Annotated in this window: 51 protein-coding genes, 1 tRNA gene, 1 other RNA gene and 1 riboswitch; of the genes, 37 read left to right on the plus strand and 16 right to left on the minus strand. The window is 48.8% G+C overall.

Features of this window, described 5'->3' with window-relative positions:
* The first annotated feature begins 437 nt into the window (after positions 1–437).
* From guaB to J7E85_RS31525, 9 genes are all read left to right on the plus strand, one after another.
* Positions 438–1,895, plus strand: coding sequence for an IMP dehydrogenase (guaB, locus tag J7E85_RS31485; RefSeq protein WP_215163950.1), 1,458 nt, complete (start codon positions 438–440; stop codon positions 1,893–1,895).
* A gap of 152 nt (positions 1,896–2,047) precedes the next feature.
* A complete protein-coding gene (locus tag J7E85_RS31490; RefSeq protein WP_215163951.1) occupies positions 2,048–3,466 on the plus strand; it encodes a D-alanyl-D-alanine carboxypeptidase family protein in 1,419 nt (472 codons plus the stop codon).
* Between the two features lie 163 nt (positions 3,467–3,629).
* A complete protein-coding gene (pdxS, locus tag J7E85_RS31495) occupies positions 3,630–4,511 on the plus strand; it encodes a pyridoxal 5'-phosphate synthase lyase subunit PdxS (RefSeq protein ID WP_215163952.1) in 882 nt (293 codons plus the stop codon).
* A gap of 15 nt (positions 4,512–4,526) precedes the next feature.
* Positions 4,527–5,114: a pyridoxal 5'-phosphate synthase glutaminase subunit PdxT gene (pdxT, locus tag J7E85_RS31500; protein ID WP_215163953.1), complete on the plus strand. Its 588-nt coding sequence runs from the start codon at positions 4,527–4,529 to the stop codon at positions 5,112–5,114.
* A 188-nt stretch (positions 5,115–5,302) separates the two neighbouring features.
* Positions 5,303–6,586, plus strand: a complete 1,284-nt coding sequence (gene serS, locus J7E85_RS31505) for a serine--tRNA ligase (protein WP_215163954.1) — start codon at positions 5,303–5,305, stop codon at positions 6,584–6,586.
* 72 nt (positions 6,587–6,658) lie between these two features.
* Positions 6,659–6,747, plus strand: a tRNA-Ser gene (locus J7E85_RS31510).
* A 169-nt stretch (positions 6,748–6,916) separates the two neighbouring features.
* Positions 6,917–7,258 (plus strand): hypothetical protein, encoded by a 342-nt coding sequence (locus J7E85_RS31515; RefSeq protein ID WP_076326361.1) that lies wholly within the window; start codon positions 6,917–6,919, stop codon positions 7,256–7,258.
* 108 nt (positions 7,259–7,366) lie between these two features.
* Complete coding sequence (locus J7E85_RS31520) at positions 7,367–7,516, plus strand: small acid-soluble spore protein P (protein ID WP_215163955.1); 150 nt, start codon at positions 7,367–7,369, stop codon at positions 7,514–7,516.
* Between the two features lie 307 nt (positions 7,517–7,823).
* Positions 7,824–8,909: a hypothetical protein gene (locus J7E85_RS31525; protein WP_215163956.1), complete on the plus strand. Its 1,086-nt coding sequence runs from the start codon at positions 7,824–7,826 to the stop codon at positions 8,907–8,909.
* A gap of 77 nt (positions 8,910–8,986) precedes the next feature.
* On the opposite strand, the gene tadA is transcribed toward J7E85_RS31525, so the two are convergent.
* Entirely contained in the window at positions 8,987–9,481 is a 495-nt protein-coding gene (tadA, locus tag J7E85_RS31530) for a tRNA adenosine(34) deaminase TadA (RefSeq protein ID WP_076326364.1), read from the minus strand.
* Between the two features lie 362 nt (positions 9,482–9,843).
* Between tadA and J7E85_RS31535 the strand changes: the two genes are divergently transcribed.
* Together J7E85_RS31535 and rluF are read left to right on the plus strand one after the other, a co-directional pair.
* On the plus strand, positions 9,844–12,138 hold the full coding sequence (locus tag J7E85_RS31535) for an ATP-binding protein (RefSeq protein ID WP_215163957.1): 2,295 nt from the start codon (positions 9,844–9,846) through the stop codon (positions 12,136–12,138).
* A 33-nt stretch (positions 12,139–12,171) separates the two neighbouring features.
* Entirely contained in the window at positions 12,172–12,873 is a 702-nt protein-coding gene (rluF, locus tag J7E85_RS31540; protein ID WP_215163958.1) for a 23S rRNA pseudouridine(2604) synthase RluF, read from the plus strand.
* A gap of 113 nt (positions 12,874–12,986) precedes the next feature.
* Here rluF and motB read toward each other — a convergent pair whose 3' ends face one another.
* Together motB and motA are read right to left on the minus strand one after the other, a co-directional pair.
* On the minus strand, positions 12,987–13,793 hold the full coding sequence (motB, locus tag J7E85_RS31545) for a flagellar motor protein MotB (protein WP_215163959.1): 807 nt from the start codon (positions 13,791–13,793) through the stop codon (positions 12,987–12,989).
* On the minus strand, positions 13,777–14,577 hold the full coding sequence (gene motA, locus J7E85_RS31550) for a flagellar motor stator protein MotA (protein ID WP_215163960.1): 801 nt from the start codon (positions 14,575–14,577) through the stop codon (positions 13,777–13,779). The genes motB and motA overlap by 17 nt, the downstream gene beginning before the upstream one ends.
* 190 nt (positions 14,578–14,767) lie before the next feature.
* Here motA and J7E85_RS31555 point away from each other — a divergent pair, with 190 nt between their 5' ends.
* Together J7E85_RS31555 and J7E85_RS31560 are read left to right on the plus strand one after the other, a co-directional pair.
* Positions 14,768–15,061 (plus strand): hypothetical protein, encoded by a 294-nt coding sequence (locus tag J7E85_RS31555; protein ID WP_215163961.1) that lies wholly within the window; start codon positions 14,768–14,770, stop codon positions 15,059–15,061.
* A gap of 109 nt (positions 15,062–15,170) precedes the next feature.
* Entirely contained in the window at positions 15,171–15,485 is a 315-nt protein-coding gene (locus J7E85_RS31560; RefSeq protein WP_215163962.1) for a 4a-hydroxytetrahydrobiopterin dehydratase, read from the plus strand.
* A gap of 100 nt (positions 15,486–15,585) precedes the next feature.
* Here the strand turns inward: J7E85_RS31560 and J7E85_RS31565 are convergent, their stop codons facing one another.
* From J7E85_RS31565 to J7E85_RS31590, 6 genes are all read right to left on the minus strand, one after another.
* Positions 15,586–15,942, minus strand: a complete 357-nt coding sequence (locus tag J7E85_RS31565) for a c-type cytochrome (RefSeq protein ID WP_076326397.1) — start codon at positions 15,940–15,942, stop codon at positions 15,586–15,588.
* Between the two features lie 161 nt (positions 15,943–16,103).
* Positions 16,104–16,604 carry a GNAT family N-acetyltransferase gene (locus tag J7E85_RS31570; RefSeq protein ID WP_215163963.1) on the minus strand — a complete coding sequence of 167 codons (501 nt, stop codon included), beginning with the start codon at positions 16,602–16,604 and terminating at the stop codon, positions 16,104–16,106.
* Positions 16,605–16,745: 141 nt separating this feature from the next.
* Complete coding sequence (locus J7E85_RS31575) at positions 16,746–17,219, minus strand: C40 family peptidase (RefSeq protein WP_215163987.1); 474 nt, start codon at positions 17,217–17,219, stop codon at positions 16,746–16,748.
* Positions 17,220–17,656: 437 nt separating this feature from the next.
* Positions 17,657–18,130 carry a C40 family peptidase gene (locus tag J7E85_RS31580; protein ID WP_076326372.1) on the minus strand — a complete coding sequence of 158 codons (474 nt, stop codon included), beginning with the start codon at positions 18,128–18,130 and terminating at the stop codon, positions 17,657–17,659.
* A gap of 4 nt (positions 18,131–18,134) precedes the next feature.
* A riboswitch (cyclic di-AMP (ydaO/yuaA leader) is annotated at positions 18,135–18,275 on the minus strand.
* 349 nt (positions 18,276–18,624) lie between these two features.
* Complete coding sequence (locus J7E85_RS31585; protein WP_215163964.1) at positions 18,625–19,452, minus strand: hypothetical protein; 828 nt, start codon at positions 19,450–19,452, stop codon at positions 18,625–18,627.
* A gap of 11 nt (positions 19,453–19,463) precedes the next feature.
* Positions 19,464–21,455, minus strand: a complete 1,992-nt coding sequence (locus J7E85_RS31590) for a M1 family metallopeptidase (protein ID WP_215163965.1) — start codon at positions 21,453–21,455, stop codon at positions 19,464–19,466.
* A gap of 148 nt (positions 21,456–21,603) precedes the next feature.
* Between J7E85_RS31590 and J7E85_RS31595 the strand changes: the two genes are divergently transcribed.
* On the plus strand, positions 21,604–22,122 hold the full coding sequence (locus J7E85_RS31595) for a YwhD family protein (protein WP_215163966.1): 519 nt from the start codon (positions 21,604–21,606) through the stop codon (positions 22,120–22,122).
* Between the two features lie 95 nt (positions 22,123–22,217).
* Here the strand turns inward: J7E85_RS31595 and J7E85_RS31600 are convergent, their stop codons facing one another.
* The 3 genes from J7E85_RS31600 to J7E85_RS31610 form a co-directional block, all read right to left on the minus strand.
* The gene (locus J7E85_RS31600) at positions 22,218–23,393 is read right to left on the minus strand and encodes a stalk domain-containing protein (RefSeq protein ID WP_215163967.1); all 1,176 of its coding nucleotides are present in this window, start codon (positions 23,391–23,393) and stop codon (positions 22,218–22,220) included.
* 183 nt (positions 23,394–23,576) lie between these two features.
* The gene (locus J7E85_RS31605; protein WP_215163968.1) at positions 23,577–25,835 is read right to left on the minus strand and encodes a heavy metal translocating P-type ATPase; all 2,259 of its coding nucleotides are present in this window, start codon (positions 25,833–25,835) and stop codon (positions 23,577–23,579) included.
* Positions 25,836–26,219 (minus strand): ArsR/SmtB family transcription factor, encoded by a 384-nt coding sequence (locus J7E85_RS31610; RefSeq protein ID WP_215163969.1) that lies wholly within the window; start codon positions 26,217–26,219, stop codon positions 25,836–25,838. It abuts the gene before it with no gap.
* 421 nt (positions 26,220–26,640) lie between these two features.
* Here J7E85_RS31610 and J7E85_RS31615 point away from each other — a divergent pair, with 421 nt between their 5' ends.
* Positions 26,641–27,522 (plus strand): hypothetical protein, encoded by an 882-nt coding sequence (locus J7E85_RS31615; RefSeq protein WP_215163970.1) that lies wholly within the window; start codon positions 26,641–26,643, stop codon positions 27,520–27,522.
* Positions 27,523–27,635: 113 nt separating this feature from the next.
* Here J7E85_RS31615 and J7E85_RS31620 read toward each other — a convergent pair whose 3' ends face one another.
* A complete protein-coding gene (locus tag J7E85_RS31620; RefSeq protein ID WP_215163971.1) occupies positions 27,636–29,696 on the minus strand; it encodes a transglycosylase domain-containing protein in 2,061 nt (686 codons plus the stop codon).
* A gap of 336 nt (positions 29,697–30,032) precedes the next feature.
* Here J7E85_RS31620 and speE point away from each other — a divergent pair, with 336 nt between their 5' ends.
* The 3 genes from speE (at position 30,033) to J7E85_RS31635 (ending at position 33,099) form a co-directional block, all read left to right on the plus strand.
* Positions 30,033–30,860, plus strand: coding sequence for a polyamine aminopropyltransferase (gene speE, locus J7E85_RS31625; protein WP_012818360.1), 828 nt, complete (start codon positions 30,033–30,035; stop codon positions 30,858–30,860).
* A 17-nt stretch (positions 30,861–30,877) separates the two neighbouring features.
* The gene (gene speB, locus J7E85_RS31630; protein ID WP_076326381.1) at positions 30,878–31,747 is read left to right on the plus strand and encodes an agmatinase; all 870 of its coding nucleotides are present in this window, start codon (positions 30,878–30,880) and stop codon (positions 31,745–31,747) included.
* Between the two features lie 872 nt (positions 31,748–32,619).
* On the plus strand, positions 32,620–33,099 hold the full coding sequence (locus J7E85_RS31635; RefSeq protein WP_215163972.1) for an SRPBCC domain-containing protein: 480 nt from the start codon (positions 32,620–32,622) through the stop codon (positions 33,097–33,099).
* Positions 33,100–33,199: 100 nt separating this feature from the next.
* Here the strand turns inward: J7E85_RS31635 and J7E85_RS31640 are convergent, their stop codons facing one another.
* Both J7E85_RS31640 and J7E85_RS31645 read right to left on the minus strand, forming a co-directional pair.
* Positions 33,200–35,269, minus strand: coding sequence for a serine hydrolase domain-containing protein (locus tag J7E85_RS31640; protein WP_215163973.1), 2,070 nt, complete (start codon positions 35,267–35,269; stop codon positions 33,200–33,202).
* A gap of 155 nt (positions 35,270–35,424) precedes the next feature.
* Complete coding sequence (locus tag J7E85_RS31645) at positions 35,425–35,949, minus strand: phosphatase PAP2 family protein (RefSeq protein WP_098741272.1); 525 nt, start codon at positions 35,947–35,949, stop codon at positions 35,425–35,427.
* A gap of 341 nt (positions 35,950–36,290) precedes the next feature.
* Here J7E85_RS31645 and J7E85_RS31650 point away from each other — a divergent pair, with 341 nt between their 5' ends.
* The 5 genes from J7E85_RS31650 (at position 36,291) to argS (ending at position 41,088) form a co-directional block, all read left to right on the plus strand.
* Positions 36,291–37,148, plus strand: a complete 858-nt coding sequence (locus J7E85_RS31650; RefSeq protein ID WP_215163974.1) for a carbon-nitrogen hydrolase family protein — start codon at positions 36,291–36,293, stop codon at positions 37,146–37,148.
* A gap of 50 nt (positions 37,149–37,198) precedes the next feature.
* Complete coding sequence (locus J7E85_RS31655) at positions 37,199–37,867, plus strand: GNAT family N-acetyltransferase (RefSeq protein ID WP_215163975.1); 669 nt, start codon at positions 37,199–37,201, stop codon at positions 37,865–37,867.
* Between the two features lie 146 nt (positions 37,868–38,013).
* Complete coding sequence (locus J7E85_RS31660; RefSeq protein ID WP_215163976.1) at positions 38,014–38,637, plus strand: GNAT family N-acetyltransferase; 624 nt, start codon at positions 38,014–38,016, stop codon at positions 38,635–38,637.
* A 349-nt stretch (positions 38,638–38,986) separates the two neighbouring features.
* Positions 38,987–39,412 carry a YwiB family protein gene (locus tag J7E85_RS31665; RefSeq protein ID WP_215163977.1) on the plus strand — a complete coding sequence of 142 codons (426 nt, stop codon included), beginning with the start codon at positions 38,987–38,989 and terminating at the stop codon, positions 39,410–39,412.
* The gene (argS, locus tag J7E85_RS31670) at positions 39,409–41,088 is read left to right on the plus strand and encodes an arginine--tRNA ligase (protein WP_215163978.1); all 1,680 of its coding nucleotides are present in this window, start codon (positions 39,409–39,411) and stop codon (positions 41,086–41,088) included. The genes J7E85_RS31665 and argS overlap by 4 nt, the downstream gene beginning before the upstream one ends.
* Before the next feature lie 101 nt (positions 41,089–41,189).
* On the opposite strand, the gene J7E85_RS31675 is transcribed toward argS, so the two are convergent.
* Positions 41,190–42,338: a S8 family peptidase gene (locus tag J7E85_RS31675; protein ID WP_215163979.1), complete on the minus strand. Its 1,149-nt coding sequence runs from the start codon at positions 42,336–42,338 to the stop codon at positions 41,190–41,192.
* Positions 42,339–42,704: 366 nt separating this feature from the next.
* On the opposite strand from J7E85_RS31675, the gene rpoE reads away from it, so the two are divergent.
* From rpoE to J7E85_RS31745, 14 genes are all read left to right on the plus strand, one after another.
* Positions 42,705–43,268 carry a DNA-directed RNA polymerase subunit delta gene (gene rpoE, locus J7E85_RS31680; protein WP_215163980.1) on the plus strand — a complete coding sequence of 188 codons (564 nt, stop codon included), beginning with the start codon at positions 42,705–42,707 and terminating at the stop codon, positions 43,266–43,268.
* 642 nt (positions 43,269–43,910) lie between these two features.
* Entirely contained in the window at positions 43,911–45,512 is a 1,602-nt protein-coding gene (locus J7E85_RS31685; RefSeq protein WP_215163981.1) for a CTP synthase, read from the plus strand.
* A gap of 273 nt (positions 45,513–45,785) precedes the next feature.
* On the plus strand, positions 45,786–46,178 hold the full coding sequence (locus J7E85_RS31690; protein WP_215163982.1) for a response regulator: 393 nt from the start codon (positions 45,786–45,788) through the stop codon (positions 46,176–46,178).
* 173 nt (positions 46,179–46,351) lie between these two features.
* Positions 46,352–47,206 carry a class II fructose-1,6-bisphosphate aldolase gene (gene fba, locus J7E85_RS31695; RefSeq protein WP_215163983.1) on the plus strand — a complete coding sequence of 285 codons (855 nt, stop codon included), beginning with the start codon at positions 46,352–46,354 and terminating at the stop codon, positions 47,204–47,206.
* Positions 47,207–47,510: 304 nt separating this feature from the next.
* A complete protein-coding gene (locus tag J7E85_RS31700; protein ID WP_071222334.1) occupies positions 47,511–48,770 on the plus strand; it encodes a UDP-N-acetylglucosamine 1-carboxyvinyltransferase in 1,260 nt (419 codons plus the stop codon).
* A gap of 153 nt (positions 48,771–48,923) precedes the next feature.
* On the plus strand, positions 48,924–50,252 hold the full coding sequence (rho, locus tag J7E85_RS31705; RefSeq protein ID WP_215163984.1) for a transcription termination factor Rho: 1,329 nt from the start codon (positions 48,924–48,926) through the stop codon (positions 50,250–50,252).
* A 32-nt stretch (positions 50,253–50,284) separates the two neighbouring features.
* On the plus strand, positions 50,285–51,562 hold the full coding sequence (locus tag J7E85_RS31710; RefSeq protein ID WP_215163985.1) for a radical SAM family protein: 1,278 nt from the start codon (positions 50,285–50,287) through the stop codon (positions 51,560–51,562).
* A gap of 178 nt (positions 51,563–51,740) precedes the next feature.
* Positions 51,741–51,938 (plus strand): 50S ribosomal protein L31, encoded by a 198-nt coding sequence (rpmE, locus tag J7E85_RS31715; protein WP_006207505.1) that lies wholly within the window; start codon positions 51,741–51,743, stop codon positions 51,936–51,938.
* A 117-nt stretch (positions 51,939–52,055) separates the two neighbouring features.
* Positions 52,056–52,322: signal recognition particle sRNA large type (gene ffs / locus J7E85_RS31720), an RNA gene on the plus strand.
* Positions 52,323–52,615: 293 nt separating this feature from the next.
* Entirely contained in the window at positions 52,616–54,328 is a 1,713-nt protein-coding gene (gene dnaX / locus J7E85_RS31725) for a DNA polymerase III subunit gamma/tau (protein WP_215163986.1), read from the plus strand.
* Positions 54,329–54,368: 40 nt separating this feature from the next.
* Positions 54,369–54,680: a YbaB/EbfC family nucleoid-associated protein gene (locus J7E85_RS31730; protein ID WP_009595540.1), complete on the plus strand. Its 312-nt coding sequence runs from the start codon at positions 54,369–54,371 to the stop codon at positions 54,678–54,680.
* 25 nt (positions 54,681–54,705) lie between these two features.
* Positions 54,706–55,305, plus strand: coding sequence for a recombination mediator RecR (gene recR, locus J7E85_RS31735; protein ID WP_071222338.1), 600 nt, complete (start codon positions 54,706–54,708; stop codon positions 55,303–55,305).
* Between the two features lie 225 nt (positions 55,306–55,530).
* Positions 55,531–55,821, plus strand: coding sequence for a hypothetical protein (locus J7E85_RS31740; RefSeq protein ID WP_076326395.1), 291 nt, complete (start codon positions 55,531–55,533; stop codon positions 55,819–55,821).
* A gap of 43 nt (positions 55,822–55,864) precedes the next feature.
* Positions 55,865–56,134, plus strand: coding sequence for a pro-sigmaK processing inhibitor BofA family protein (locus J7E85_RS31745; RefSeq protein ID WP_098741283.1), 270 nt, complete (start codon positions 55,865–55,867; stop codon positions 56,132–56,134).
* The last annotated feature ends 256 nt before the right edge of the window (positions 56,135–56,390 follow it).

Here is a 56,390-nt window from a genome sequence, read left to right on the forward strand (position 1 = left end):
ACGTCGCCAAGCGAAAAACCATAAAGGCCGTTATCGAGTAATCGATAGCGGTCTTTTCCTATATTCAAAAACATGTATTTATGAAATCGAGACTATCTCGTACCAGGTTGGGTGATACTAAACGACAGCTATTTATTGAACCCCTAGGAAATGTATTAAGGGATTGGCATATTGGCAGACTAGGCTTAAACGTGGGTGATTCTCCATTTAATAGAAGAAGCCCGGTCCGTTTGTCCATTCCTAAGGGACAGGATAACGCGCTGGATGGATACTTGCGAACTTCGAGCAAAGGGCGAATTTCAATCCTTGACAGCCTATGGGCCCTTTGCTAAGATGGCAATAATATATTTCTGAAAATACTTGAAAATGCCGTCCGGTCCAGCTCTGACAGTTAGTTGTAGTCCGCAGGAAGACGACAAAAAGGAGGAATAACCCAGGTGTGGGAAGATAAGTTTAGCAAGGAAGGCTTCACTTTTGACGATGTTTTGTTGGTTCCTAGAAAATCCGAGGTACTTCCAAAAGAAGTGGATGTTAGCACCAAATTGAGCGAGCATGTGAAATTAAACATCCCGCTCATCAGTGCTGGGATGGACACCGTAACGGAAGCTCCTTTGGCAATTGCCATTGCTAGAGAAGGCGGAATCGGCATTATTCATAAAAATATGACCGTTGAGCAACAGGCAGAAGAGGTAGATCGGGTTAAACGTTCGGAAAGTGGTGTTATTACGAATCCTTTCTCACTCCATGCTAATCATCTTGTATCCGATGCAGAGGAACTCATGGGTAAGTACCGGATTTCCGGTGTACCGATCGTAGATGAAAACAATAAGCTGATCGGGATTTTGACGAATCGTGACCTTCGTTTTGTTCATGACTACAATACGGTAATCAGTGAAGTGATGACCAGCGAGAATCTGGTGACAGCTCCGGTCGGAACGACCCTTCAGGATGCCGAAATGATCTTGCAGAAGCATAAGATTGAGAAACTGCCTTTGGTAGACGATGATAATGTTCTTAAAGGGCTTATCACCATTAAAGACATTGAGAAAGCGATTCAGTTCCCTAGAGCAGCGAAGGACGCTCAGGGCCGTCTGCTTGTAGGTGCAGCGATTGGAATCTCCAAGGATACCTTCGAAAGAGCAGAGGCGCTTGTGAAAGCTGGCGTAGACGTCATTACCGTTGACTCTGCCCACGGTCATCACATCAATATCATTGATTCCGTTCGCAAACTGCGCGAAGTGTATCCAGATTTGACGATTATCGCTGGTAACGTGGCTACAGGCGAGGGTACAAGAGAGCTTATCGAAGCCGGTGCATCCGTCGTTAAAGTCGGAATTGGGCCGGGATCGATCTGTACGACCCGTGTCATTGCTGGGATTGGCGTACCGCAAATCACAGCAATTTATGACTGTGCAACGGTTGCTAAGGAGTACGGAGTCCCGATTATCGCAGATGGCGGTATCAAGTACTCAGGTGAAATTACGAAAGCAATCGCAGCTGGTGCAAATGCCGTTATGCTGGGCAGCATGTTTGCCGGTACGGAGGAGAGCCCAGGCGAAGCTGAGATATATCAAGGACGCCGTTTCAAGGCTTACCGCGGTATGGGTTCCCTTGCTGCTATGAAACAAGGCAGTAAAGATCGTTATTTCCAAGATGACGACAAGAAATTGGTTCCGGAAGGTATCGAGGGTCGTGTTGCTTACAAAGGGCCTTTGGCAGATACCATCCATCAGCTGATCGGTGGATTGCGCTCCGGCATGGGCTATTGTGGTACGCAAAACCTGGAGGAACTACGGACGGAGACCCAGTTTATCCGTATCTCTGGAGCAGGACTTCGCGAGAGCCATCCGCATGATATCCAAATTACCAAAGAAGCACCTAACTATTCCTTGTAATTCATTCGAAAGAACAAGGATAAATAGTATATGTTATTTATTTCCTGGACAGGCTGGATGAAATTCATCTAGCTTGTCTTTTTTTGATACCCCCCCTATGATAGAATAGAACAAGTTAATGACTTATTGAGAATTAGAGGGGAGTAGTTCCATTGATAGACATGTCTGTAAAGAAGAATAAGCGACAACGCATTCAAAGAACGTTGGCATCCTTGATGCTGTTTAATATACTTTGTTTCTCTGCTGCGCCTGCGGTTTCACTCGCGGCACCTAATATGCTGGCAACAGCGGATACAACGAACGCCACAGAGGACAAAGCGACAACCGAGAAGGCGACAACAAATAATGCGAAGCCGGATAAAGTGCCATCGATTGATCAGCTTGGACTGGATGTAAGCTCTGCCGTATTGATAGAGCCATCAACAGGACAGGTCCTACTATCCGTTAATGCTGATGAGGCATTACCACCGGCGAGCATGACGAAGATGATGACGGAATATATCGTGGCAGAGAAAGTGAAGCAAGGCGAATTGGCTTGGGATGATGTGGTCACTGTAGGGGAGAATGCAGCCAAGACAGTAGGATCACGCATATTTTTGGCTGAAGGCGATCAACATACAGTGGAAGAACTCTACATAGCTATGGCTGTTGGTTCAGCGAACGATGCTACGGTAGCATTGGCTGAACATGTGGCTGGTTCCGAAGAAGAGTTTGTTGCCATGATGAATGATACGGCGAAAAAGATGGGCTTGAAAACAGCTTTTTTTATCAATTCTACAGGCCTCAGCCGTGCGGATATGCCCAAGAAATATCGTCCTGAAGAGGATAAGGAAACGGTTATGTCTGCAATGGATACAGCTTTGCTTGCCAAATTCATCGTCGAGGATCACCCTGATTTTGCAAGATTCACAGCTATACAATCCCACAAATTCCGGGATCGGGATACGAATCCGATCATCAACTACAACTGGATGCTTGAAGCCAATAAAGATATTACCAACTTCAAGAAATATGCTTATGAAGGATTGGATGGTTTAAAAACAGGTCATACCAATGCGGCTAAGTATTGCTTCGCGGGTACCGCTGAGCGTGATGGCATGCGGCTGATTAGTGTGGTCATGGGTACGAAATCCGAAGGAGCCCGTTTTGTAGAGTCCAAAAAAGTCCTTGATTACGGCTTTGACAACTTCGAAGTTAAGGAAGCTCAAGCTGCCGGTGCAACCGTGCAAGGCTTTGAAAAAGTCGAAGTAAAGAAGGGTAAAGGCAAGGAAGCTGCACTCGTAACCGATAAAGCAGTCACTTTTGTTGTACCCAAAGGCTCAACAGGCAAGAACATTACCTTTGAAGCCAAGCAGGACTCCTCCAGCTTGACAGCTCCTGTTGCTAAGGATACGAAGGTTGGTACGGTGACCTACACATATAAAATAGAAGGTATGAAGGACACCCAGACCGAAACGGTAAATCTAATCACCGCGGAGGAAGTTGAGAAGGCAGGCTGGTTCAGTTTGTTCCTGCGGGCGATTGGAGACTTTTTCGCCGATTTATTTGATTCCATCAAAAATCTTTTCTAACCGCCGATAAATTCCGAGTAAATGGGTTGTGTATTTGATTTTGATGCGGTAAAATATCAAGTTAGATTCATTGCAAGCATGCACCTATATAGGTACAGACTAGATCGCCAGAGAATGCTGTAATGGCGATGAGATACAACATATAATCGGGAGGCTAGGGGACATGGAAACAGGAACATCAACTGTAAAAAGAGGTATGGCGGAAATGCAAAAAGGCGGCGTCATTATGGACGTCATGAATGCGGAACAAGCGAAGATCGCTGAAGCTGCCGGTGCAACGGCAGTTATGGCGCTGGAGCGCGTTCCTTCCGATATTCGCGCTGCTGGGGGAGTAGCACGGATGGCTGACCCAACCATCGTTGAGGAAGTCATGAAAGTTGTATCCATTCCAGTTATGGCCAAAGCTCGTATCGGTCATTATGTTGAGGCGAAAGTGCTTGAATCTCTTGGCGTGGATTATCTCGACGAGAGTGAAGTGCTGACACCGGCGGATGAAGTGTTCCATATCGATAAATGGGATTTCACGGTCCCGTTCGTATGCGGTGCGAAGGACCTCGGTGAAGCGCTTCGTCGTATTGGTGAAGGTGCATCCATGCTCCGTACGAAAGGCGAGCCGGGAACAGGTAATATCGTGGAAGCTGTTCGCCATATGCGCCTCATCAACAGTCAAATCCGTAAAGTTCGTAACATGTCGAAGGACGAGCTGTATGCGGAAGCGAAGAACCTCGGTGTTTCCTTTGACCTCCTGAAGGGCATTCATGAGACAGGCAAGCTGCCTGTCGTTAACTTTGCAGCTGGCGGCGTGGCAACACCTGCAGATGCCGCATTGATGATGCATTTAGGCGCTGACGGCGTCTTTGTTGGATCCGGTATTTTCAAATCGGACAGCCCTGAGAAGTTCGCTCGTGCGATTGTTGAAGCGACTACGCATTATGATGATTATAAATTGATTGCTGAAGTATCCAAGAACCTGGGTACTCCGATGAAAGGCATCGAGATATCCAAGCTTAGTCCGGCTGAGCGCATGCAGGATCGAGGCTGGTAAGAGAGAAGGGGTAACATGAAGATCGGAGTACTGGCACTTCAGGGTGCCGTTGTAGAGCATATACGGAGCATTACGCTTGCTGGTGCCGAGGGGGTGCCGATTAAGAAGGTCGAGCAGTTAGACGGCATTGACGGCTTGATCATCCCTGGCGGTGAGAGCACCACCATCGGTAAGCTGATGCGCAAGTATGATTTTATGGATGCGATTCGTCAGTTCTCAGCCCAGGGTAAACCGATATTTGGAACATGCGCCGGACTGATCGTGCTGGCTGAGCGAATTCAAGGCGACGAAGAGGCTCATCTGAAGCTGATGGACATCACGGTGGCGCGAAATGCATTTGGACGCCAGCGTGAAAGCTTCGAGACCGATTTGCCTGTAAAAGGAATCGAAGAAACGGTGCGGGCTGTCTTCATCCGTGCGCCGCTCATTCTGGAAGTGGGTGCGGGCGTTGAGGTCCTGTCCACTTATAAGGATGAGATTGTCACAGCCAGACAGGGGCATCTGCTCGCAGCTTCCTATCATCCGGAGCTGACGGATGATTACCGACTTCATCAATATTTTGTGGAGATGGTTCGATCCCGGTCTACGGCACCACAGACGTAATAGTTACAGTAGAAGACATCTTGACTCTTTGGCAGTATGTGGGAGTCAAGTTGTCTTTTTCGCTGAAATACAATAAGATGTATCGTATGTAATAACGTACAATGCAGCCTGTCCCAAGGCTTTTTATCAACATATAGGGCAGCTGCTTCGATATACTTGATGGATGTTTTACTTTAGGAGGGTTTCCCGTGTTAGACGTAAAAATATTGCGCAGCGAGTACAGTCGTGTAGAAGAAGCGCTGAAGAATCGAGGCAAATCGCTCGATCTGATTGCGGATTTTCCTAAGCTTGACGCCCGGCGCCGGGAATTGCTGCAGGAAAGCGAAAGTTTGAAGAATCGCCGCAACACCGTGTCGGCTGAAGTAGCCAAGCTGAAGAAGAATCGTGAGAATGCAGATGATTTGATTCTGGAAATGCGCCAAGTGTCAGACCAGATTAAAGCGATGGATGAGGAAGTTCGTGAGCTGGAAGCCAGCATATCCGAGCTTACTTTGGCGATTCCGAATATCCCTCATGAGAGTGTGCCGGTAGGTGCCTCAGAGGAGGAGAACGTGGAAATCCGCCGCTGGGCGGAGCCGAAAGCTTTCGGTTTCGAGCCTAAGGCCCACTGGGAGCTTGCTCAGAACCTGAGTATTTTGGATTTTGAAGCAGGTGCGAAGGTAACGGGTTCACGGTTTACGTTCTACAAAGGTTTGGGTGCTCGCCTTGAGCGTGCCTTGATCAGTTTCATGATGGATCTGCACAGCGACAAACACGGCTATGAGGAAATGCTGCCTCCATATATCGTCAACCGGGACAGTTTGTACGGAACAGGACAGCTGCCTAAATTCGAAGAGGATTTATTTAAAATTAGCGATACCGACTACTATCTGATCCCAACCGCTGAGGTTCCTGTAACGAACTACCATCGCGAGGAAATCTTAAATAGTGAGGATCTGCCTAAATATTACGTGGCGTACAGCTCCTGTTTCCGTTCGGAAGCCGGCGCGGCAGGGCGCGACACACGGGGACTTATTCGTCAGCATCAGTTCAACAAGGTTGAGATGGTGAAGATTGTACATCCGGAAACATCGTTTGATGAGCTTGAGAAGATGACGGCGGATGCGGAGCGTGTGCTCCAGCTGTTGAATCTTCCTTATCGTGTAATGGCTCTCTGTACCGGGGATATGGGCTTTGGATCCATGAAGACATACGATCTGGAAGTTTGGCTTCCAGAGAGCGGAGTATATCGTGAAATCTCCTCATGTTCGAATATCGGGGACTTCCAGGCTCGCCGTGCCAACATTCGCTTCCGCCCGGAACCGAAGAGCAAGCCGGAATTTATCCACACCTTGAATGGTTCCGGACTCGCAGTAGGCCGTACCGTCGCTGCGATTCTGGAGAACTATCAACAGGCTGACGGATCCGTAGTTATTCCTGAAGTACTTCGCCCGTACATGGGGAATGTTAGTATCATCGAACAGAAAAAATGAGTTGATAAAGTAGGTTGACTTGTGGTATAATGATTTTTGCACGTGATTCATTTGCATGGATCATTACCACGTGGAGAGGTACCGAAGCGGTCATAACGGGGCGGTCTTGAAAACCGTTAGGGTGCAAGCCCACATGGGTTCGAATCCCATCCTCTCCGCCATACATAATCAAACGCAAGCCGTTTCCTTTAAGGAATCGGTTTTTTTATTGTCTTTTTTACTAGAGGAAGGCATTGATTGTTCTGTTCTGCAGTAGGTTTCTGCTTTATGGAGTCTGCTGTATAAAACATCCCCTGTTATCGCAATTTATAGAGAAGGGGAGGTGTGAACATGAACTCAGAACTTAATGTAGATCAGTCGACGCTGGTCAATGCCTGGCAGGAAAGGCTGTCCACCATATTAAAGCCGGGAGATCGCGCAGAAGTGGCAGCAGACGAAGGGGATCCGAACGCCATCCGCATTCACATTGATGCAGCAGGTCGCCAGGATTATTCGTTTGATTTTCAATGCACGTATGTGGATTCGCGAGAAGTGAAGGTCGATCTGGTCGATGTAGAGCGTGAGGGTGCGACGACGGATGAGCGTAATGAGAACATTCAGGGCATGGTGGGCGATTATACGCGTCATATTCATGAGTGTGCCCAAACGCTGCAGCAAATCACGCATCACTAGCTCCATTGAATGAGTGAGACAGTTTCCATACTGTCCTTCATGATATGGACATCAAAGGCAGGACAGGCGTAGGACATCGTTGTGATCCATGAAATGGAGGGCTATCAGATGAGCAAACCAAAGGCGATTCCGGTACCGGAAGCACAGGAGCAGCCGAAGCAGCGCAAGGATCATGACCGTGGCGGCCAGGAGCCGCTGTCAGGCTCGCACAGAGCGAAGATCCGTAAACAGGATGGACATTACAATCCGGAGGGCTAGAAGCCTGTAGGAGCCAAATACGGAGAGGCTAGAAAGCAAGAATCGAGGGAACTTCCTGTATTCCGACAGGAAGTTCTTTTTTTCGATTTGAAACCTTTTGCGTCCAACTTCCGTATTAGTGTTCAAGTGTAATATTTTGGGGCCCCACCTTATTCGCATGTTAAGAAGTTTAAATTTAAGATGGATGGAAAAAGAAAGGAAATAAAATTTCAGTAAATATTCCAGAAAGTGTTTCTCATTTTGGTTAAATGGTTTATGATTAGAAGGTCTGTTATTTTTTTGACTGTTAGAGGGGAGAGAAATTTTAATGAACAAGAAGTTTGCAGCTATCATGCTGACACTGCTGCTCACAGTGACAGTTGTACTTTCCGGCTGCGCCAAAAAAGAAGAGCCTAAGGCAGCGATGACTAATGCTGCTACGAACGCGATGAAGATGACATCCTACGAAATGAAGAGTAAATTTGTCATTGAAGACCTTCAAGTTAACATACCTGCAGTTGAAGGCGATCCAAGCGTAACACAGGCGATGACGATGTTGAAGAATGCTGAGGTTACGCTGGACGGTATCTACCAAGCGGATCCAATGCAAACCGAGATGAACATGGGTATCAATCTGAAGGGTGACATGGCAATGTCCTTCAACATTGATATGGTGATGACGAAAGAGAAAATCTACGTTAAGATTCCAAGCATTCCAATGCTGCCATTCCCAGAGGACGTTGTAGGTAAGTTCCTTGCTATGGATATGAAAGAGCTTGCTGAGCAATCCGGTGAAACATTTAATCCGGAAAGCCTGGATACCGAGAAATCCCAAAAATTCGTAAACGAAATCCTTGAAGCTTTGCTGAGTGAATATGACCAAGCGAAATACTTCAAAGAGATCAATGTTAAAGATGCTGGCCTTCCAGAAGGTGTGGATGCCAAACAAGTGGTTCAATTCTTTGTAACCAATGATAACCTGAATGAAGCATTGGATATTATGGTAAACAAGGTTGCACCTAAGGTTGTTGACATTGCAGCTAAAGACGAGTACCGCGAATTGCTCGGTCTGACCCAAGAAGATATCGACTCTGCTAAAGCTGAAGTATCCAACGTTAACCAAGACGAATTCAAAGCGGGCTTGGAAGAGATGCAGAAGTATCTGAAGATCAACACATTCAACATCAACACGGCTATCGATAAAAAGGATTTCCCTGCATATCAGGATGTTGTGTTGAACGTTGATTTCAATGATCCAGAAACGAAAGAGAACGTGAAGTTGGCTGTGAAGGGTAGCACCCAATACAACAACATCAACGCTAAACAAGAGTTCAAAATCGGTATTCCAAAAGATGCTGATGTCATCACGATGGAGCAATTTGAGGAATCCATGAGCCAAATGGGCACTTATTAATATCATTCATCGTAGACAACAGAACCCGGCCATCATGGCCGGGTTTTTACGTTTCTATACATATTACTTTACAAGGATTATATTTTCCCGCGCAAACGTCGGAAGAACTGAGTGAGTAGTGATGCGCATTCTTCCTGCAGCACGCCCTCAATCACGTTAGTACGGTGATTAAAACGCGGTTCTTGAAGCAAATTCATCAGTGTGCCGGCACAGCCGGCTTTGGGATCGCGAGTGCCATAGATCAGCTGTGGGACCCGGGATTGGACGATAGCACCCGCACACATGGGACAGGGCTCCAGCGTCACGTACAATCGGCAGTCGAGCAGCCGCCATGCTCCAAGATGTTTGCTTGCCTCACGGATAGCCACCATCTCGGCATGGGCCGTCCCATCATAAGTCGTTTCACGCAAATTGTATCCACGGCCAATAACCTCATCACCCCGCACGATGACAGCGCCGATAGGAACTTCGCCGAGCTCTTCGGCTTTCCGTGCTTCCGCGATGGCTTCTCTCATCCAGCGTTCATGATTATCGTTATCCACAGCCAGTGGGTCTATTGAATTTGATATCAAACTAAAGTCTCCTTTCACAGCCCGTTAAAACCCTGTATTTATACCCAATGTTCAACGAACATTTATTCGTTTGTTAACATGTTGTGGACAGAATTGTGGACAATTAAAATGTTATACACAAAGTTATACACATTATCCACAGATAAGTTGTGTATTTGTGCGCAATCTGTGGATACGCTGTTTTTTTACCGGGAATGGCCTCTTATATTGTAAGGATTCCCTATTTCAATAGCAATGCGATTGTGGAAAAAAACCATATAGCCGTAAAGCCGCTTGTCTTTTCAAACGTTCGTGATCAAGGTATCATGAGGATATTAGATTCGCAAGTCGTCTATGTGACAGCAGAAAGGTGAAGATGCCACTTGTCGATTAAGACGAAATTATCGATGATCATGTCCATATCGGTATTATTTATTCTTCTGCTCAACATTACGCTGAACTATTACACGACCCAGGAAAATTTGCAGCAGGATAGTGAAACCAAAATGGTAATGGCCGCTACTCAGATTGCCATCACGGTCCAGCAAACCGGCTTTAGTTCTGCATATGTGGATAATATATTCGGTGATATGCTGAAGGTAGCTGCGGTCAATGTGGCAAAGGTTTTGGATCCGGATATTAATAATATAACCAATCAGCAATTGGTGGAATTGAGTAAAGAGATCGGCGTCACCCACATATCATTATTAGTCCGGACGAATGATGATGTCGTTGTTGCCCGTTCCTCTACTCAAGATGAAATCGGCCTTTCAACAAAGAACTGGGGGTACTGGCATACGGCTTTTCTGGAATTGTTGCAGTATGGTAAAGTCGTCTCCGTTACCGAGGGTCAGCGTGCCGAACATTTTTGGTCAGGACCGTTTGAGTTTTCCACATCCAATCCGGAATTTATTGATAAATGGGGATACTATTACGATAGCAAGCGCAATTATATCATTGATCCCTACATAAGGAATTCGAATATCAAGGACTTTGTGAAGATTACAAGTCCGGATACGGTTGTGAAGGAGACCTTGAAGTCGAATCCGCGAATATTGGAAGTAACAGGCATCAACCCTGAAACGTTTGGCAATGAATATATGAGAGAAGATGGAACGGATGATGTTCACCACAAACTTCGCAATCGACCGATTACATTCGGCACCTACGACTATGGGAGCCTGGACCAAGATGCGGAAGCTGTGAAGAGGGCCGTTTCTACTGGCGATAATGTGGTGTTTGTCAGTACTATCAATAACAAGAAGGTGCTAAAAAGCTTCATCCCCATCGTAACCGAAAATAAACCGACCAGTGTCATCAGTGTCGTCATGGATTATGAAGCCATCTCCTCCGTGATGAGGGAGCAGATGATAAGTCTTGTGGCGATCTCATTGGTTTTATTGGAAATCGTGATATTTGGCAGTTATATTGTTGCAGGGTATTTTACCAAGCCGATTCAGGCCATCCTGGGGACAGTAAACGATGTGTCGGATGGTCACTTTGATCGAAGGCTGGAGGTAAGCAGCCGGGACGAGCTGGGGCAGCTTGCGGGTCGAATCAATGCGATGACACGTAATCTGGGCAACTATACGAGCCAGTTGAAGCAAATGGTCGATGAGAATCAGTCTGTCAAGGAATATCTGGAGTCGGTCATTAATCAGACAGCCGATGCCATTCATACAACCGATACCTATGAAAGGGTTATTAGTGTGAATAAAGCGTTTGAGCAATTGTATGGTTGGAAAGCGCACGAAGTGGTTGGACGGAAGCCTGCACTTGTGCCTCCTGCCAAGGAGGAAGAAGAAAAGGAACGCATCCGTCGCCTGCGGGCCGGAGAACGGCTTCCTCCGGTGGAGACGATCCGTCTTCACAAAGATGGAAGCACGATCGAGGTCAGTATTAGCACCTCCTTGGTGCGCGACGAGAACGGTGAGGTTACCTCCATGATTAGCGTGTCTCGGGATGTGACGGAACGCAATCGGATCGAGGAGCTGCTGCGTCGTTCGGAGAAACTCAATACTGTTGGCCAACTGGCTGCTGGCGTTGCTCATGAGATCCGGAATCCGCTAACGACTCTCCGTGGATTTCTGCAGCTTCAGCAGCAGACCCACAAGGTTAATCCGGACCATATTGATCTGATGCTGTCGGAGCTGGATCGAATTAACCTCATTGTCAGTGAATTTCTGATATTAGCGAAGCCGCAGGCGATTCATTTCCAAGAGAGGGATGTACGACTCATCATGGGAGATGTCATTTCATTCCTCGACAGCCAAGCCCATTTGTACGGCATCGAGTTCAAATTGAAATTTACTGATGAACTTACCTACGTACACTGTGAGGAGAATCAGCTCAAGCAGGTGTTTATTAATCTGCTCAAGAATGCGATTGAAGCGATGCCCGATGGCGGCAGTATCTGGATTGAGCTTTCAAGGCCGAAGGGCGAATGGGTACAAATCGATATTCGGGATGAAGGGCAGGGCATTCCGGAAGATCTGATGCCGCATCTTGGCGAACCGTTTATTACGAATAAGGAGACGGGCACAGGACTAGGATTGATGGTAAGCCAGCGTATTATTCAGGGTCACCGGGGTATGATGGAAATCGAGAGTGAAGTGGGTGTGGGCACGAAGGTGAGTATAGTTCTGCCTGTGGTTCAGCCGAATGCAATTGAGAATTAAGCAAGAAGTAGTTACAGATAAGGGGATGGCATCTTGAGAATCAATAAATTTATCAGTGAAACGGGATATTGTTCCCGTCGTGAAGCGGATAAGCTGGTGGAGAGCGGAAAGGTCACCATTAATGGCGTGGTTGCTGTCCTGGGAAGCCAGGCTGAGGAAGGCGACGATGTCCGGATCCAGGGAAAGCCGATTCAGGATAAGAAGAAGCATGTATATATTGCTCTTAATAAGCCGGTCGGGATTACAAGCACCACCGAACCGCATATTAAGGGCAATATTGTAGACTTTGTAGGCCACAACGAGCGTATTTTTCCTATCGGACGATTGGATAAGGACTCTGAGGGTCTGATTTTGCTGACGAATGATGGAGATATCGTCAATAAGATCCTTCGCTCAGAGGGGAAACATGAGAAAGAATACATTGTAACGGTGGATCGCCCGGTAACGGAATCCTTCCTTAGAGGGATGTCCAGCGGCGTAAAGATTTTGGGTGAGATGACGCTACCCTGTGAGGTCACTCGAATGTCCGAGCGCGTATTCCGAATCATTCTGACCGAGGGGAAAAATCGCCAAATCCGCAGAATGTGCAGCGCTTTTGGTTATGAGGTCCGAAAGCTGCAGCGAATCCGGATTATGAATATCCGTCTTGGCAGTCAACGCATCGGTTCATGGCGTGATCTTAACGAGAAGGAGAAGGAAGAGCTTGGTCAGCTGCTGAACTACAGGCTCGAGTAGCTGGCTAAAATACTTCTATAATCTTAAACAAAAACAACCGATGGGATCTGTAGTCCAGATGCATCGGTTGTTTATTGTGTGTTATAGTCTGTAGGGACCCGTTCCCTTTTGGGTTATTCATTCACGCTTGTAAAGGTGGCGCTATCCTGGTATTTACGTATAATGGATACCTCGACTCTGCGGTTCTTCGCTCGCCCAGCAGCGGTGTTGTTATCAGCAATCGGATGGTATTCACCATAACCGATCGGCATGAATCGTTTAGGATCCAGCTCCGAGTTGGCAAGCAGAATCTTCATGAACTGCAAGGCTCGATCCGAGCTTAAATCCCAGTTCGACGGATAGCGGCTGTTAGAGATTGGCACATTATCCGTATGGCCGGATACAATGATTTCATAGTCCGGGAACTTGTGAAGCATTTGCGAGATGGCCTTGGCCAGTTTACGGGCTTCCGGCTTCACAACGGCTTCGCCGGAAGGGAACAAGGCGTTATCCCGTATCGTAATGACAAGCTGGGAGTGGTTCAACTTGGTGCTGAGCTCCGAGGTCAAACCGTTATTTTTAATATAATTATCGAGCTGCTTCTTCAGCTTCTCCAGATCCTGTTGTTCCTGACGCATCAGCTCTGCACGCCGTTGGTCAGGTGTTGTTGCGGGAACGGAAGGGGATGTCGCTTTATGATCCTTAATATTGGGCGGAACATCGCTGGATTCCGTTTTGCTGTAATCCAGCACACCGGTTCCGCCGCTGAGAGCAACACTGAAGGCTTCGCTCATTTCTTGAAATTTACGTGCATCCGTCGCACTCATGGCGTATAGCACCAGGAACAAGGCCAGAAGTAAGGTCAGTAGGTCTGCGTAAGGAAGAAGCCAGGATTCGTCGGCATGCTCCTCATGCGGCTCGTGTCTAGTCTTTTTGCTCACTAGCACCAGCCTCCCTCTCGCTGAGCTCAGCCCGTTCGGACGGTGTCAGGAACACGGAGAGCTTCTGATTGATTGCAATGGTGGATACACCAGATTGAATGGACAGCAGGCCTTCTACCATCATCAGGCGGATTTCAACCTCACGTTTGGATAGACGCTTGAGTTTATTCGCAATCGGGTGACAGAGGACATAACCGGTGAAAATACCGAGCAGGGTTGCAATAAACGCTGCCCCGATGGCATGAGCAAGTTCGCCCATATCTTCCATATGGGATAATGCAGCGATCAAACCGATAACGGCTCCAAGTACCCCGAGGGAAGGTGCATACATACCGGCTTGGGAGAAGATCAATGAGCCGGAACGATGGCGCTCTTCCGTGGCATTAATATCTTCCATTAATACATCACGTACAAATTCCTGATCGTTGCCATCGATGATCATGCGCATCCCATTACGCAGGAAGGTGTCATCGATCTCATCGACTTTGGTTTCAAGAGCCAGCAGACCTTCACGGCGTGTGATCGAAGCCCATTCCATAAACAGCTTGATCATTTCCGTTTTGTCCATCAGATTCTGTTTCACAAAGGTCATCTTGACCAGCTTCGGAATCTTTTTCAGCTCGACTAGCGGAAACCCGATGAATAAAGTTGCTGCCGTACCGCCAAGAATGATTATATAGGCTGCCGGATTATACAAAGCGAGAAGGGAGGCACCTTTCAGAACCATGCCCACCAGTACCGCGACGATACCGATTATTAAGCCTATAATTGTTGAAATTTCCATACCACACCTCATCCGTGAGAAATAAAATAACGAATCCATTCGTCAGAACGGTTCTCATGGAGAACCGGGCCCCTTTGTGGGGCGTTATCCTATTTATCGTCAGGTCGGGCTTTTTTTTTTAGTTGTAATTTCCGGTATAATGGAAGGAAGGGAAACGAAGCTAAGTACGGCAAGGAAAGGAGTGATGGAGATGGGCGTTAAACACGGAAGAGATTACGGCGAAATTCTGGCAGAACTGACCGAGGCGGTCGGACGAATTACCGACAGCTATGTCTTCTTTGAAATGGAAGCTGAGGATTGGGGCAATCTGGGTAAAGCCGAGAGAAATGAGGTTCATGAAGCGCTGGCTGAGGATTTGTTCTATGCGCTAGGCACAGAGCCGGTGATTAATGTTGGCAGCGGCGTGGTCATGCATGATCAAACGAACCATCGAATACATATTTTGATTGGTGAAGAAGAGTTGGCCTTTGTGGCTCTTGTGTAATCACTCCAGTTATCAACAGATACAGGGCAGAATAGAATAGATGACAGAAAGACCATATTACGTGTAAGTCGGCTTTAAGATAGGTTTTTTTCGGGGAGGAAGATAAAAGATGCTTTATACGCAGCAAGAAGTAGAGGCTCATCTGGAAAAGCTTGAGGGTTGGGAATTTGAACAAGGGAGATGGATTGTACGGAAGTATACCTTCTCCTCCTTCATGAAGGGAATCGCTTTTGTTGATGAAGTGGCAGCTATTTCAGAAGCTTTCGGACATCACCCCTACATCACCATAGATTATAAAGTCGTTACACTTCGTCTCACCTCTTGGGACGACGGTGGCATTACGGCTGTGGATATTAAGGAAGCGCAGCAGTTTAACGAAGCCTATGAGAAGAGTCGTTCGAAGGATAGCAAGGCGGCACAATAGAAGGGGGGACGGTTAGTCCCCTCAGAGATCCCGAATATGTAAAAACACGCTTGCACCGGGAAGAACTCCAGGTGCAAGCGTGTTTAGCGTATAAGCTGATTTATTTTTTCTCAGCAAGGTATAGCGCAATGTTTGCGATTTCTTCGGGCTTAAGTTGATCTTTAAAGGAAGGCATTCCCTTACGACCTTTGGTTACAACGTTGAAGATTGCGTCCGCATCCATGTGCCCGCCTACTTGATTCAAAGCCGGCCCAGCGCCGCCTTGAAGTTGGTCGCCGTGACAGCTAATACAGCTTGCTTTCATTGTGGCTTCCGCTGCGGCAGCATCGAGAGTCACTTCCGGCATGGTCGGCTTCTCTTCCTGAGCCACCTGTTCCTTACCTGGGAGCGTAAACATCAGCGCGATAGCCAACGCACATGCGACGAAGAACAATCCGCTCATGATCCATTTTTGCATCGTCATATCGTCCCTTCTATGTATACTGCACTTTTGCACTTGTCTCCATTATAAACCAACATCCATAGACAGCATAGCCAGTTGTGACAAAAAAAGCAACTATACGGCGTAGCTTCATAAAAAGTACACAAAATTGTGCTTTTTCATATAGACAAAGATTACTATTCCTCATTTGCCGGGGGCTCATACACCATACAGTGGAAAAGGGCATTTCCCGTTGGTGTAAGTCGCTCATACGTATCGGTGACATGAAAGCCTGCCTTTTGATACGTGCGGATCGCGCGCTCATTCCAGGTCAACACCTCAAGGTCGATTTCGTCGGCAGGCCGCCTCCGCCTGGCTTCCCGGACAATCGCCCCCATAAACCGTTTACCCATTCCGCACCCGCACCAATCAGGCCGCATGCCAAGTCCGATTCGTGTCACCTCGTGCATCGGAAACAGCTGGGCAAACCCCCACAGGGTCTCCCGTTCATCCAGAATCGAGATATACTGCCTCTGGCGAATGTCCGGATCGCCAAACTCGACCCCAAGCCCTTTCATCTGCTCCCAGGGAAGAAAGCCATAGATATTATAGGGAGGAGGATAGGTCCAGGCGCATATTTCTTTCGCATGCTCTTCACGCATGACTACGGTGTGAAATGTAATCGGTATTGCATCCATTGGTGAAGTCCTCCTATCGTATATATAAAATGATAACCCTTTTACGAACATCCAAGTCGAAATCAAAAAAGCCCGTCAAAGAGAGGTAAGGGCTCCTTTAACGGGCAAGCAGTATGTATAGGGATGATTAGCCTCTATAGCTTAGGATGATTCACCAGCCGACTCTTCATACGTATCATCGCTCATGATACGCTTTGCACCCACGTAGCGCTGATCGTAGTACTCCTCTGCAAGGCGGTTGATAACCACGCCGCGGTTGGTCGAGGCATGGGCAAATTTGTCATCGCCGACATAAATGCCGACGTGGGAGATGCCCTGGCCCGATGTGTTGAAGAACACCAAATCGCCAGCGCGCAGATCCTTACGGGACACGCTTGTCCCCATGTCGAATTGAGAGCCGGATTGATGCGGGAGCTTCAATCCGAGTTTAGCAAATACATACATGGTGAAGCCGGAACAGTCAAATCCGCTAGTGGTCGTACCGCCGTAGCTGTATCTTGTACCTAGCACCTTATCGACTTCCTGATCCAGCGCACTATCAGCAAACACGCTGCCAACGCCCAAAGTGAACAGCAGTGTGATACTAAGGGCTGCTGTTGATAATGTTTTCTTCAGCATGGAAAGCTCCTTTTCGCTGCCGCGAGGCATAGCAATCTATGTATTAAAGCACTTACATTAATGACAAAGTTGTTACTGCGTCCATTCTATCAGACAGCAAGCGGGATTGGCAATTATTTCTTGATGGATTTTGCTGTTTTTCAATCGCATTAGCTGTCGAAGCGTCAAATAAAATCAATATTTTTCCAAAACGGTGTTTAATGAAGGGAGAGAAGGGTATATAAAGAATAAGAAGAGATTGGGGATGGAATAACCAAACGAAGTCATTTCAATATCTTCATTCATTTTTTTTTGAAAAGTGGAAACTTTTTCGTTGTCTTAAACGTTATAAAGGTATACACACAATCAACAAAAGAAAAAAGCCGCTGGATGAGATCGGCACAATCTCATAAACCCAGGGCTTCTTATAAGAGTAAATCAATAAAGTTCCAACATTAATTGTAGTTCACAGCTACAGATTTGTACGTATTCTGACTCATAATTCTCTTAGCGCCTACATATCGGTTGGCGTAATAGCTCTGGCTTAGCGGACTGATCATGACACCACGGGAAGATGAGGAATGAGCAAATTTGCCGCTCCCAACATAAATACCCACATGAGAGATACCTCTACCGGATGTGTTGAAGAACACGAGATCGCCAGCTTTCAGGTTGCTCTTGGATACTGCCGTTCCTACTTTGTATTGAGCTGCAGACGTACGCGGCAAGCTAAGGCCAAGCTTCTTGTAAACATAGCTGGTGAATCCGGAGCAGTCAAAACCATTCGTTGTGGTTCCACCCGTTTTATAAGAGACACCAATGGCTGGTTTGATTGCTGTATTTAATTTGGAATCGGCGAAAGCGCTTCCGGTCCCTAATGTGAGTGCGAGTGCGAGGCCGAGAGAAACAGCCGTTAACTTCTTTTTCAAAACAAAAAGCTCCTTCCATTGCCTGCGAGGTTAGCTTAAGGGTTCGGTTGAAAGGTCCCCTATGATCCCTCTCTTGCGAGATCAATTCACCCAAAACGGATCCCCCGCTTCCCATATCGTTATGGGAATTCGGCTCCTTAAAATGTTGATGAACCCATTCATTGACGTCTGACGTTCCAACATAGTTAACGAATTTACATAGTTCCAACAAAAAAGTTACAGTAAAGATGACAAAGTTGTTACTAACATATTCGTTATTTTAGCAGAGTATTAACAATTTGGCAAACGAGGAAAGATCATTTTTAAACAAAAAAACCTGTCCCCATCTTGGGGAAACAGGTTTTTTTGTAATTTGGCGCTCAGAAATTTATAATATAGAGGATAAATGAACGCTTATTCTTTGTAAAATCAAGCTCGGGATAGAAACGTGTCACTTCGGATTACAGCTTATTGGCGAGCATGATTCACCATTTCAGGGTAACGAATTGTAACGATTAGGAATGCTGTGAGGAAGAATCTCTCCACAAATGATATTGGGCGGATATTACCCAAATTTGGAATAATCCATTCAGGAAATAAGAGGCCTGCTGAATAATTAAGCCGACCAATCCGGCCCAGAAGAGCGAAACCGAGCTCAGGAGCAACAGAATGACACAGGCTGATCCGCCGATAGTGATGGACAACAGCACTGCCGTGCCCAAGCGGCGGAAGAGTGCTAGGATAGAGCTGATCATACCGAAACCCCCAGTGCGCCCGAATTGCATGTAGAGCAATAACAGGCGGATCAGATAGGCGTACAAGAACCACCCAGCTCCATAGGGCAGTGCATGAAGCAGCAGAACAGGCTCTTGAATCCCATTCAGCAGAATCGGAAGGATTTTGGGCAGAATCCAGTAACCGGGCGCAAAGGTGAGAATGAGCTCAATCAGATAGAATAGCGTTACGGGTTTCCACAGTTTCCGCATGCCAATGAAGAAGAATAAACCGCGCTCGCCCTTAGCTTCCTGGTGAAGGTTGTAGAAGATGCCGGCCCGAATGAGCGGGGTGAGGATCATCCGGATCAAGAGCAAACCGGCCAGAAGCCATCCGTAGGTGTGGACCGTGCTGCTAAGGGATAGGCTCATCTCGCCCTCGTAGAAGAATAAAAGACGGCTGAGCTCGTTAGGGGCAGAATCCGGATATCGCATCAGAAGGGGAACGACTGCCGATTTTACGAGTCGGTACAAGCAGTATCCCCACAGCAAACGGTATAAGAAGAGCAGAATAGAGACGTATAGCTGGTCTTTAACACTGATCCACCCTTGGCCTGCGTAACTTTTCATGTGCTCCCCCCTCACCATGACAGGCTGCCGAACAGCGTCTCCACAAGCTTGGTAATACTGAGATTCCAGCGTGTAACCACCTTCGGATCCATTCCTGCCTTCATATAGTTATTGATGTGTTTATTCTCCAGGACGATGGAGTATTTCGGATCAACCATGGCCCAGGCGAGCGGAGTGCTGTACTCCAGGGTGTAAGTAACTTTGCCGTCCTTGCCGCTCCAGGTTCGCTCCACCGTTTTGCCGTCCTCAAAGGCGAACACGATTGGCACATCGGTTATATCCCCGTCCTTGCTCGTTATCTTGACCGTGGATTCATACCGAGGATGTTCCGCCGTGCCTTTATTTTTGGTTTTGATCACGTCGATGGCAACGTCCGCCATCTGGCTTCCATATACATATTGGTCAAAATACGGCTGCCAGGACGTTTTGCTTACTTGCTCTACAACCTTTTGGAAGTCGGACGTTGTCGGGTGCTTGAAGCGGTATTTCTGGGCGTACGTATGAAGAATCTTCTCCATCATCTGCGGACCGACCTGCCGTTCGATGCCTTGCAGCACCAGCTTGCCCCTCGTGTAAACATTCAGTGCGTAGTTTTCGTGCGAGCTGTATTTCCAGGATTCCATCTTCAGCGGTGCAGGGGAAGTAATGGATGCTCCCTGAGCTGCCGTATTGGAGGTAATACCGTATTCTTTTTCCATCACTCGTTCTTCTGCATAGGTTGCAAAGGCCTCGTCCAGCCACGCTTCCTCAAATTCGTTGCTTGCGATCATTCCGTAAAAATATTGATGGGCAATTTCATGAATGACGGTCCGCTCCAGCTCATATCCCGGCGAATCGTTTTTGGCCCCGAAGGCCGTGACCAGCGTCGGGTATTCCATGCCGCCTGCACCATTGCCCGATTCCGGCGGAACCACGATGGACAACGTGGAATACGGATAGGTTCCGTACCATTTTCCAAACGAAGCGAGGGCCGACTTGGCGGCATCAAAGTAACGCTCCTTTAAGTCTTTATGGGCTGGATCGAGATACAGCTTGATGCGGACGCCCGGTACGCCTGGTGCGGAGAATGCTTCTTCTGCTGCGACAAAGTTCGGCGATGCCGACCAGGCAAAATCATGCACATCATCCGCATAGAACTGATAAATTTTTTCACCGTTAATTTTTTGGGCAGGCTTGGTAGGGAATCCGGTCGCGGCAACAATGTAATTTTCGGGCACGCGGATGCGGACACTGTAAATGCCGAAGTTAGAATAGAATTCGGAATTGCCATGGTATTGATGAAGATTCCAGCCTTCCTCTGTTCTTCCGCGAAGACCAGCCGGTTCATAGACTGAAATTTTAGGAAACCATTGCCCCGCCATAATAAAATTCTCGGTGGTTCCCATGCGAGCAAATATTTTGGGAAGCTCGACCTCGAACTCCAAGTGAATGGTCACACTCTCCCCGCTCTTGATGGGTTTAGGCAATCGGAGCTTGACAAGGCTGTGATCCTTGATGTTACCGTCATCGGGTTGAACAAATTGAAGGCGATGGGTCAGGGCCAGACCTTCGGTTGTTTTCACGCTGGTAATCGTCATGGAGCCGTATCCGTCGTCTGGCATGGGATCGGAACGAAGCCGACCACCCGATTCCTTCATAAAAGTCGTATCATTGGAAGCAAATGCATTGGGATACAGATGAAAGTACAGCTCGTTTACGCTTCTTTTGCCTGGATGAGTCCAAGTGAGTGTCTGTTTGCCCTTAAGCTTGTTCTCCTCAGGCTCGTAGCGAACATCCATATGATATTCCACTAGTCGGTCGCTTAAGGCCGGAGCGGGAATATTAGGCTGCACCTTAGGCGGTGAGAGAGGGGCCTTCTCCACAGCAGAGACGGAGGGCTTGCCCTCATTTGGGGCAAGAGCAGACGCTGAGGACCCTGGATTCAGAAATATCAGCATCGATCCTGCAAGCAAACCTATGGCAAGCAGGGATGATAGAAAGACTTTGGCACGTGGTGGGACCATATCGAACAACCTCCCGTTGACAAGCATCTAGTGCATGTATATGTTTGCTTTTGGGGGATTATTAGTTAAAATAAAATTATTGGGACAAAGGTTATCAATTTAGCAGCTGATACTTAAGAATCGGCTCTGATATAGGAGGTCGGCAGCAATGGAGAATGAAGAGCAGAAGCAGGGTGCGAAGAAACCGATTGCTTTGAATATTATTAATAGTAAGAGTAAGCATAAAGGGTTTGGATCAGGCTCCATCGATCTGAACAGTCTGTCGCCCGTCATTATCGACAATGGCGAGGCCCGAGTGGATATTGGGGCCATGCATGCCAAGAGTAAGGTGGAGAAGGGTATCCGTTTCAGCATGAACCGGGATGAAGTGCCGAATGGACGCCAGGTATGGATCGTGTGGGTGGCTGTAGACCGTACCGCCGAGGGACAGCATTATGCAGGCATGACCGCCTGTGAAATGTGGATTGACCAGGAGGCCCGCCGTGGTTGGAAGATCCTCGCCGATCATGTGAATAAAATGGATGCGGCGATGAAGCGCAAGATCATTCTGGATGGCCTTGGCGACGTCGAGAAGAAAGCACTGCGTGAGCTGCTGATTTCACGTAACGAGGAATGGTGGGATGCATCACCAGAGGAATTCAAGGAAGCCCTTCGAACCGAGGCATGATACCATAAATAAAAGTGATTATTCTAGATGCTAAAGTGGAAAGACCGGTTGGATTCGTGAACGAATCCCGCCGGTCTTTTTGTCATTGCGTATGGTTAGAATGGAAGGGTGTAGGTCCGTTTTTCTTTTTGACCGAGAAACGGATTATTATATTGGAACGTCAGCTTGCCGCCGGCATATCCGGTATACGTTAAACCGTCACCAATGAAGCCCACCTCGTTCGGCGGCATTTCCTCAATGACCTTGATGGTTTCCTCGTCTAGAAGTTCAGGATAGATAAGCTTCGCTGTCTTGCCTGTCGGATGAACGATATATAGGGTCGCCTTCGTGTAGGGTCGGACGAGCAGGAAGTCCTGTTCGATCGCTTCTACGATAAAACTATCCTCTACTCCCGTGATCGCGGCCAGGTCATAAGATTTGACCGTTTTGCCTGTCGGATGAACCAGCTCAAGCGTACTGCCGTTCATCATGGCAATATTGCCTTTGTAACTGAGTTGGTCCGGTTTGTAGTTTATTCCGGCAAAATTGGAATGATTAGTTTTGGATAGCTTCAGGATTTTGTTGTCCTGAATGAGCACCCGGTATCTTCCCTCATGAATATGAGGTTCGCCGTAATAATTGGACAAGTCAACGACATAGGTATTGCTGTTGATACGGTGTGCGCTTAAGCTGACTTGATCGATCTCCTCAACGGGGATCATGCCAACTTGGGCTGGCGTGGATCCGGCTTTACCCATAGACAGCATCCCATTCTCGCGATTTACCCAGAACAGCATATTGGCCTTGGAAGCATAGGCGTATTTTGACCAAGCATCAAAGGTCGTTCTAAGTCCGGATTTGCTGTCATACTTCAGAGGAATACCGAAGGCTTTGGTAATCAGACTGGCTGGAACATAAGTCACGCCTTTCTTCACAACCGGAGCGGCCTCGAGCTTCAGAGCGGTCCCCTTGGCATTGACTGCGCGCGACTGTCCGATGGTAATGCGAACAGACTGTATCGGGCTGTTAATGTACAGCTCGTTTTTTCCCGGGGTCGTCAACTGCAGCTGCAGCTGCAGCTGTTCAGAAACTTCCTTCAGTGGAACGAACACGACGCCTTTATTCGTATAAGGTTTATGTTTCACATCCAGCGTGCTCCATGTTACCTTGTTCTGTGATGTGGAGGCTGCTGCCGCATGGGCAGGAATCGTTGTGAGCGATGAGGACGTAAGCAATAAAGACATGGCTATGGATGCGGTACCTGCTAATTTGATGATTTGCACGGATTTCATATCATTTCCTCCTTCTGGTTTTCACTCCCGTCTATATAAACGGCTAAATAATGGAAAATGTTTCACCCCATCGCAAAATCATGTAAAAAATGATATACGCGATGGCGAAGGATTAGAGCTGGCGCGCCAAAGGGCGAACTAAAAAAACCGGAGCTGCCCTTAAGGGGCGAAGCTCCGGTGATATCAATATCCTGATTTGAGCTCCTGATCCTTGCCAAGCAGAATGGTTAGACCAAGCAAGGTAACGATAATGGTTGCGCCCATGTCCGAAATGATGGCGATCCACAGGGTCAGCCATCCCGGGATCGTAAGCAGTAAAGCAATGGCCTTCAGCGACAAGGAGAGCCCGATATTCCACTTAATAATCTGATTGACCCGTCTTGCGGTTTGGATAGCCCCCGGCAGCTTGCCTAGGTGATCCTGCATTAATACGATGTCGGCCGTTTCGATGGCACTGTCAGTCCCTTTCCCCATCGCGATACCCAGATCGGCAGCGGCCAATGCAGGGGCATCGTTAATGCCATCACCAACCATGCCGGTTTTTTTGCGGGAAGAAAGCTCCTTGATCTTGGCAACCTTCTGTTCCGGCAGGAGGCTTGCGAATACCCGAGATACACCGGATTGCTTCGCGATCGCCTGTGCGGACTGCTCGTGGTCGCCTGTCAGCATGACCGTATCCGTGATACCGACCTCATAGAGCTTGCGGACAACGGCTTCGGTCTCCGGTCTGATCTCGTCGGCAAGGCCGAACTGACCTAATACGCGATCCTCGCTCACGGCGGCAACGATCGTATAGCCTTGGGCCTTCATACGCCGAATGTCTTCCTCTACGGCGCTAATATGATCTTGCGGGCCGTTCACATGCTTCAACACTTCCTCGCTTCCGACCCAGAACAGTTTCCCACCAATTTCAGCTCGAATGCCTTCACCTGGCAGTACCGTTATCTGTTGAGGTTCATTAAACATGCACTGCGGATTCTTGATCTCCAGATGCTTCATGACCGCTTTAGCCAACGGATGAAGAGAAGATTGCTCCAGTGCGCCTACAACGGCATAAAATTTGGTTTCATCATATACCGTCTCCGCATAGACTGCAGGTTCGCCTTTGGTCAAGGTTCCCGTCTTGTCAAAAGCGATGGCTTCCAGCCGGCCAAGCTGCTCCAGATGGACCCCGCCTTTGATCAGAATCCCGTTGCGAGCCGCGCGGGTCATCCCGCTGACCAGTGCAATCGGAGAAGAAAGCACGAGCGAGCAAGGACACCCAACAATGAGGATAGACAGCCCCTGATAGATCCAGGTCATCCAGGGCTGATTCAGCAGCAGCGGAGGAATTAGCGTAACCGCCAGCGCGATGATCATAATCGCCGGAGTATAGTATTTAGCAAACTTATCGATGAAGAGCTCTGTCGGCGTCTTGCTGTCCTGTGCTTCCTGTACAAGATGCATGATCTTGGCCAGGGAGGAATCCTCATAGGCCTTCGATATGGCGATATAGAGAACACCATCGGTACTTACACTGCCGCCAAATACAGCATCGCCCTCCCGTTTTGTAACAGGTACCGATTCCCCGGTAATGGCGGCTTCGTTCACCGCTCCGGTTCCTTGGGTTATGGCCCCATCCGAAGGAATCTTCTCCCCGGGTCTTACCCGGACAACGTCTCCGGGAGAGAGGCTCTCGATCGGCACGCGCTGGGTTTGACCATCTTTCCATAGATCGGCTTCCTTCGGTGCTGCGGCCAGCAGCGCTCCCATCGATTGTCGGGCCCGATTCATGCCGTAGCCTTCCAGCAGCTCGTTAAGACCAAACAGAATGGCAACCAGCGTGGCCTCCCGCCACTCCCCGATGATGACGGCGCCCACGAGCGCAACGGTCATCAGGGTATCCATATTGAATTTGAAGCGGGTCAGATTGCGCAGTCCGCGCAAAAATGTCGTATATCCGCTCAAAATCATAGCCCCTGCATATAATGCGATCACAACCGGTTCGGGGACTTTTCCTTCTAATATAAAGGTTAAGAGATAGAAAACAGCGGAGATGGACAGCAGCCACTTCATGTTCCCTTCGCCGCCATGACTGTGTTCATGAGCATTTCCATGGCTATGTTCGTGATCATGTTCTTGTGCCGATCCATGAGAATGCGACGAATGGGCATGCTGCGCTTTAACGCCGGCGGCCGATAAGGCTGTCTCCGGAGCATGAGCGATGCGCGCACCATCACTTTTCAGAATGGTTTCTACCCGGCTTAGATTCACATGGGGAGAGAGGGTCAGTTTCCCGCTGTTGTAACTCAGTCGGGCATTGTTTCCATGATCCAGCTTCTGGATCTCTTCCTGCATCTCGCGTGTACAGTTAGGGCAGGAGAGGCCCTGTACCCGGTATTCAATAAGTTCTCCGCTTGCCTCCGGAGATGATTTGGAACGTTGATGGTTGTCTGTGCTCATCTACATCTTCTCCTTCTGGTGCTCCAGCGTCATGTGAAGCAGTGTCCGGATATGGTCATCTTTAAGCGAGTAGTATACATTCTTTCCGGCTTTCCGCGATTTGGCGATATCTTTGTTCTTCAGCGTACGCAGATGATGGGAGGCTGTTGCCGTTGAACTTCCGAGTACTTCGGCTACATCACAAACACATAGCTCGCCGCCACGGTCCAGCATATAGGCTACCTTGACCCGCGTCGGATCGGCCAAAGCCTTGAAGATTTCCGCCATGCCGATCATATCATCATCGGAGATCGTTTCCTTTAACAAAGCAATCCTTTCGGTTGAAGGGCATTCCGTTTCACACAGCTCAAGGGAGACTTCTTCGTTCATCGTCCGGGCATTCATAGGAACAACCTCCTTGGATTAGGAGCAATAAGTGCTCTTTATTCTATATATTCAAACGTTGATTTGATTGTTAGTCATAATATACCCGATTTACACACAATATTCAAACGGATATTTGATTGTTCACAAGCATTTCACAGTCCAAGAATGAATCGACAAGTCCTATAGTATTAACCAATTACAACGGTTAGGTTCAGCGTCGCTCCTCAGAAAATCCTTCCAATTCATATCACGTCAACTTATACTATTAGCAAAAAGATGTAAATTCGCATAGGAAGCATACCTGGGTCCAGGACGGCCCAGGACGCCTCATGCGCTGCATAACATCTTTGCATGGGCCAAACGTTTCGATTCGAATGTGTACATTATCTAATACCTATCCTTCGATTTGCGGATGTGTATGAACAGGGGAGGCCAGAGTATGACTTGTCCAATATGTCGATATGAAACGGGAGAGGGGAAGTATTGCAAGAAATGCGGGGCAAGGCTGATTATCGAGGATTCACCCGTATTTGCCGCCATGAAAGAGCAAGCAGCAACGTCGGAGGTGTATAGTGTCACTAGACGAAGTGCCAGCAGTAAAGGGGAGATACCTCATGCACGCCAGATCGAATCGGCTCTGCCGGTGTATACCCCGCCGGATCTTCCGTTCCGAGCGGCAGGCCGACAGCATGCCGAAGAAGAGGAGGAATCCAATCCTTATTGGACCAGCTTAAAATTGTACGGGCAGCTCTACGGGGATTATTTTCTGAAGGGACTCAGACATCCCTTTGGCGCAGCTGCCGGAACGGAGAGCGGTCAGTTCTTCAATGCGATTGTGTCTATGGTGCTCTATGTTGTTCTTTTTCCACTCGCGCTGTATGCAGCGCTTCATCATGAACTGCAAGGGCTGCCTGAGGGGGCATTTGCAGATCTTGTCCTAAAGCCTATCATTTGGACTGCGATTTTCTTATTCTTGCTGAACGTCTTTACCTTCGCTGCGGTCAAGCTGTCCTTCAACCCGGCTGCCAAGCTAAAAGAAGTCATGGCAAGATTCGGCGCTTTGCTGCCCATATTCCTCGTATTGTATGTGGTTAGTTTTCTGTTCCTGTTCCTGAATGGCGGTATATCCAAGGTTATCATCCTTCTCTCGTTCATCAGCACCGTGATGACCGTACCGTTATTCGTCATGACCAGCTACAAGAGAAGAATGGTTGGCGGTGGCCTGGATCCGCTGTATGCGATCCTGCTGGTTTATGTTGCACTGATGCTCGTGATCGTGATTCTGGGTAGTTCCATGATCGAATATATAACCGTTTTATAATGAAGCCATCTACATAACCTATCGTGAAAAAGAGAAAAACAGCTAGCCCTCTTGCGGGAAAGTCCCGTAATAGGAGCTTGCTGTTTTTTGAGATGTGACGGGTTCGATCCGAGCTACTCAACCCACCATCGTTTGAAATCCTTCCACCAGGAACGTTCCTCCTGTTTCTCGGCCGCATCTGCAGGGTCCGCCTTCTTCGCAGGCTTGCCGTTTCCGTGTTCGTCACAATATTCGGTAGGCTCCGTACCCTTAACGAAGACCTCCAGAATTTTGCCAGGACAGTCGGCACCTGCAAGCTTCCCGGTCTTGGGATCCACATAAGCACTGATGACTTCATCCGGGATCGGAAAAATCTTGGGCGGTACATTCTCCAGCGCTTTCTCCGTATACTGGGCGAAAATCGGCGCTGCTCGCCGCCCGTCGACTTTGCTGATTTCCCGCCCTTTATCATATCCAACCCAAACCGCCGTTGACAGCTCCGGTGTATAGCCCACGAGCCAAGCGTCGGAGTCGGTGGTACCTGTCTTCCCGGCAACCGGTCGTTTCATTAGGGTAGAGACGCGGTTGCCCGTGCCGCCTGTCTCGAATACCCCCTCCATCATGCGAGTCATCACGTAAGCTGCAGCAGGTTCAACCACTTGTTCACCCGACTCTTCCGGCGCTGTATACAAGCTGCGGCCGGCGGCATCCGTGATGTTCAGCACGGCGACAGGTGATACCCGTTTGCCGTTGTTAGCCATAACAGCGTAAGCGGAGGCCATCTCCAGCGGGCTGACGGGTGAGGTTCCCAGGGCCAGCGAGGGGACAGGCGCAAGCGGACTTGTGATGCCCATCTTTTTCGCCATGTCGGCTACTTTATCCGGGCCTATCTTCATGATGGTATTCACGGCATAAATATTATCCGAAGCAGCGATGGCTTCCCGCATGGGAATTTCCCCTAAATATTTATCGCCGAAGTTGCTGGGCTGATACGTTTTGCGGTTGTTATCGTAATGAAACAGGGTGGGCTGGCTGTTGAACACGCTCGTGCTCGTCATTTCCTTGGATGCAATGGCTGTTAAGTACATAATCGGCTTAAATGACGACCCGGGCTGCCTTGTTTTGGCCAACGCGTGGTTGTACTGATTCTCCCGGTAGTTCTTACCACCAACCATGGCTTTGATGTGCCCGTTACGCGGGTCGACGGACACGAGCGCCGTTTCCAGCTCGCTCTTGTTGTCCATACCTTCGGATACAGCCTCTTCGGCTGCCTTTTGGGCCCGCGGGTCCAGGGTCGTATAGATGTTGAGGCCGCCCTGTTCGAGCTGCTGATCCGTAATGTTCAGCTGTTTGGTGACGAGGCTCCGGACATAGTCCCGGAAATAGGAGGCAATCACTTTATTCTCCTGACGGTCCTGAGGGAGCAGGGCGAGCTTGACCGAGGCGGCTTTATTGGCCTCAGTCTCGGTAATGAATCTGGTCTCCGCCATGGCATTCAGGACAATCTGCTGTCTTTTGAGGGCGTTGTCCATATGATTGTAGGGCGAGTAATACGTCGGACCCTTTGGAATGCCGGCCAGCATCGCGCTTTCGGCCAAAGTCAGTTTTTTTGCCGACTTGCCGAAGTAGAGCAGGGACGCCGATTCAATACCGTAAGCCCCGTGGCCGTAATAAATTTCGTTGAGGTACATTTCAAGTATTTGATCTTTCGTATATTTCATCTCAAGCTGGGCGGTGAATTTGGCCTCCTTGAGTTTGCGTGTCCATGTTTTTTCATGAGATAGGTATAAGTTTCGTGCAAGCTGCTGGGTTAATGTGCTGGCGCCCTGCTTGCGATCCATATGCTGCAGGTTGACCAATATGGCTCGGGCCATGCCCTTCATATCAAACCCCGGATGATCATAGAATTTCCGGTCCTCCACCGCCAAGGTAGCCTGGATCAGATGAGGAGATATATCGTTCAAGCTCACTTGCTCGGATGTATGCCCCGTGGTCGAGAAGGTGGCGATTAAATCTCCTTGGCTGTCAAGCAGACGGGAGTAGCGGGATGTTTCCGCGACGGGCAGTGGCGTTATAAATAAATAGGCGAGCAGAATGCCGCCGGCGATGATAGAAATGCCAAGGAGTACGAACAGAAATGTAGCAAGCCGGACGAAACGACGTTTGCGCTTGGGTGATTTTTTTTGTCCCGGCATCAGTGGTTCTCCTTCCAGTCCTTTTTGTAGAGTCGAGGCTTTTGCGCTGCCAACAATGGAGATATACTCAAATTCTCCTTGGTTGCCTTCTTTTTCTATATAGTATGGGGCTGCTGAGGGCAGGATATTCATCGAAAGCGATGATGTTTTTGCTTCCATTCATCTGTGCTGGAAGTTTTGGTTGCAATTTGGGCTTGATTTAATATAATCTAATTTGTTTGGTACAATAGGAAAAGTGTGAAACTGTAAGCTAAAGGCATCTGCCCCGAATAAAGTTTTGCGGCTTGGATCTGGACGGCTGAACATTATTCTAGCGGAAAGAAGGTAGTGACGACGATGGAATTATGGTACACAGAGAAGCAAACCCCGACTTTTGGCATCACGGCTAAAATCCGGGAGACTTTTGTACATGAGAAGACGGAGTTTCAACAACTGGATATGATCGATACTGAGGAATTCGGGCGCATGCTCGTTCTGGACGGTATGGTTATGACTACAATTAAGGATGAATTCGTCTATCATGAGATGGTCGCTCACCCCGCGCTGAACACGCATCCAAATCCGAAGAAGGTTCTTGTTGTCGGCGGAGGAGACGGTGGCGTCATTCGCGAAGTGATCAAGCATCCGGGCGTAGAGAAAGCAGTACTCGTTGAAATTGATGGAAAAGTTATTGAATATTCGAAGCAGTATTTGCCTGAGATCGCCGGCAAGCTGGATGATCCGAAGGTCGAAGTACTGGTTAACGATGGATATATGCACATCATTGAGCATAAGAATGAATACGACGTCATTATGGTAGACTCCACCGAGCCTGTGGGCCCAGCCGCTCCATTGTTTGAGCGCGGATTCTACCAAGGGATCTACGAAGCGCTGAAGGAAGACGGTATTTTCGTGGCGCAAACGGACAACCCGTGGTTTAAAGCGGACCTGATTCAGCAGGTCAACAAAGACGTGAAGGAAATCTTCCCGATCGTCCGTGTGTATGGAGCGAACATTCCAACCTACCCAAGCGGTCTGTGGACCTTCACCATGGGCAGCAAAACGTATGATCCGCTTGAAGTGGACGAGTCCACGATTGATGAGATGGATACGAAATACTATTCGCCTCGCCTGCACAAAGCCGCATTCGTGCTGCCTAAATTTGTTGAAGACCTGGTGAAATAAGGAGGAGCGATAAACTGATGAAACTGGATCAAGGTTACTCCGGCAACGTGTTTATTTTGAGTTCCGAGGATTATGAGGGGTCCAAGGCTGTCATTTACGGTATGCCGATGGATTTCACGGTTAGCTACCGTCCGGGCTCCCGTTTTGGCCCAGCTCGTATTCGCCAGGCTTCCGTAGGCTTGGAGGAGTATAGCCCGTACTTAGATAAAAGCATTGAAGACATGACGTATTTCGATGCAGGCGACCTGATGCTGCCTTTCGGCAATGCGGGCCGCAGCCTTGAAGTGATTGGCGATTATGTAGGCAAACTGCTGGATGACGGGAAATTCCCGATCGGACTTGGCGGCGAGCACCTCGTATCCTGGCCGATCATTCAGAAGGTGTATGAGAAGTATCCGGATCTTATTCTGATCCATATCGATGCCCATGCTGACCTGCGCGAGCATTATGAGGGAGAGCCGTTGTCCCACTCCACGCCAGTCCGCAAGGCGGCGGGCATTATGGGCGGCAAGAATATTTATCAATTCGGTATCCGTTCCGGCTCCCGCGAGGAGTTCCAATATGGACGGGAGAATATTAATTTTTATCCGTTCGAAGTGGCGGCCCCTCTTAAGGAAGCCTTGCCTTCCATGGGCAACCGCCCGGTCTATGTGACCATCGACATCGATGTGCTTGACCCTTCCGCTGCACCGGGCACCGGTACTGCAGAAGCAGGCGGCATCACATCGAAGGAGCTGCTGGAAGCTGTGCACCTCATTGCGGGCTCCGACGTGAACGTGGTCGGCTGCGATCTCGTGGAAGTGGCGCCGATCTATGATCCTTCGGAGCAGACCCAGATCGTAGCTGCGAAGTTGATTCGTGAGATGTTGTTGGGATTCGTTAAGTAGTCCACCCACCCAAACCCTCCCTGCCAGGGAGGGCCCCAAGGGCGCTGCCCTCTGGACACCCGGAACTTTGGTGCTCGGAGTTGGTATGAGGATCTGAGCGGGGCTGGTGCTTGTGCCCGGCCACCGCTCGGTCCTCCCCTGCGGGGACGTCCTCGTGGCCTTTATAGCGCCCATATGTCAGCCGAGGCTATTCGCCTCTCGGCTGATGAAGAAAAAGCAAGCCTCCCCCACCTAAGCCTTTGGCTATCGGTGTCGGCTGCTTTTTCGCGTGTGCGCGGCCCCCTCGAATGGCTCCCCTCCGGGGTGCTCGAGGGCCTGCACTGCGTGCATGAGCAGCCGAGGCTATTCGCCTCTCGGCTGATGAAGAAAAAGCAAGCCTCCCCTGTCTAAGCCTGCGGCTATCGGGGTTGGCTTGCTTTTTCGCGTGTGCGCGGCCCCCTCGAATGGCTCCCCTCCGGGGTGCTCGAGGGCCTGCACTGCGTGCATGAGCAGCCGAGGCTTCGCTCCTCGGCTGAAGAAAAAGCAAGTCTCCTTCTGTCTAAGCCTTCGGCTATCGGGGTCGACTTGCTTTTTCGCGTGTGCGCGGCCCCCTCGAATGGCTCCCCTCCGGGGTGCTCGAGGGCCTGCACTGCGTGCATGAGCAGCCGAGGCTTCGCCCCTCGGCTGTTGAAGAAAAAGCAAGTCTCCCCTGTCTGAGCCTGCGGCTATCGGGGTCGGCTTGCTTTTTGCTGTCTTAAAGGAGTTGATCCAACTTTGAGCAATTGAGAAGAAATTATTTGTGGTCATATGTTATTAACTTAAGGAAGCTTGACCCGGATTTGAATGAAATCTTTTTGAAGGGTATGATGACGCCCATAAGGAGGTTAGCATCAATGGCGGATTCATCCAGTAAGAAGAGAATTGACTCTGCCTCGAGAATGATTAAGGCATCGCCCCAAGCCATTTATCAGGCATTCACTGACCCCAAGCCTTGGGTATCGTGGCTTCCGCCAGAGGGGATGTCAGGTCAGATCGACACCTTTGATGCCCGTGAAGGCGGGACTTATCGAATGGTACTCACCTATAATGGAACGGACCGCACCAACCCAGGTAAATCATCGGAAGGCACGGATATCGTCCAAGGTAAATTCCTGGCGTTGGTGCCAAACAAGAAAATCGTGCAGTGTTTTGAATTCGAGTCGGAAGACCCCGCTTACGGGGGCCTGATGACCATGACATGGACGTTGACAGCACTTGCGGAAGGCACTGATGTAACGATTGCTTGCGAGGACGTTCCTGAGGGCATACGGCAGGAAGATCACGAAGAGGGCTTGAATTCTACGCTTGAGAATCTCGCGGTCTTTACTGAATGATAGCGGACAGGCTGCGCGCCTGTACAACGTCCCTTTAACAGTAAAAAAAGCAAGCAACCCTACTTAAGCCTAGCGGCTAATCGGGTTGCTTGCTTTCGTGTTATTTCAGGGTAATCTCGAATGCCGAGCTTGGGGCACCGGCAAATACGACAGCTCCATTGGCTGGGAGCTTCACTTCATTACTGCCGCTGACGATGCTGTAGTTCACAACGGCACCTTTTTCGTCATACACAGCGAATGCGCCTTGTGCTGGCAGGGTGACGGTCATGGTTTTACCTGCAGTTTGTTTAGGGACGGTGTACCATTTGGCATAGCCATCGGCTTGCAGGGTGACGGTTGATTTTTTCCCTTTATAAAGCGGCTTAACGTCCTTACCACTCACAAACAGGGCTCCTGCCCCTTCAAGATACTCTACGCCTTTTTCCTTATAGAAGCGGAATTCGGACGTATCCCGGCCACCCATAGCCGGAATCTGATGCTGGCTTACCGCGGTGTCCGAGTCGATGATCTTCTTGTCGATCATATAGCCTTCCAGACCACTCTTGCTGTTAATCTCTACCGTCGGTTTCGTGATGAAGTACATCAGCGATGTGAATTTCTCGTTCAACGGATAGAACGTTTCACCTTCGCGCTTGGCCCAAGCGGCAGCGGTCTCCTTGGACAAGGGGTTTGCTTCCAGTTTCTCGGCGGAATAATGCGATAAAGCCATTTGTCCAAGTCCAGGGATCGAAATATATTGTCTTACCCATAAGTAGATGCGGCCATTCTTTTCTTTGACAAAGCTGACCTTGGTGCTGCCATCCGCGCTGACAAATGTTCCATCCGCGGTGTATACATATTTCTCCGCAGGATAATCCGGAATCATGGGAACGGTAATGGACAGTTCGCCGTCCTTGAGGTCGACTTTCATTTGCTGATTCGTCACGCCATAATAACCGGCATATTTGGTGATGTCGCTTGGCATATCAGCCTTTACCGGTTTGCCGAAGGATTTTTCCGGCTTGAGTTCCTTGATCGTGCCTTTCTCCTTAAGAGCATGCAGCACAATCTCATTAGCCAACAATTGGTTGGTTGAGCTGGAACCACCGGAAGATAATACAGCGGCAGCCATATTCTGCTCCGGAAGAACAACGAGCGAAGCGTGATACAGGATGGTGTCTCCACCTTTGGTTAAGGCCTTCATGTCATATTGATTGAACGGGAATAGTCTTACGCTGTCCCAGCCAAGCCCGTAATCGAACGAGTTATCAGCATCTTCGGGCCACAGACCCTTTTTATATTCTTCCTGCTCCATGGCTTTGACGGATTTGTCGGAAAGAATGCCTTCGGCTTCCCCGGTGAAGATCTGCGCAAACTGCACCAAGTCTTCAGCCGTAGAATAGATGCCGCCGGTTCCGATCACATTGACTGTCTCGTTAGGAAGCCGCCCTTGATGAGTCGGATAATAGAGGCCCGCCATTTGGCTTAACTCCAGTGAATCCTGGGATGTCTTCGTGTGGTCCAAATCTAACGGCTCGGTAAAATATTGATGAATGAATGCGGTAAAATCCTTGCCGCTCACTTTCTCTACCAGTATCTCGGCCAGCGTGAATCCATCATTACAATAAACGGAGAACGCACCCGGGTCCGCTTTTAGGTTTTGGGTGGACAGCTGCTTGAGCAGCGTGTCATGTGCATGAGGGTCATTATCTTCGAACAAAAATGCATTGTTCAGGCTGGAGCCCTGCAGTCCGGAGGAATGGTTGATCAGCATGCGCGGCGTAATTTTTTTGTAGCGTTCGTCTTTCATCGTGAATTCAGGTATGTACTGAACCAGAGGCGTATCCAGGTTGATTTTCCCCTCATCCACCAATTTCATGACCGCAGCGGCGGTGAACACTTTACTCGTGGAGCCGATGCCATACATCGTATCCTTGGTCAGCGGTATCTTTCCTTCGATATCATTGACGCCCGCTTGCCCGGACACGGTAATCACTCCGTTGTCGATAAGGGCATATTGAACGCTTGTCGTACCATAAGTCTCGGTGAGCAGCTCGGCTTTCTCTGCGGCGGTTTTCTGAAGGCCACCTCCAGCGGCAACTTGGCTGTTATCTGCTGCCATTACCCCAGCAGGAAGAACCAGTGTGACTGCGAGAAGGGTTACGAGCATCCGTGATAGTCTTTTCTTCAATGAATAAATACCTCCTTATTATGAATGTACTTAGTTAGTACGATTTACCAGCCCGAATGGTTCAATCTTTTTTCGGAAAATTTACAAAGTGCAGGGAGGAACAAAAAAACAGGCATCCCATCCATAGCCGTAAAGCCATGTGGGGATACCTGTTTTTAACTGAGCACGATAAGCAGCGCCGAGGTGGTTCCGACGAAACAGCCTGCCAAACAATCCGAAGGATAGTGAAAGCCAAGATAAATGCGTGACAGGCTGACCGTAAGGGCCAGCAGGATCAAGAGCAATGACAGCCAAGGCGTTATGAACAGAAACGGCGTGATAATGGAAAAGATGGCCGTCGAGTGTCCGGAAGGAAACGAGTGGTCCTTCATCGGTTTTTTTTCGAACCGCACCTTTTCAAGTGCCAGATAGGGCCGGATGCGCCGCATCTTCTTTTTGATGAGGGCCGTAATCAGGAAGCTGAGGGAAAGTGCAATAAAACTCTGCCACCCCATCGTATTCCATGGCTCAGGTGCAAAAAACGCTATTGAAAGTGTCAGCACAATGGTAAAGATAGCCCCCCCCATATGGGTGACCAGCGCGAGCATCGAATCCACCGTTTTGTTGCTGATCTTGCGGTTTAACCAGCGGAAGATAAGGTGGTCATGTTGCTGAAGCCAATCCATCGAACGAGTAATCATTGTGAACAGAACACCTCACATTATAATTTTGTAAGCAGTCAGCCCAAAGTTAAATAGGCTGCAATATATGCTTGTAAGGGCCGAGATTCATAGTGTAGACAAGAGGCTTACATACGACAGTATACAGGAGAATTGTTAAGCGTGGGTATGAATGACATGTATTTTTTCATAAATTGAACTTTCTTTGTCGCAAGTGGATTTGATGATAACCGTTTAAGTGTGTTGGGAGCACGCTCCCCAAGGTTATGGTTTCCAAGAGATGATGACTTCATGTCCCCATGTTCTCGAAGCCCGGAATCCGATATAATGAAAGCATCTAACCATGCCTAAGGAGGAGAAGCATGAAATTTCGCGTTTCTGCCGTGCAATATCATCTGCACACCATTCAATCCTTTGACGATTTTGCCCGTCAGTCGGAGCATTATATCCGGGCGGCGGAGGAATTTGAAGTCGATTTTGTGCTGTTTCCCGAATTTTTTACAACCCAACTGATGTCTATCGGGGATGATCAGGGCAAGGCATTGACGATCAATGACCTTCCGGATTTCACGGACCGTTACCGCGAGCTGTTTCAAGGCTTTGCGATACAATATAACATGCATATCATTGGCGGGACGCACGTCATTCGCCGGGAAGGGAAGCTGTACAATGTAGCGCATCTGTTCTATCCGGACGGCCGCATTGCGGAGCAAGCCAAGATCCATATCACGCCTTCGGAGATTAGTGGATGGAATATGGGAGCGGGTGAAGGACTCGAAGTGTTCGAGACGGAAAAAGGCACCATTGCAATGCTGACCTGCTATGACATCGAATTCCCTGAGATTGTGCGCATGGCCAAGGCTAAAGGGGCCGACGTCATTTTCTGTCCGTCCTGTACGGATGATCGTCACGGATTCCACCGCGTGCGTTATACCAGCCATGCCCGCGCCATTGAGAATCAAATCTATGTGGTGCTGACCGGTACCGTTGGTTCGCTACCAACCGTGGATCTGATGCGTGCCAACTTCGGACAGGCAGCCATCATTACCCCGAACGATATCCCGTTTCCTCCGCAGGGCCTGCTGGCCGAGGGAGAGCTGAACCACGACATGATCATTACCGCCGATCTTGATCTGGATTTATTGTATCAAGTGCGCGAGAAGGGATCCGTCACGACATGGCGCGATCGCCGCACGGATTTGTATCCGGATTGGGAATAAGCCTGTTTATCATCACTTGAGGAAAATAGGACAAAGGCGGTGCAGAGGAAATGGCCCGGTTTCATCAACAGTTTTATGTATTTGACGACGCCCGGCCGGTGCCGGTTGTCATTCGAAGCTACACGGAAGCGGATTTTGACGAGCTGATTGTCATTCAATCCGAGACGTTCCCGCCCCCATATCCGCCGGAGCAGTGGTGGAACAAGGAGCAGCTGAATCAGCATGTCACCTTGTTCCCTGAGGGCGCTCTGTGCGTTGAAGTGGGCGGGATCCTCGCCGGGTCGATTACCTCGCTCATTGTGGATTACGATCCATGGGAGCCTGCGCACTCCTGGGCGGAGACCACGGATAACGGGTATATCCGGACCCATAAGCCGGACGGGAATACGCTATACATTGCCGACATTTGTGTCAGGCCGCGCTTTCGTAAGCTTGGACTCGGCAAATGGCTGATTCAGTCTCTGTATCATGTGACGGTGAATCGGGGACTGGACCGACTGCTTGGCGGCGGACGGATGCCCGGCTATCATCGGCATGCTGAAATGTCGGCTGCGGAGTATCTGGACGCTGTTGTCCGGGGAGATCTCAAGGATCCGGTGATTACCTTCCTGCTGCGTTGCGGCCGGGCGCCCGTCGGGGTGGCAGCGGAGTATTTGGAGGATGAGGAGTCCTGCAATTATGGGGCTCTGATGGAATGGAAGAATCCATTTAGAGGATGAAGAAGTTTCGCTTGAACGATAATGAATGGACTTCCTATATAAAGATGGATTTTTTTATTACATATATTTTTATTACATATATAAGGAGGCTTTTATTTGATGGAGTAATCCGTATTACAAGCATCGACGATCCTTTGTTCCGCAAAATGCACAATTTGATGAAGGACGTGTTCCCTCCAGAAGAGGTGCTGGAATTCAGTCTATGGAAAGAACCGCTGGAGGATCCGGGTATTCGGGTGTTTGTTGCCCTGCATGAGGACGAAGTGGTGGGTACGACGGAATACCGCTATTACGAGGACTGGAACGTAGCGATGACCGATTTTACCATAATCGGGCGCGAAGGGCTTGGTATCGGCCGATTCCTGGCACAGCATCGCTTGAAGGATCTGAATGAACTGGCGGCAGCAAACGGTAAAACGTTGTTCGGCATGTTTGCCGAGATCTACGATCCATATCGGGTACAAGACTATGCATTCGGTGGGGTAAAGCCGATGGATCCGTTTGTTCGCCGCGAGGTGCTGTCGCATCTTGGCTACAAACGCACGGATATCGCCTACGTTCACCCATCCTGGAATAATGATGGCGAAGCGGTGAGCGGGCTCGACTTCTGCTTCATGCCGGGCGATGATGCCATTGATGAATTGCCTGCAGAGCTGATCGTGAACTTCCTGAAACGTTACTATTCGGTGCTGCCTGAGAAACCACAGGCCTGGAACGACATGGTGGCCAAGCTGGAAACGCAGGAGAAGGTATCCCTGCTCGCGCTTTAACTTATACGATAGTTCATGCCTGATTCGTTACGAATCAGGCATATTCTTGTCGGGTTACGCCCACAGCATGTGATATTTTGGTATTCTGATCGTAGAATGACCCTTATATTCAAACATGGAGTGTGCAGAGCCATGATCCATCAGCTTTATTTTGGCAAGGAAATCACAGGAGTAAGTTATAGTGAGAGGCACAAGCAATGGGCCGAGAAATACGGGGATTGAGGATGTGGTCGGTCTTCAGTGTAAACACGTGAATAGACTTTTTCCTCACATTTGCTAAAATCCTCATTTGAATTGCAAGGCTATACTGGATATAGTAATACAATAGGTAAGGAAAAGAGGAACGTACATGAACGACCGAAAACAAGTGAGCATCCGTCTTCAAAGCCTTCACAAAGGGGAGAATACGATACAGGAGCTTCCGGCAGAGGCGTTTATTAAAGGGAATGTCCTGTATGTTCGCTATACAGAACCGGCGCTTGGACCGCATCAAGGGGAGACCCGGGCGATGCTTAAGCTGACGGAGGACGAGCTGAAGTTAATCCGTCACGGCGAGGTGGAGTCCGAGCAGTCGTTTCGATTAGGCCAACGATTGCCGGGGTATTACCGTTCCCCGTTCACTTCATTTAATCTCTCTACGTACACGCAGCGTCTGGAGCTAGCGCTTGAAGGCGTGTCCGGACGAGCGGCTTGGGCGTACGATTTATATGTGTCGGGCGAGTTATCGGGACACTTTTCTATTAGTTTGACTATTCAGGAGGCACATGAATCATGACAATGAATCCATTAGATCACATTAACGGGCTGGTTGCAGAAGCAGTGGGTGACGCTGCGGTTGCTGCAGGACTGGTTTCCCGTGAGGAATTGCCGGGCATCACGCTGGAAGTTCCCAAGGATAAGTCGCATGGCGACCTGGCTACGAACGTAGCGATGCAGTTGACACGAATCGCCAAGAAGAACCCGCGGCAAATTGCGGAGTCTATCTTGGAACATTTGGACATGGCGAAAGCTTCCATTGAAAAAGCAGAAATAGCCGGGCCAGGATTCATTAACTTTACCTTGGACAAGGGGTACCTCTATCCGATCGTTGCATTGGTAGAAGAACAGGGCGACAACTACGGGCGGATTGCTACGGGCGAGGGGCAGAAGGTTCAGATGGAGTTTGTCAGCGCCAATCCCACCGGAAGTCTGCACCTCGGCCATGCCCGCGGAGCGGCGGTAGGCGATGCCCTCTGCAATGTGCTTGATTTTGCAGGATACGAAGTTACGCGTGAATACTACATCAATGATGCAGGCAACCAAGTGGTGAACCTGATTAAATCCCTCGAAGCCCGTTACTTGCAGGAGCTCGGTCAGGATGCCGAAATGCCGGAAGATGGATACCACGGCGAAGATATCAAAGGGTTTGCCAAAGAGCTTGTAGCCGAGAAAGGCGACTCTTTGCTATCTATGGATCCAGGCGAGAGAGCGGCATTCCTTCGTCAGTTCGGACTTGATAAGGAATTGGATAAAATCAAACGCGATTTGAATCGATTCCGCGTTCATTTTGACGAATGGTTTAGTGAGACATCCCTGTATGAGAACGGACTCGTGGAGAAATCTCTGGAAGAGCTGAAATCGAAGGGCGAAGCTTATGAGAAGGATGGGGCAACCTGGCTTCGTACAACCGACTATGGGGATGACAAAGACCGCGTCCTCGTGAAGAATGACGGAACCTATACTTATCTGACGCCGGATATTGCGTACCACCGCAATAAATACGAGCGCGGCTATGACAAGATCCTTAATATTTGGGGAGCCGATCACCATGGTTATATTCCGCGGATGAGGGCTGCCATGGAGGCGCTCGGCAATGATCCGGACAAACTGATGGTATTGATCGCCCAGATGGTCAGCCTGTTCCAGGATGGCGAGAAAGTGAAGATGTCCAAGCGTACCGGTAAAGCGGTCACGATGGAAGATCTGATGGATGAGGTCGGCGTGGACGCGATCCGCTATTTCTTCACTATGCGCAGCATGGATTCGCATCTGGATTTCGATATGGATCTGGCGGTGTCTACATCCAATGAGAATCCGGTCTTCTATGTGCAGTATGCTCACGCACGTATCTGCAGCGTATTCCGCCAAGCGGAGGAGCAGGGCGTTAACCTATCGCCGCTTTCCGAAGTGAACCTGAGCGTTCTTACAACCGAGCATGAATACGACATTTTGCGCAAAATAGGAGAGCTCCCGCAGGAAGTGTCGCTTGCTGCAGAGAATTATGCTCCGCACCGACTCATCCGATATGTATATGAGCTGGCTTCCTTGTTCCACAGCTACTATCGAGCCGAGCGCGTGATTACGGAGGATGGGGACCAAACGCAGGCTCGCCTGGCTTTGCTTCGAGCTGTTCGTACGGTCATCGCTAACGTGCTTCGCCTGATGGGCGTATCGGCGCCTGAACGGATGTAAGAAATTTTGCCTTAATATGTGACAACAGCCGTCTTTCCGAGGAAAGGCGGCTGTTTTTAATTTATAAACGGAATTTCTTTTATAGTTGATGAAGAATCAGTTTATAATTTCATGCCCTCGCGCAAAAATTTCAAGGCATTTACCTCTCCATCGGAGACGCTGTATCCTTTTTTGAGCTTAAGGGGAGAGGAGGTGCGTCGCAGCAGGGCCTTAATGGTAGCCGTTTTTTTTAGATCAGGCTTTTGCGCGAGCAGTAGGGCGATCGCTCCGCTAACGTGTGAAGTCGCCATGGAAGTGCCGCTCATCTCGTGGTATTTTCCTTGCAGCCACGCGGACACGATTTTATCTCCAGGTGCATAAATGTCGACAAATTGCCCGCGATTGCTAAAGGCAGGGATTTTCCGGCTGCGGTCGGTAGCTCCGACGGATATGGTTTGAGGATAACGGGCAGGATAGTCCGCGGTACGGCGTTTGCCGTCATTGCCGGAGGAGGCTACAATAATGACGCCTGCTTGGTTGGCCTTGCCTACAATATCTAGCAGCGTACGACTTCGGGTTTGCATACCGAAACTCATATTGATGATATCGATCTCGGTACGTACGCACCAGTCGATGGCCAGAATGATATCCGACACAAAGGCCGATCCGTTGTGATCAAAGGCTTTGACCGGATACACCACGGATCTTGGAGCAACGCCAATCATTCCCTGCGTGCTGTTGGCAGCAGCGATGGTACCCGAAATATGTGTTCCGTGCCCGTTGTCATCATATGGCGGAATGTTGCGATGGACGAGGTTGATCCCTCGAGTCAGCGAATACTTCAGATCGGGGTGAGCGAAATCCACCCCCGTGTCGATAACGGCAATCTTAATGCGGTGTCCTGTCGAGACAGACCAGGCTTGAGGGGCTTTGATTTGCTTGATACCCCATGGGATCCCGGTTAACGTTCCAATTGTCCCCTGTATGGCATGGATATGAACCTGGTCATCCTCTTCAACCATCAGTTCATTCCGAAACTCCGCTCCAAACTTCGCGGTTTGGGGAGCCGGAGCGATGATGGTTTGGGTAAGCCGCGAACATCTGACTGAACTCCGGAAACGCCTTTTCCCGACAAGTCGATTCCATTCGCGGATACATTCTTGGTACAGCTGAGGGTCATGAAACGTAAGGAGCCGCCGGTTCATTTCCCGGACGTTCCGCATAGGGTTCGTCTCTGTAAGTAGTGATTGCATGATCCGGGTGTAATCCATATGTGGCAATCTCCCTTCTCGATGAACCGTTGCTTCAGTATTGTATGAACCAGGGAGAGTGCCCGAATGGGATGATGCCCTTTTTCCGGGAAATAGGCCCTGTTTACCGTGTCAAAGCAGCAGGGCTAACATAAGATACATGAAGAGAACATCAAGGTTCTCTTATCTAATCCCGTAAGGAGTCGATCCTTGGGGCGGATACAGTCAGAAGACGGGGACAATTGTCTCCGTCTTTTTCCTTTTGGTATCTGATGGGTAATGGTGCATAAAAACTTGATTTTTATTTCCAAATAGGTTTTACTTAGTTTTGATAATGGATATGTTGAGGGTATAACGTGAAGATTGTGTGAGAGGAAGTGTGCGTTAGTGAGTAATCCACTCAATTTAAAGATCGATCCGGAGAAGATTCAGGAAATCCCAATGGTTGACCTGGCTTTTATGATTCTGAAGGCAGTGAATACGCCGTATTATTACCGTGACCTTATGAATGAGGTGGCCAAGATTCGTGGCTTTACGGAAAAGGAAATTAACGAAACGATTGCCCAGTTATATACCGAGATCAATATAGACGGACGTTTCGCATGTGTAGGAACGAATCTGTGGGGACTAAAGCGCTGGTATCCGCTGGAGAAGTCCGAAGATCCGATTGGGAACGCCAAGCGTCCGCGGATCATCAACGATGAAGATGATGATGACGATGACTTCACCGATGAAGAGGAGACTTACAGCGGTGACGATGCCGAGGAGGATTTCGACAGCATCGATGACGAAGATGATTCCGATGATCTCTTCCCGGATGATGACGATGCCGAGGACGATGTAGACGAAGAGGTTGTTCTGGATGATGACGAATTGGATGACGAGGATTCGGAATCCGAAGAGGAAGATGATCTGGAAGAGGAAGCCTTTGAGGAAGACGATAAGGATTAATCCATCATACAGCAGGGTCTTTAGGACTTGTCTGCGCTGATAATGACTGTGTTTTACAGTGTCAGCCAATTGGGCAATTTTGAGGTTGCTTCTTCTCTTGACAAGCAGACAAGGCACAGAGTAAACTATTGCTTGGGCTTATGATTGTGGATTAAATATGTTTAATATAAAAGTGCCCCGTTATTTATTCGGGGTCACTTTTTTTGTTTTTAAGGCTCAGAAAGTGGAAACGACGCTAGCTTCTGAACCCAATAACGCTAGAGAAACTACCTTATCAAAAGCGGTCTGTCTTCTGGAAGTTTGTCGATAGACATTTTTTCTTTGGGCTGTGGAAGCATCCTTCCTGTGTGGACTGGACTTTCATGGTTTCTTGCAGTGAATATTCCAAGTTGTTTAAGATGAGGTATGGAAACCGCTCGTCTTGAAGCCTCATAACGTATGCCGGGTTAAGCGGCTCGATATGAGGATCATTTAAGCGTCAATATATGCGGTTTGTAATAGGCCGGAGGTCAGCTCGCTCACCATTTTTGGAAGCGAGCGATGCTTTTTGTTGGTCCCTTTGATGAATAAGGGAAAAACGGGTTAGGATAAACATCATATGTCGCCTGAAGTTATGGAGATTATATAGGAGGGTTTTTAACAGTGACAAAGTATATTTTTGTAACAGGCGGGGTCGTGTCATCACTTGGTAAGGGAATTACCGCCGCTTCGCTCGGTAGATTGCTTAAGAACAGAGGGCTCAAGGTAACGATTCAGAAATTCGATCCGTACATTAATATAGATCCGGGCACCATGAGTCCTTACCAGCATGGCGAAGTATTCGTTACGGACGACGGTGCGGAAACCGACCTGGACCTGGGACACTATGAGCGCTTCATCGATATTAACCTGTCGAAGAACAGCAATGTGACAACAGGGAAAGTATACTCTTCTGTTATCAGCAAGGAACGTCGGGGAGAATATTTGGGCGGTACCGTGCAGGTAATCCCTCATATTACGAACGAAATCAAGGAGCGCGTGTTCCGTGCAGGCCGTGAAGCGGGTTCGGATGTGGTTATTACCGAAATCGGCGGTACGGTTGGCGATATCGAAAGCCTTCCTTTCCTTGAGGCTATTCGTCAGATTAAGAGTGACGTTGGCCGTGAGAACGTGATGTATATTCATGTAACCCTCATTCCATATATTAAGGCAGCCGGTGAAGTGAAAACCAAGCCGACCCAGCACAGTGTAAAAGAACTCCGCAGTATCGGCATTCAGCCGAATGTTATCGTGTGCCGTACCGAGCATGAGCTTTCAACCGAGATGAAAGCAAAAATCGCGCTCTTCTGCGATATCGACCCTAACGCGGTTGTAGAATGTCGCGATGCCTCCTCGCTGTATGAGGTACCGCTGAATCTGCGTGAAGAAGGCCTTGATGAAATTGTTGTCAATCATTTGAAATTGACCACCCCTGCGCCGGATATGAGCGAGTGGGAGGATCTGGTGGAGCGTGTATCCAAGCTGGAGAAGACCGTTGAGATTGCGATTGTCGGTAAGTATGTCGCACTGCACGATGCCTACCTCAGTGTTGTTGAATCCCTGTCTCATGCAGGCTTTGATGCTAATGCCGACGTGAAGATCCGCTGGGTGAATGCCGAAGAAATTACGGCAGACAACGTGGAAGAGGCGTTGAGTGGCATTGGCGGTATTCTTGTACCGGGTGGATTTGGAGATCGGGGTATCGAAGGCAAGATCAGTGCGATCCGCCATGCTCGCGAACGCAATATTCCATTCTTCGGCATTTGTCTTGGGATGCAAGTGTCCGTTATTGAATATGCCCGTTCGATTGTCGGCCTGAACGGCGCGAACAGCTCGGAAATTGATCCGGCTACCGAATATCCAGTCATCGACCTACTGCCGGAGCAGAAGGATATCGAGGATCTTGGCGGAACGATGCGCCTGGGTCTGTATCCATGTAAGCTGGTTCCAGGATCGCTTGCAGAGTCCTGCTACCAGGACGAGCTGGTTTATGAAAGACATCGCCACCGGTATGAGTTTAACAACCAATACCGTGAAGATATTGAAAAAGCAGGACTGCGTATATCCGGTACTTCTCCGGATGGACGTCTGGTTGAAATTGTAGAGCTGCCAGGACACCCTTGGTTCCTTGCTGTGCAATTCCATCCGGAATTCACTTCCCGTCCGAACCGTCCGCAGCCGCTGTTCCGTGAATTTGTAAAAGCCTCGATCCAGCATCAGGCATAATGGGAAGAGCCTCTTTTGAAGAGGCTCTTTTTTACGTATAAAGTCGTTGTCATAACTGTGGACAGGGTAAGCTGAACATTCAGATCGGATGTCCGGAGCTGTCGCCTTCGAATACAACAAATTCATACATCTTTTTTTCTCACTTTTTTTAGGACGGGAAGGAATTCGACATCTACAAGCGAATACAAATAATGGTCGGTTTATGGGAAAGCTAGGAACTTTCGAGTTTGCATATACTCATTGTACGATTTAAGTATCGGGGAGGTTAAAGGGATGAGCAAAGAAAGCAAACACAAAGTGCTGATTGTGGATGACCAGAATGGTATCCGCATCCTGCTTGTAGAAGTGTTCAGCAGTGAAGGATATGAGACGTTTCAAGCGGCGAATGGCAAGGCTGCACTTGATATTGTGAAGACGCATGCCCCGGATTTGGTGCTGCTGGATATGAAAATTCCTGGAATGGACGGGCTTGAGATTTTGAAGCATATTAAACAGATGAATCCGGACATTAAGGTGATCATGATGACTGCCTATGGAGAGCTTGACATGATCAAGGAAGCAACCGATCTTGGTGCGTTGATGCATTTTACCAAACCCTTTGATATTGATGAGATGCGGCAAGCCGTCAATATGCAGCTGAAAGGGACCGCAAATAATATCGGTTGAATGATGAATTCTGCTCAAAGGGCGGAATTCTTTTTTTGCCAGAATGTGAGGTCCTTCGCAGCATTTTAGGAAATGCTTGTTTAGTATTTATGACGCGATGTGGTATAATAAGTCCGTGTGTTATATCGGCTAAAAACCATAGACAAACTAAGCATCTATAGGAGGATGAAACCATGCCATTAGTATCAATGACAGACATGCTGAACAAAGCACTCGAAAGTAAATATGCTGTTGGTCAATACAACATCAATAACCTGGAGTGGACATATGCGATTCTTGAAGCGGCTGAGCAAGAGAAATCACCGGTAATTCTTGGTGTTTCCGAAGGCGCAGCTCGTTATATGGGTGGATTCAGCACCGTCGTACACATGGTAAAAGGTTTGATGGAGGACCTGAAAGTTACAGTTCCTGTTGCCATTCACCTTGACCACGGTTCAAGTGTTGAGAAATGTAAAGAAGCAATCGATGCAGGATTCACTTCGGTTATGATCGATGATTCCCACAGCCCGATTGAGACGAATATTGCAACAACGAAACAAGTCGTTGAGTATGCTCATGCCAAAGGCGTTTCCGTTGAAGCTGAAGTCGGCATGGTTGGCGGACAAGAGGATGACGTTATCGGTGATGTAATGTACGCGAAGCTTGACGATTGCGTTCGCATCGTGAACGAAACAGGCATCGACACATTGGCACCTGCGCTTGGTTCTGTTCATGGTCCTTACAAAGGCGAACCAAACCTTGGTTTCAAAGAGATGGAAGAGATTCGCAATGCTGTGAAACTTCCGTTGGTGCTTCATGGTGGTACAGGCATCCCAACGCATGACATCAAGAAAGCTATCTCCTTGGGTACTTCCAAAATCAACGTGAACACCGAGAACCAAATCTCGTTCTCTAAAGTTGTTCGTGAAGTGCTTGCTGCTAAACCAGAAGCTTACGATCCACGCACATTCCTGAAACCAGGCCGTGAGGCAATCAAGGAAACCGTGGTTGGCAAAATCCGTGAGTTTGGTTCCAACAATCAAGCTTAATAAAGTCGCTTGTAGTCCTAGTGGCCATAACATGATGATTGGAATCACCTAAGATATTTAGGCTGTCTTATGCTGTATACAATGAAATGGAAAGCACACCGCATAGCCGGTGTTTTTCCATTTCATTTATTAAGTATCAAAAGTACAAGCGGGTTGTGAGCTTCACAACCGGATAATCGAGAACAAAAAAGAACGCAAAATGCGGTCTGTCATCCTTTAGGAACGTCGATAAGACGTTTTTCTTGTATGACGGCCATCAGAACCATTTCCGGCTGCGAAGTGATGTAGGGGGACCCGAAAGCTTATGGAAAAATTGATGATCAGCGGTGGACGCCCACTGCGAGGTACTGTAACAATCAGTGGTGCCAAAAACAGTGCTATTGCGTTAATTCCCGCCGCAATCCTGGCGGAATCGGAAGTCGTACTTGATAATTTGCCGCTTCTCAGCGATGTGGCTGTTTATGCTGAGATTTTGGAAGAATTGGGCGGGCAAGTTTCATGGGAAGGCAATCAGATGAGAATTGACCCTTCTGATATCAAATCTATTCCGATGCCTAACGGACCCGTTAAGAAACTGCGCGCGTCCTACTATATGATGGGCGCCATGCTTGGAAGATTTAAAGAAGCCGTGATCGGCCTGCCGGGCGGCTGTAATTTTGAACCTCGTCCCATCGATCAGCACATCAAGGGTTTTGAAGCGCTTGGCGCAACCGTCACCAATGAACACGGTTCGATTCATCTGCATGCCAAAGAGCTGCGGGGCGCGAAGATCTATCTGGATGTGAGCAGTGTTGGTGCAACGATTAATATTATGCTGGCGGCTGCTAAGGCCAAAGGCTCCACAATTATTGAAAATGCGGCGAAAGAGCCTGAAATTATAGATGTTGCAACACTTTTGAATTCCATGGGAGCTGTCATTAAGGGCGCCGGAACGGAAACGATCCGGATTGAAGGCGTAACCGAGATGCATGGCTGCCGACATTCCATTATTCCAGACCGGATTCAGGCCGGTACATATATGATTGCCGCTGCAGCTACACGCGGTGATGTTCTGATTGACAATGTCATCCCGAAACATCTTGAAGCCCTTACGGCCAAGCTGATCGAGATGGGTGTTGGTATTGAGGAGCTGGACGAAAGCATTCGCGTGATCGGTAAGGATCGATACCAGCATGTGGACGTCAAGGCGCTTATATATCCTGGATTTGCAACGGATTTGCAATCACCGATGACCAGCCTGCTTACGCAAGCGGAAGGCGTCAGTGTCCTTAGTGATTTTGTATACAGTAACCGATTTAAACATGTTCCGGAGTTAGTTCGCATGGGTGCCAAAATCCGCGTGGAGGGACGCTCTGCTATTATAGAAGGCGGTCCGCTGAACGCAGCCAAAGTCAAAGCGACCGACTTGCGTGCAGGCGCGGCTCTTGTCATTGCTGGACTAACTGTACCCGAAGGGGTAACGGAGGTAAGCGGCGTAGAATTCATTGATCGCGGCTATGACCATCTGGTATCCAATCTGCGTATGCTGGGTGCCGACGTATGGCGTGAGACTGAGGAAGAATGATTTTTTTACCAAAATGAGGGAAATGCGTGGTTAAAACTGCATATCTCCCTCTGATTTGGGTAATGCTCCTAGTAAAGCTCTCATAGAATAATAGACTACATGCAGCAGGGACTTGCTGTGACAGAAACAAATAATTGAATAGGTGGTTATTGAATGGATTTACAATTAGCCGATTTGGAAGGCATGAAGCTGACGGATCTGTATAAGCTGGCCAAAAAGTATCAGATCCCTTATTATGGCCAGTTGAAGAAAAAAGAATTGATATTTGCCATTCTCCGGGCGCAGGCCGAACAGAGCGGTTTGATGTTCATGGAGGGTGTACTTGAGATTTTGCCGGAAGGTTACGGTTTTCTTAGACCGATCAACTATTTGCCGAGTACGGAGGACATCTACATCTCGGCCTCCCAGATTCGTAAATTTGATTTAAGGACCGGAGATTTGGTTTCGGGCAAATGCCGGACACCTAAAGAGAACGAACGTTACTTCGGGCTGCTGCAGGTCAACGCCGTGAATGGTGAGAATCCTGCCGTCGCAGCGGAACGATTGCACTTCCCAGCCTTGACTCCTCTATATCCGCAAGAAAAGCTTGTTCTTGAAACATCCCCTAATCAGTTGTCAACCCGAATTATGGATCTGCTTGCACCTGTAGGTTTAGGACAACGCGGTTTGATCGTAGCACCGCCAAAAGCAGGGAAAACGCTCCTCTTAAAAGAAATCGCCAACAGCATCTCAACCAACAATCCAGAGATTGAACTGTTTGTTTTACTCATCGATGAACGGCCTGAAGAAGTAACGGATATGCAGCGTTCCGTTAAGGGCGAGGTGGTTGCTTCTACTTTTGACGAGCTTCCGGAGAACCATATTAAAGTGGCGGAACTGGTATTGTCCCGTGCCTTACGGTTGGTGGAGCATAAGAAGGACGTTGTTATATTGCTGGACAGCATCACCCGTCTTGCCCGTGCGTACAACCTGGTCATTCCTCCGTCCGGCAGAACGCTGAGCGGCGGTATTGATCCTGCGGCATTCCATCGTCCGAAACGTTTCTTCGGTTCGGCGCGTAACGTGGAAGAAGGCGGAAGTTTGACGATTCTGGCTACAGCCTTGGTTGAAACCGGATCGCGGATGGATGACATTATTTATGAGGAATTTAAAGGTACAGGCAACATGGAGCTGCATCTGGACCGTCGCTTTGCGGAACGCCGTATTTTTCCGGCGATCGACATTCGTCGCTCCGGTACCCGGCGTGAAGAGGTGCTGCTGAACAAGGATGAATTGGATACCATTTGGGCGATCCGTAAAAATATGAACGACTCTGCTGACTTTGTGGAAGGATTCCTCAAAAAAATGCGTGACAGCAAGAATAACGCAGAGTTCTTGGCGTCATTTGATGTGAATGCCAATAACGGGAGCGGAACCGGGACTCAGAGCCAGACAGCTAGACGCCCATCGCGCGCATCGGCTGCGACGGCCCCTCAGAGCTAAGTCCTGAATCAACTGGAGAATAGGAGATCAACATGTATTTGGTTTATGCAGATGAGCAAGGGAATGTATATGATCATTCTGATCTGTTTGGGCTTGCCCGCAGCGGAGATATGATCGTTGAGATATTGGATGATGAATTAATCCCTTTGCCAGAGGGGGCTACATTGGTCGGACTACCGAGCACCCGAGCGATCGGAATGGATCCAGAGACCGGTGATATGATGCCGCTTGAGGACGGGTACACTGCTGTCGGAGCGTTGTTGCCGCAAGGCTATACCCGGTTGTGCTTGCCAGGATACGTGAAGTCGGACAAGGAATATAAGCTGCCGCTATTTGGTTACTCGGCGGTGGTATGGAAGGATGGCGCTTTCTATACAACAGCGCGTTTATCCGATGACCCTGAGAAGTGGAACCCGGTGAACTGTGATCTGAACGATCTTGAGCTTGGGGTTAAGATGCTGAAGGAGAAATATCCGGAGAATCGGCTCTATGAGCATCTGTCTAACTGTGCATTAGGATATGAATGCCTGACGGCATCTAATACCTTCCTGAATCGCTGGGAAGGCGCTGTTCCCGTATCTTACTCCTGCAATGCCGGTTGTTTCGGTTGCATTTCGGAACAGCCCGATGATAGCGGTTTTGTCTCACCTCAGACCCGCATGAACTTCCGTCCGAGAGTGGATGAGTTGGTGCAGGTCATGCTGGAGCATCTGAAGACACCGGAGTCGATCATCAGCTTTGGCCAAGGTTGTGAGGGAGAACCCTCCACGCAGGCGAAGATCATTATAGAAGCCATGAGAGAAGTTCGGGCACAGACTGATATGGGATACATCAATATTAATACCAATGCGGGACTGACCGATTTTATCCGTGGTATCGTGGATGCGGGTCTTGATCTGATGAGGGTCAGCACGATCAGTGCATTGGATGATCATTATAACGCATACTACAAGCCAAGGGGCTATACGCTGGCCAATGTGGAGAAATCTCTTCGTTATGCAACCGATCAAGGTGTGTATACCTCCATCAACTATCTCATCTTCCCGGGCGTAACTGATCGCGAGGAAGAGTTGGAAGCCATGATTGAGTTTGCCCGCCGCACGGGTCTCAAATTGATTCAGCTCCGCAATCTCAACATTGACCCTGAGAGCTATCTCGAGCTTATTCCGCCTGCACAAGGCGAGATTCTGGGGATGAAGCAGGCTATTGAGATTATGCAGGAGGAGCTGCCAGATGTGGTGATTGGCTCCTATACGCATGTGCCGCCTGCAGGACAGGCAAGACCGAAGAAGAGACCATCGATTATTTAACAGAACCGTACTGAATATCGGATGTGTTAAAAACAGGTTGAAATTCCAGTTGTGGACTTGTCTGATGATTTGTGTATGAGCTATTGCGCATTCATTTTGCTCGTGATATACTCCATTTATGTGTCCATATAACTCTGGGTCCGCATGAGGCTCAGGGCGGAAAGAGGTGAAAGCTACAATGAAACAAGATATTCAACCGAAATATCACGTTACTACAGTTACTTGTGCTTGCGGCAATACGTTTGAAACAGGTTCTGTAAAACCAGATCTTCGTGTAGAGATTTGCTCGAACTGTCATCCGTTCTTCACAGGTAAACAGAAATTCCTGGATGCTGGCGGTCGTGTTGATAGATTCAAGAAGAAATACGGTATCTAATAAACAAACCCTTCGCCCTTGTGGTCGAAGGGTTTTTGTCTGTTTACAGGGCTGGTGGAGTATGCAACTTCTTCCGTCGGTTGCTTTTTTGATAACCATGCGATATACTAAAGTTCGCCGTGCTAGACGGGGAGGTAGCGGTGCCCTGTAACTCGCAATCCGCTGTAGCGAGGTTGAATTCCTGTTAGAGGTATTGTCGATGTGAGGCTGGTCCCTGCGCTCAACGTTGACGGTTGGGTCCTCCGCAATGAGCACTTGTGAACCTGGTCAGGTCCGGAAGGAAGCAGCCATAAGCAAGATCGCTTTTGTGCCGGAGGGGTGCCTAGCCCGAGTTGTTGCTCAGGATTGCCGCTCGGATCGCAATTATCAATAACAGGTGCACGGTATACATATCTGCACATAACACCTTTGCCATATTGGCAAAGGTGTTTTTTGTCGAAACCGCCATACATTCAAGCTGATCCTTCATGTGCACTTGGATAAAGTTTTCCAAGTAAACGTTTTGCTAAGGCAGGGGAAAGTAGTATAGAATGTAGTATAATATAACCGTTAAACTCACGCCTTTTTGGCTGGGAATGACCATGAATGCAACAGTAAAGCACGCGAGGATCGGGTTTAGTATAAACTTAAGGTTTTCTCGATCTCGTGAAGTGGAAGTTGAAAGAGGGTAAAGCACAGTGGAACATATCGCGTTATATCGTGCTTGGCGACCACAGTCGTTCGGCGACATGGTGGGCCAGCAGCATATTATCCAGACCCTGCAGAATGCCATTCGCGAGCAGCGGGTTTCCCATGCCTACCTGTTCAGCGGTCCACGGGGTACGGGCAAGACCAGTGCCGCTAAAATTTTGGCCAAAGCCGTGAACTGCGAGCATGGTCCGGCTGAGGAACCCTGCAATGAATGCGAGGCCTGCCGGCGTATAACGTCCGGAGCCGTCATGGATGTTCAGGAGATCGATGCTGCATCCAACCGCGGTGTCGAAGAAATCCGTGATTTGCGGGAGAAAGTCAAATACGCACCGACCGAGGTGCGGCGTAAGGTTTATATTATCGATGAAGTACACATGCTGACGACGGAAGCGTTCAATGCCTTATTGAAAACGCTGGAGGAACCGCCGGCACACGTGATGTTTATACTAGCGACAACAGAGCCGCACAGGCTTCCGGCAACGATCATCTCACGCTGTCAACGGTTTGACTTCCGGAGGGTTTCCTTGGACGAACAGACCGGGCGTCTGGAGCAGATTTGCGGAGAAGAAGGCATTACGGCGGAGCCTGAAGCACTGCAGTATATCGCACGTCTATCCGATGGCGGTATGCGGGATGCACTGAGCATTCTGGATCAGATTGCTTCCTTCACAGGAGGCACGGTATCTTACCAGCAGGTCATGGACATGACGGGCGGTATTGCCTCGGAGCAGTTTGGCCGTCTGGCCAGTGCCGTGAAACAGGGGGATGCCGGACTAGTGCTGCAGATCGTGGAGCAATTCATGCAGGAGGGAAAAAGTGCAGATAAATGCATGGAGAATCTCCTGTATTATTTCCGCGATTTGCTGATGATCAAGATGGTTCCTAGCGCCGATAAGCTGACCGACCGGGTTTTGAATCCGGCAGAGTTTCAGGAGATGGCGAATGCCTTCAGCCGAGACGAATTATTTCAAATGATTGATACGCTGAACCGGTATCAGAGTGAGATGAAGTACGCCTCGCAGCCACAGACACTGTTTGAGGTGGCATTGCTCAAGCTTTCCGGTATAACTCAATCAGCGGGTGGGGCCAGAGTTCAGAATACAGCCGATGCGGGGGAGCTCGCTCAGCTGAAGCAGCATGTAGCCTCACTTGAGAAAAAGCTGGAGCGACTGATACAAAACGGTGTTCCTGCATCTGGTCAACGCGAACCGGCCAAGTCTACCCGTACACCGGCACCGAAAGCAGCTTCATCAGCCAAGATCCCTCAGCATATGGATCAGTATATATCTTGCCGAACGGGGGAGGATTATAACTCTGTTCATCGGCAGTGGGCCCAAATTCTGCAGAATGTGAAAGAGGAGAAGGTAACGGTCCACGCTTGGCTGATGGATGGAGAACCTGTGTCCGTATGGGAAGACAAGGTTCTTGTCGCTTTTAAAAACAACATCCACCGCGAGACCACGGAGAAACCTGCCAACAAACAGGTGATTGAAGGGGTTCTTGAGTCTACGCTTGGCAAGCCGTACCATCTGGTTACCATGATGCTTCGTGATTGGAGTGACGCGGTTGAAGGAGTGGGCAAGCCTCAGGCAGAAGAGCTTAAGCTTGAGCATGAAGAAGCGGAGGCCGGTGGGGAGAAACCATGGATTGATGAGGCGATCCAGTTGTTTGGAGAAGACCTCGTTGTCATAAAAGACTAGCACGTCCCTACGTGCACCCTATTATAAGGAGAGATGAATCATGAATAATATGAACCAAATGATGAAGCAAGTGAAAAAGATGCAGGAGCAAATGCTGAAGGCTCAGGAAGAGCTCGCTACGAAAACCGTTGAAGGAACATCCGGCGGTGGCGTGGTTACCGTGGAAGCGAATGGACATAAACAAATTTTGTCCATCAACATCAAGCCTGAGGCGGTTGACCCGGATGATGTGGAAATGCTGCAGGATCTGGTACTGACTGCGGTTAACGATGCACTTGCCAAGGCTGAAGAAATCGCAAATGCTGATATGGGCAAATTCACAGGCGGCATGAAAATTCCGGGCTTGTTCTAATCTAACCTAGAAGGAGTAGTTACATTTGTACTATCCTGAACCGATCGCGAAGCTCATCGACGCCTTTACGCGACTGCCGGGTGTGGGGCCGAAGACGGCCGCCCGCCTGGCTTTTCATGTTCTGAACATGAAGGAAGATGACGTTATTGATTTTGCCAAAGCGCTAGTCAGTGTCAAAAGGAATCTGCACTACTGCTCCGTCTGCTGCAACATCACCGATACGGATCCATGCCGGGTGTGTCAGGACAAGACCCGGGATGCTTCGACCATCTGCGTTGTGCAGGATGCCAAGGATCTTGTGGCGATGGAGCGTACGAAGGAATTCGATGGCTACTATCATGTCCTCCACGGAGCTATATCTCCGATGGAAGGGATCGGACCGGATGAAATCCGTCTGAAGGAGCTGCTGACGCGTCTTAGCGATGAGAGAGTGAAAGAGCTGATTCTGGCCACGAATGCCAATATCGAAGGAGAGGCAACGGCGATGTACATCTCGCGTCTGGTCCGTCCTTTTGACATTAAGGTGACCCGAATTGCCCATGGACTGCCTGTTGGCGGTGACTTGGAGTATGCAGATGAAGTGACTTTATCCAAGGCGCTTGAGGGCCGAAGAGAGCTGAACTGATATTTTGTGATTCTTGCAGCATCTATCTGAGATTTGAAAGCATATATACGAGAACGAGCATCGGAAGAGATTCTGATGGCTCGTTTTTTTATTTATTACATCGTGCAAAAGTAGAGGGTGGAAGAGTTCTTTTGGTTCTAAGTTTGTCCCTCTCTCGATATGAATGTTACAGACGGTCTTATTAAGGGCAGTGTTAGTCATTCATATTCATAGGGAGTGAACGTGATGAAGATATGGTGGAAGCAGTCGAAGAAGCAAGAAGAGGAAACGTATATCACGGCAGAGGATCAGGAACGGATGTGGCATGTATTCCTGGATGTCCAGAGGTCCCAGATGGAGTGGGAGCGGGCGCACTTGCTGTTTCAAGAGGCTACGGGGCAGGATCAGATTGATTATGCGATTTATATGCTGGAGGCAGCGGAGCGCAAATACCAGATGAATCTCAAACAGGCCAAGCAGCTCAATCTGGATGGAGCGAGGATGCAATATATCGAGCAAAAAAGAGAGAATGGCTAACCGAAAGATGAGAGAGTCCGTAATGACATAAAGGAGGGTAACTATGAAATTGATTGTTCTGGGCACGCTTTGCATATCGCTCTTACTGCTTATCTATGTTGTGTTTAGAAAAAAGCTCGGGCTGGGATGGTTAACCGTATTCGGTGCCCATCTTGCTCTCTCGGCAGTGGCTATCTATGTTGTGAATTTCTCCGGATTGGCGGCCGAAACGTATATTCCTCTGAATCCGATGACCATAGGAACCGTCATGGTTCTGGGCTTGCCGGGCGTGGCCCTTCTTGTTGGATTAAAAATAACGATATTAGGTAGTTGACGCAGCCTTATATTCTATGATACATTAATGTTCGCCCGTTTGATTCTGGGTGATAGAGATTCACCGGTCAGGTAGACAATTGGTTGAAAAAATAATCAAAAAAACTTCTTGACCAACAGCAAGCTAGTATGATATATTATAAAAGTCGCCGCTGAGATGCGGATGACAAACAAAAAAATGATTGATCTTTGAAAACTGAACAACGAGTGAGTAAAACGGACCACTTCGGTGGAATGTTGAAATAGAGAATTGAACA

This window comes from Paenibacillus sp. ISL-20, from assembly GCF_018613005.1.
GTDB lineage: Bacteria > Bacillota > Bacilli > Paenibacillales > Paenibacillaceae > Paenibacillus_AQ.

What these genes read in the sequence shown, in the direction of transcription:
- pdxS (WP_215163952.1), top strand. Translation starts at nt 3,630, where the DNA reads ATGGAAACAGGAACATCAACTGTAAAAAGAGGTATGGCGGAAATGCAA.
- pdxT (WP_215163953.1), top strand. Translation starts at nt 4,527, where the DNA reads ATGAAGATCGGAGTACTGGCACTTCAGGGTGCCGTTGTAGAGCATATA.
- J7E85_RS31515 (WP_076326361.1), top strand. Translation starts at nt 6,917, where the DNA reads ATGAACTCAGAACTTAATGTAGATCAGTCGACGCTGGTCAATGCCTGG.
- J7E85_RS31520 (WP_215163955.1), top strand. Translation starts at nt 7,367, where the DNA reads ATGAGCAAACCAAAGGCGATTCCGGTACCGGAAGCACAGGAGCAGCCG.
- J7E85_RS31525 (WP_215163956.1), top strand. Translation starts at nt 7,824, where the DNA reads ATGAACAAGAAGTTTGCAGCTATCATGCTGACACTGCTGCTCACAGTG.
- motA (WP_215163960.1), bottom strand. Translation starts at nt 14,577, where the DNA reads ATGGAAATTTCAACAATTATAGGCTTAATAATCGGTATCGTCGCGGTA.
- J7E85_RS31555 (WP_215163961.1), top strand. Translation starts at nt 14,768, where the DNA reads ATGGGCGTTAAACACGGAAGAGATTACGGCGAAATTCTGGCAGAACTG.
- J7E85_RS31560 (WP_215163962.1), top strand. Translation starts at nt 15,171, where the DNA reads ATGCTTTATACGCAGCAAGAAGTAGAGGCTCATCTGGAAAAGCTTGAG.
- J7E85_RS31565 (WP_076326397.1), bottom strand. Translation starts at nt 15,942, where the DNA reads ATGCAAAAATGGATCATGAGCGGATTGTTCTTCGTCGCATGTGCGTTG.
- J7E85_RS31570 (WP_215163963.1), bottom strand. Translation starts at nt 16,604, where the DNA reads ATGGATGCAATACCGATTACATTTCACACCGTAGTCATGCGTGAAGAG.
- J7E85_RS31585 (WP_215163964.1), bottom strand. Translation starts at nt 19,452, where the DNA reads ATGAAAAGTTACGCAGGCCAAGGGTGGATCAGTGTTAAAGACCAGCTA.
- J7E85_RS31590 (WP_215163965.1), bottom strand. Translation starts at nt 21,455, where the DNA reads ATGGTCCCACCACGTGCCAAAGTCTTTCTATCATCCCTGCTTGCCATA.
- J7E85_RS31595 (WP_215163966.1), top strand. Translation starts at nt 21,604, where the DNA reads ATGGAGAATGAAGAGCAGAAGCAGGGTGCGAAGAAACCGATTGCTTTG.
- J7E85_RS31600 (WP_215163967.1), bottom strand. Translation starts at nt 23,393, where the DNA reads ATGAAATCCGTGCAAATCATCAAATTAGCAGGTACCGCATCCATAGCC.
- J7E85_RS31605 (WP_215163968.1), bottom strand. Translation starts at nt 25,835, where the DNA reads ATGAGCACAGACAACCATCAACGTTCCAAATCATCTCCGGAGGCAAGC.
- J7E85_RS31610 (WP_215163969.1), bottom strand. Translation starts at nt 26,219, where the DNA reads ATGAATGCCCGGACGATGAACGAAGAAGTCTCCCTTGAGCTGTGTGAA.
- J7E85_RS31615 (WP_215163970.1), top strand. Translation starts at nt 26,641, where the DNA reads ATGACTTGTCCAATATGTCGATATGAAACGGGAGAGGGGAAGTATTGC.
- J7E85_RS31620 (WP_215163971.1), bottom strand. Translation starts at nt 29,696, where the DNA reads ATGCCGGGACAAAAAAAATCACCCAAGCGCAAACGTCGTTTCGTCCGG.
- speE (WP_012818360.1), top strand. Translation starts at nt 30,033, where the DNA reads ATGGAATTATGGTACACAGAGAAGCAAACCCCGACTTTTGGCATCACG.
- speB (WP_076326381.1), top strand. Translation starts at nt 30,878, where the DNA reads ATGAAACTGGATCAAGGTTACTCCGGCAACGTGTTTATTTTGAGTTCC.
- J7E85_RS31635 (WP_215163972.1), top strand. Translation starts at nt 32,620, where the DNA reads ATGGCGGATTCATCCAGTAAGAAGAGAATTGACTCTGCCTCGAGAATG.
- J7E85_RS31645 (WP_098741272.1), bottom strand. Translation starts at nt 35,949, where the DNA reads ATGATTACTCGTTCGATGGATTGGCTTCAGCAACATGACCACCTTATC.
- J7E85_RS31650 (WP_215163974.1), top strand. Translation starts at nt 36,291, where the DNA reads ATGAAATTTCGCGTTTCTGCCGTGCAATATCATCTGCACACCATTCAA.
- J7E85_RS31655 (WP_215163975.1), top strand. Translation starts at nt 37,199, where the DNA reads ATGGCCCGGTTTCATCAACAGTTTTATGTATTTGACGACGCCCGGCCG.
- J7E85_RS31660 (WP_215163976.1), top strand. Translation starts at nt 38,014, where the DNA reads ATGCACAATTTGATGAAGGACGTGTTCCCTCCAGAAGAGGTGCTGGAA.
- J7E85_RS31665 (WP_215163977.1), top strand. Translation starts at nt 38,987, where the DNA reads ATGAACGACCGAAAACAAGTGAGCATCCGTCTTCAAAGCCTTCACAAA.
- argS (WP_215163978.1), top strand. Translation starts at nt 39,409, where the DNA reads ATGACAATGAATCCATTAGATCACATTAACGGGCTGGTTGCAGAAGCA.
- J7E85_RS31675 (WP_215163979.1), bottom strand. Translation starts at nt 42,338, where the DNA reads ATGGATTACACCCGGATCATGCAATCACTACTTACAGAGACGAACCCT.
- J7E85_RS31690 (WP_215163982.1), top strand. Translation starts at nt 45,786, where the DNA reads ATGAGCAAAGAAAGCAAACACAAAGTGCTGATTGTGGATGACCAGAAT.
- fba (WP_215163983.1), top strand. Translation starts at nt 46,352, where the DNA reads ATGCCATTAGTATCAATGACAGACATGCTGAACAAAGCACTCGAAAGT.
- J7E85_RS31700 (WP_071222334.1), top strand. Translation starts at nt 47,511, where the DNA reads ATGGAAAAATTGATGATCAGCGGTGGACGCCCACTGCGAGGTACTGTA.
- rho (WP_215163984.1), top strand. Translation starts at nt 48,924, where the DNA reads ATGGATTTACAATTAGCCGATTTGGAAGGCATGAAGCTGACGGATCTG.
- J7E85_RS31710 (WP_215163985.1), top strand. Translation starts at nt 50,285, where the DNA reads ATGTATTTGGTTTATGCAGATGAGCAAGGGAATGTATATGATCATTCT.
- rpmE (WP_006207505.1), top strand. Translation starts at nt 51,741, where the DNA reads ATGAAACAAGATATTCAACCGAAATATCACGTTACTACAGTTACTTGT.
- J7E85_RS31730 (WP_009595540.1), top strand. Translation starts at nt 54,369, where the DNA reads ATGAATAATATGAACCAAATGATGAAGCAAGTGAAAAAGATGCAGGAG.
- J7E85_RS31740 (WP_076326395.1), top strand. Translation starts at nt 55,531, where the DNA reads ATGAAGATATGGTGGAAGCAGTCGAAGAAGCAAGAAGAGGAAACGTAT.
- J7E85_RS31745 (WP_098741283.1), top strand. Translation starts at nt 55,865, where the DNA reads ATGAAATTGATTGTTCTGGGCACGCTTTGCATATCGCTCTTACTGCTT.